Genomic DNA, 57,671 nt, shown 5'->3' with positions numbered 1-57,671 from the left:
CGTCGGCGTGCTTGCCGAGCGAGGACTCCGGGTTGCCCGTGACGGCGATCAGCTTGGCGCCCATCCGCTTGACCAGCGGCAGGATGACGTTCAGCTCCGACACTTCGCCGGAATTGGAAAAGCCGATGAAAACGTCGTCGCGGGTGACCATGCCGAGATCGCCATGGCTGGCTTCGGCCGGGTGCACGAAGAACGCCGGCGTGCCGGTCGAGGCCAGCGTGGCGGCAATCTTGCGCGCCACGTGGCCCGATTTGCCCATGCCGGACACGACGACGCGGCCGGTGCAGCCGAGCACCATTTCGACCGCGCGCGCAAAGTCGGCGGACACCTGGGTTTTGAGACCGAGTACGGCTTGCGCTTCGATGTCGAAGGTTTGCTGCGCCAGCGCAAGCGCTCGGTCCGGATTGAAATTCGCTATCATGGCGGCGAAGTATAACAACGATTGACATAGTCCTCGGCCGCTGGTGGCGCATTGGGACTTGACTTGCGGGGAGTGGGCGGAGCGTGCGGGCGCTCCGTTTTGCTGCGCCGCGGCATTCGGCTTCCAAATCACTTTCTTCCCGTCGCCACGCCGTCGTTTTTTGCACAGCGGCGTCTCGCGTATCGCGTTCTTCGTTTCCACCCTGGCATCGGTCTTGCAGCGCCTGCGTGCTCGCTTGCGCACGCACCGTCCTGATGCGTAGGTGCCGTCCCTCCTGTCCAACCCCTTTCGATTGGTTTTTTCGCGTCGCATGCATTCGCCGCTGGAACTCACCCTCGTGTTGCTGGCCGCCGCCGTGATCGGCGTGGTGCTGTTCCGCATGCTGCAGTTGCCGCCGATGCTGGCCTACCTGGTGGTGGGTGTGCTGATTGGGCCGAAGGCGACGGGGCTGGAGTCCGATTCTGCTCAGACCCGCTACCTGGCTGAGTTCGGGGTGGTGTTCTTGATGTTCTCGATCGGCCTGGAGTTCAACCTCTCCAAGCTTCGTTCGATGCGACGGCTGGTGCTGGGCCTTGGCGCGTCACAGGTGGTGCTGACCGTGCTGCTGACGATTCCGGTATCGATGCTGCTTTCGCGCTGGTACCCGCTGTCGTGGCAGGCGGGGCTGGCGCTGGGCGGCGCGTTGGCGATGTCGTCCACGGCCATCGTGTCGAAAATGCTGGCCGAGCGCCTGCAACTGGAAACCGAGCACGGCCGCAACATCATCAGCGTGCTGCTGTTCCAGGATCTGGCTGTGGTGCTGCTGCTCATCGTGGTGCCGTCATTGGGCAAGAATCCGAGCGACCTGGTTCTGACGCTGTCGATTGCAGCTCTGAAGATCACCGTTGCGCTGGTGCTGATCCTGTTCCTGGGGCAGAAGCTGCTGTCGCGCTGGTTCCACCTGGTGGCGGCGCGGCGCTCGCAGGAGCTGTTCATGCTGAACCTGCTGCTGGTCACGCTGGGCATGGCGGCGCTGACCGAGCGGCTGGGCTTGTCGATGGCGCTGGGGGCATTTCTGGCCGGCATGCTGGTGTCGGAAACGCCGTACAAGCTGCAGGTGGAAGAAGACATCAAGCCGTTCCGGGATGTGCTGCTGGGGCTGTTCTTCGTGACGGTCGGCATGCTGCTGGACCCGCGCGTGGTCTTCGAGCACTGGGCGCTGGTGCTGGGCCTGGTGATGGCGCCGGTGCTGTTCAAATTCGTGCTGATTGCGCTGCTGGCGCGGGCCTTCGGTTCCGGTGGCGGTGCGGCGATCCGTACGGCTCTCGGGCTAGCGCAGGCCGGTGAATTCGGCTTCGTGCTGCTCAACCAGATTGACGGGATGAAACTGATCGACCCGTTGCTCGGCCAAGCGATCCTGGCGGCGATGCTGCTGTCGATGCTGCTGGCGCCGTTCCTGATTCAGTACAGCGACGTGATTGCCATGCGGCTGTCGCGCACGGACTGGCTGATGCAATCGCTGGCAATGACGAAGATTGCCGCGCAGAGCATCGCCACCGAGCGCCACGTCATCATCTGCGGCTACGGGCGCAGCGGGCAGAACCTAGCGCACATGGTGGAGCAGGAAGGCATCGGCTATGTCGCGCTCGACCTGGACCCCGACCGCGTGCGCGAGGCTGCGGCCGCGGGCGAGCATGTCGTCTATGGCGATGCGGCGCGGCGCGAGTCGCTGGTGGCTGCCGGTATCCACCGTGCAGCGGCGGTCGCCATTACGTATGCCGATACGGCGTCCGCGTTGAAGGTGCTGCACCACGTGCAGGCGCTGGAGCCGACCCTGCCCGTGATTGTGCGCACCATCGACGATGCCGACCTGGATCGCCTGCAGCAAGCCGGCGCCACCGAGGTTGTCCCCGAGATCATTGAAGGTAGCCTGATGCTGGCCTCGCATGCGCTGGTGCTGCTGGGCGTGCCGCTGCGCCGCGTGGTGCGCCGCGCGCAGGAGATGCGTGACGCACGTTACAGCCTGCTGCGCGGCTACTTCCATGGTCAGGACGACGAGGAAGACATGCTGGAGCGCGACGCCGTGCGCCTGCATTCGGTGCCTTTGGCCAAAGGCTCGCCTGCCATCGGTCACAAGCTCGGCACGATGGGGCTGGAGACGTTCAAGACCTCGGTCACGGCGATCCGGCGCCAGGGCATTCGCGCGCTCGATCCTGATCCAGAGACCGTGCTGGAGCTGGGCGATATCGTTGTGCTGCGCGGCACCCCCGAGGGGCTGCAGATGGCGGAGGAGCGGCTCTCGCCGCGTTGATGCCAGCGCTTATTTGATGAACGTTTCCAGCAGCGGCCCGCGCGAGCGGCGCGGCGGCGGGGCATCCGCCATGTTGGCCGGCAGGCCGTCCAGCACCGCCGCGGCATCGAGCGAGCTGATCGACACCCGTGTATCAGCCGGAATGCGCCCTTCCTGCTGCAGCATCAGATAGCGCAGGCAGCAGACGCGCAGGAACGATGCGAAGTTCGCCACCTCGCCGCGACGCTCAAACAACTCGTCATAGAGCTTGCTGATGAGCTGGTTGACCGTCAGGCCATCACGCTGGCCAATCTCTTCGAGCACCTCCCAGAACAGGCACTCCAGCCGCACGCTGGTCGCCACGCCGTGCAGGCGTAGCGAACGCGCGAGACTGTCGTAGGAATGGGGATTGGCGCGGATGAAGATTTCGCACATGGCCGGGGGCTCCTGGGGCGCCCGGCGTGCGGGCAACCGGATCAGTGTAGAACCCGCGTGCCCAGGACTTCAAGAAACTGTGCCAACCATGCCGGATGTGCCGGCCACGCGGGCGCTGTGACCAGCTTGCCGTCGGTGTGGGCTTGGTCGACGGGGATGTCCTGGAACGTGCCGCCTGCCGCCGTGACTTCCGGTCCACATGCCGGATATGCCGAGCACGCCTTGCCTTCCAGCACACCCGCCGCCGACAGCAACTGCGCACCGTGGCAGATGGCCGCGATGGGTTTGTCCGCATGGGCGAAGTGCCGCACGACGTCGAGCACGCGGGCGTTCAGCCGCAGGTATTCGGGCGCGCGGCCGCCGGGCACGACAAGTGCGTCATACGTTGCCGGGTCGACGTCGGCGAAGGCGGCGTTGACCGTGAACCGATGGCCGGGTTTTTCGGAGTACGTCTGCGCGCCTTCGAAATCGTGAACGGCGGTCGCGACGGAATCGCCAGCGCGCTTGTCCGGACAGACGGCGTGCACCGTGTGGCCGACCATCTGCAGCGCCTGGAAGGGGACCATGACTTCGTAGTCCTCCACGTAGTCGCCGACCAGCATCAGAATTTTCTTTGCCATCGCCGTGTCTCCTGTATGGTTTGGGTTTGCCCATTGTGGTTCGGCGCCATTCGGCCCGGGTGGTAGCCCATTACCGCAGACCACGTTCCTGCTTTCCTGTTTTTGCCATGAACCAAGTTCCTCCTCACCAGGCGGCGCTACTGACGCCGTCGTCCATTCCCGCTTCCACCGAACTGGGCGATGTATCGCGTTACCTGCGCGACCGCATCCGCACGGTGCCGGATTGGCCGCAGGCCGGGGTGATGTTTCGCGACATCACGCCGCTGCTGCAGGACCCGAAGAGCCTGCGCGTGCTGGTGGATGTGTTCGTCCATCGCTACATGGGGCAGGGGCTGAATCTGGTGGCAGGCATCGATGCACGTGGATTCATCCTTGGCTCGATCGTGGCGTATGAGCTGAACCTCGGCTTTGTGCCGATCCGCAAGAAAGGCAAGCTGCCCTTCAACACGGTGGCCGAGGAGTACATGCTCGAATACGGCAGCGCGACGGTGGAAATCCACGCCGATGCCTGCAAGCCAGGCGATCGCGTCTTGTTGATCGACGACCTGATTGCCACCGGCGGCACCATGATGGCCGGCAAGCGCCTGCTTGAACGGTTGGGCGCGACGGTGGTGGAGGGCGCGGCGATTGTCGACCTGCCCGAGCTGGGCGGCTCACAACTGCTGATTGAGGGCGGGCTGCCGCTCTTCACGGTCTGCCGCTTTGATGGACACTGAGCGGCCACCCGCTGCCTATGCGTGATGCGCCAGTCGCATACGCTCATGTGACAAAAATATGACGCACTACTGCCACGCGCAGTAGCATGATCCTTTCCACTTCCCCTGCGCCCCCGGGAGACGTCGATGCCCCACGTATTGCTCTTCCTGCTGACTTCGATTGCCATCACGGTGATGCCCGGGCCGGACAACCTGCAAGTGATTGCGCGCGGCGCAAGCCAGGGCCGTAAAGCGGGTCTGTCGGCGGCGGCGGGATTTGCGTCGGGCTGCCTGTTTCATACGACGCTGGCGGCCCTTGGGCTGGCTGCAGTGCTGCAATCGTCCCCTGTGGCGTTCCAGGCGATCCGCTGGCTGGGCGCGGCGTATCTGATCTGGCTGGGCATTCAGGCACTGCGCAGCAAGGGAGGCATCGGCCTGAATCATGCTGGCGCGCAGGCGGCGCCCGACCTGTGGCAGGTATATCGCCAGAGCGTTTTTGCCAATTTGCTCAACCCGAAGGTGACGTTGTTCTTCGTGGTGTTCCTGCCGCAGTTTGTCGATGCGCAGGCCGGCCATGCGGCGCTGCAGATGTTGCTGCTGGGCGGCGTGTTCATGGCGCAGACCATCGTTGTGTTCAGCATCTACGGTTGGTGCGCGGCCGCGCTGGGCGGTTGGATGCGCCGCACGCCGCGTGCCTCGCTGTGGCTCGACCGGATGAGCGGCTGCATTTTCATCGGGCTGGGCCTGCGGGTGGCTCTGACTAAATAAGCAAGACTGCACGGCAACAATGATCACCCTGCTTAAGCTGCTTTCTGGCGTCGCCCTGTTGGTATGGGGCACGCAGACCGTCAAAGTTGGCATGTTGCGCCTCTACGGCGCGGACTTGCGCCGCCTGTTGTCACGCAGCGTGTCGAATCGGTTCTCTGCTCTGCTGGCCGGCATTGGCGTGACGTGTCTGGTGCAGAGCAGTAACGCGACGGCCACCATCGTCGGCGCCTTTGTTGCGCAAGGGCTGATGGGTGTGTCGTCGGCGCTGGCGATCCTGCTGGGTGCCAACGTGGGCACCGCCATCATGGCGCAGATATTTGCGCTGGATTTGTCGTGGCTGTCGCCGCTGCTGATCTTCTTTGGCGTGATCCTGCATCTGTCGCGCAAGGGCAGTGCAGTGGGGCATTTTGGGCGGGTGCTGATCGGCCTGGGCCTGATCATGATGGCGCTGGAGCTGATCTCGATCGCGTCGAGCCCGATGGTGGAAGCCAATGCGCTGCGTGTGCTGCTGGGCTCCATCTCGTCAGACACCGGCCTGAACATGCTGATTGGCGCGGTGCTCACGCTGCTGTGCTATTCGAGTCTGGCTGTCGTGCTGTTCTGCGCGACGCTGGCAGCGTCGGCTGCGGTGTCGGTCAAGGTGGCCTTTGCGATTGTGCTGGGCGCAAACATCGGCAGTGCCGTGGCCGCGTTGGCGACCACGCCGTCATCGAGCCAGGCCGCGCGCCGCGCAACGCTCGGAAACCTGCTTTCGCGCATGCTGGGCGCCGCGCTGGCGCTGCCGTTCCTGGACAAGCTGGCGGAGTGGGCGCCGCACGCGGGCGTCGCGCCACAGCACGTGGTCGTGGCGTTTCATGTGGTGTTCAACGTGGCGCTGGCGGTGCTGCTGATCGGTTTTACCGATACGATGGCGCGCCTGTGCGCGCGCATCCTGCCGGGCGGCGCGCATATCGACGATCTCGTTGCGCCGCGCTACCTCGATCCTTCTGCGCTGGCCACGCCAACGTTGGCGTTGGGCAATGCGTCGCGCGAGGTGCTGCGCATCGGCGATCGCGTTGAGCACATGCTCGACAACACCCTGCGCGTGCTCAAAACCAACGACGTGCGCCTGTTGCAAACCACCCGCGCCATCGACGACGAGGTCGATGCGCTCTACACCGCCATCAAGCTTTATCTCACGCAGCTGAGCCACGAAGCCCTGGACGCGCGCGAGGGAAAACGCTGGGCCGACATCATCTCGCTCACCATCAATCTGGAGCACGCCGGCGACATTCTCGACCGCATGCTGCAGGACGTGCGCGAGAAGAAGATCGCACACAAGCTGGCCTTTTCCGAGGCCGGCATGGAAGAGCTGGAAGACATGCACGGGCGCCTGGTCACGAACCTCAAGCTGGCGTTGTCGGTGTTCCTGACGGGCGACCTGCGCAGCGCGCAGAAGCTGATGCTGGAAAAGGCGCACTTCCGCGATCTAGAGAAACGCTACTCGCGCAGTCACCTCACGCGGGTGTCCGCGCAGACGGCCGAGAGCATCGAGACCAGTTCGCTGCATCTGGACATCATCAGCGATTTCAAGCGGTTGAACTCGTTGTTCTGCGCGGCCGCATATCCGGTGCTGGATGAAGCGGGCGCGTTGAATCGCAGCCGTATGAAACACGCAGATGAAGTGGAAACCGAGACAGCGCCTGCGGGCCACTGACGCCCCGCATTGCCGAAAAAAAGCGCAGCCGAAACTGCGCTTCTTTGTTGCCGAATGATGTCGCTTACTTCCGCTTGAGCAGCGGCGCAAGGTATTTGCCGGTAAAGCTAGCCTTGCTCTTCGCCACATCCTCGGGGGTGCCCTTGGCGATGATCTGCCCGCCGCCGGCGCCGCCTTCGGGCCCGAGATCGAGCAGCCAGTCCGCCGTTTTGATCACGTCGAGGTTGTGCTCGATGATGACGATCGTATTGCCGTGGTCGCGCAGCTTGTAAATGACCTTCAGCAGCAGCTCGATATCGTGGAAGTGTAGGCCAGTGGTCGGCTCATCCAGGATGTAGAGCGTGCGGCCTGTGTCGCGCTTCGATAGCTCCAGCGACAGCTTTACGCGCTGCGCCTCGCCGCCCGACAGCGTGGTCGCCGATTGCCCAAGGCGGATGTAGCCCAGGCCCACGTCCAGCAGCGTCTGCAGCTTGCGGCGTACCACCGGCACCGGCGCGAAGAACTCGTGCGCCTGCTCCACCGTCATCTCCAGCACTTCGGTGATGTTCTTGCCCTTGTAGAGCACTTCCAGCGTTTCGCGGTTGTAGCGCTTGCCGTGGCATACGTCGCACGGCACGTACACGTCGGGCAGGAAGTGCATCTCGACCTTCAGCACGCCGTCGCCCTGGCATGCCTCGCAGCGGCCACCCTTGACGTTGAACGAGAAGCGGCCGGGGTCATACCCGCGCTCCTTGGCCGACGGCACGCCGGCAAACAGCTCGCGGATCGGCGTGAACAGGCCCGTGTAGGTGGCCGGGTTCGAACGCGGCGTGCGGCCAATCGGAGATTGGTCGACGTTGATGACCTTGTCGAAATGCTCCAGGCCGTCGATGCGATCGTGCGCAGCCGGTTCCGGCGTCGAGCCATACAGATGGCGCGCCACCGCGTGGTAAAGCGTGTCGTTGATCAGCGTCGACTTGCCGGAACCCGACACACCCGTGATGCAGGTGAGCAGCCCGATCGGAATATCGGCCGACACGTTCTTCAGGTTATTGCCGCTGGCGTTGATGATGCGCAGCCAGCGCTCTTCGTCTGGCGCCGTGCGTTGCTTGGGCACCTCGATGCGGCGCTTGCCCGACAGGTAATCGCCCGTCAGCGACGCCGGCGATTGCTCGACTTGCTGGGGCGTGCCCTCCGCGATGATCTGGCCGCCGTGCACGCCGGCGCCGGGGCCGATGTCGACCACGTAGTCCGACGCGCGGATCATGTCTTCATCGTGCTCCACCACCAGCACCGAGTTGCCGAGGTCGCGCAGGTGCTTGAGCGTGCCGATCAGCCGATCGTTGTCGCGCTGGTGCAGGCCGATGGACGGCTCGTCCAGCACGTACATCACGCCGGTCAGCCCCGAGCCGATCTGCGACGCCAGGCGGATGCGCTGCGCCTCGCCGCCCGAGAGCGTATCGGCACTGCGCTCCAGCGACAGGTAATCGAGCCCGACGTTGTTCAGGAAGTTCAGGCGCGCGGTGATCTCCTTGACGATCTTGTCGGCAATCTCGCGCTTGGCGCCGTGCATGTTCAGCGTCAGGAAATACGTAAGCGCATCGCGCAGCGGCCAGCCGTTGATCTCGTAGATGCCGCGTGCCTGGTCGGCTTCTCCAATCTTGACGAAGCGCGCTTCGCGGCGCAGGCGGGTGCCGTGGCACTCCGGGCACTGCTGGTTGTTCTGGTACTTGGCCAGCTCCTCGCGCACGGCGATGGAGTCGGTCTCTTTGTAGCGCCGCTCCAGGTTGGGGATGATCCCCTCGAACGCGTGCTCTCGCACCGTGGTCTTGCCGCGCTCGTTGATGTACGTGAACGGGATCTGCTGCTTGCCCGAGCCATGCAGCACGATCTGCTGGGTCTCGGGCGGCAGGTCTTCAAACGCGACATCGATGTCGACGTCGTAGAACGCCGCCAGGCTCTGCAGCATCTGGAAGTAAAACTGATTGCGGCGGTCCCAGCCCTTGATCGCGCCGGACGCCAGCGACAGATTCGGAAAGGCCACCACGCGCTTCGGATCGAAGAACGTGATCTGGCCCAGCCCGTCGCAGTGCGGGCAGGCGCCCATCGGGTTGTTGAACGAGAACAGCCGCGGCTCCAGCTCCTGCAGCGAGTACGAGCAGATCGGGCAGGCGAACTTTGAGCTGAAGCCGTGCTCCTTGCCCGTGTCCATTTCCAGCGCGATGGCGCGGCCGTCTGCCAGGCGCAGCGCGGTTTCGAACGACTCGGCCAAGCGCTGCTTGAGTTCCGGGTTGACCTTCACGCGGTCGACGACGACCTCGATCGAATGTTTGTCGTTCTTCTTCAGCTTGGGCAGGTTGTCGACTTCGTAGACCTTGGCTTCAGCCTCGTGCGCGGTACCGCCGCCCGAGCGGATGCGAAAGCGCACGAAACCCTGCGCCTGCATCGCTTCAAACAGATCGACGTGCTCGCCCTTGCGATTGGCCACCACGGGCGCCAGGATCATCAGCTTGGTATCGGCCGGCAACGCGAGCACGGCATCCACCATTTGCGACACGCTTTGCGCTTCCAGCGGCTGGCCGTGATCGGGGCAGTAAGGCGTACCGGCGCGCGCATACAGCAGGCGCAGGTAGTCGTGGATCTCGGTCACGGTGCCGACTGTGGAGCGAGGGTTGTGGCTGGTGGCCTTCTGCTCGATGGAAATAGCCGGCGACAGACCTTCGATCAGGTCAACGTCGGGTTTTTCCATCAGTTGCAGGAATTGCCGGGCATACGCCGACAGCGATTCCACGTAGCGCCGCTGTCCCTCCGCATACAGCGTGTCGAACGCGAGCGACGACTTGCCCGACCCCGAAAGCCCGGTGATCACGATCAGCTGGTTGCGCGGCAGATCGAGGTTGATGTTCTTCAGGTTGTGGGTGCGGGCCCCACGAATCTTGATTTCGTCCATGTGCGGCTGAGTGCTGCTGAATGCGGCGTCGGAGTGCGGACCGCCTGCGGCAATCGGCGGGAGGGTGGAAAAGGGTAAGCCTGCTAATATACCGAACTTCGGTTTTGCTGGTATCTGCTCCCAGATGGGGCAATCCGTGAAACCGTTCAAGTGTTCTTGTCGCCGCTTTTCTTCCTGGTTTTCGCGGCGGTTTCCGCACCATGTCCTCCGCTTCCCCATCCATGACTTCCGCCTCCGGCCGTATGAATGGCCTTGAGCTGCGCGCGGCTGCCTCGCTGGCCGGCATCTTCGCGCTGCGCATGTTGGGTTTGTTCATGATCATGCCGGTCTTCGCGGTGTTCGCGAAAACGCTGCCCGATGGCAACAACACCCAACTCGTCGCTTTCGCCATCGGTGTGTATGGCCTCACGCAGGCGCTGCTCTATATCCCTTACGGCTGGCTATCGGACCGCTTCGGACGCAAGCCGGTCATCGTCACGGGTCTGGTGATCTTTGCGGTGGGCAGCCTGGTGGCGGCTTTTTCGCACAGCGTCGCGGGCATTGCCGTGGGGCGGGCCATCCAGGGCGCGGGGGCGATCTCGTCGGCGGTGATCGCCTTCGTGGCCGACCTCACGCGCGAGGAGCATCGCACGAAGGCCATGGCCATGATCGGCGGAAGCATCGGCCTGTCGTTTGCCGTGGCCATCGTGAGTGCGCCGGTCATCTTCCGCTGGGTCGGCATGCCGGGCATGTTCACGGCGATTGGCGTGCTGGCCATCGTCGCCATCGGCGTGGTGCTGTGGGTTGTGCCCAACCCTCCGCGTCCGCCCGAGCATATGAAGGCACCGTTCCGTGAAGTCCTGCGCAACCCCGAACTGCTGCGCCTGAACTTTGGCGTGTTCGCCCTGCATGCCACGCAGACGGCGTTGTTCGTCGTGCTGCCGCACATGCTGGAAGCCGCAGGCCTGCCCGTCGATTCGCACTGGAAGATCTACCTGCCGGTGATGGGCGTGTCGTTCGTGCTGATGGTGCCGGCCATCATTGCCGCCGAGAAGCGCGGCAAGATGAAGATCGTGCTGCTGTCGGCTGTGGCGCTGGTGATGGTGGCGCAACTGGCGCTGGGCGAGATGAATCCGACGCTCGCCGCGCTGGCGATTGCGCTGCTGGTCTACTTCCTCGGATTCAACGTGCTGGAGGCGTCGCAGCCGTCGCTGGTATCGAAGTACGCGCCGGGCGTGCGCAAGGGCGCGGCCATGGGCGTGTACAACACGACGCAGGCGCTGGGCCTGTTTGCAGGCGGGGCGGGCGGCGGCTGGATTCTGCTGCATGCGGGGCAGCATGCCGTATTCCTAACCTGCGCCGCGCTGGCTTTTGCCTGGCTTATAATTGCGAGCCCCATGCAGATGCCGGCATTGCGCCGACACTAATCCGGGCAACACGGCGGCATCACTTCATTTTTTACCTTCGGAAACTCATCATGGCGTCCGTCAACAAAGTCATCATCGTCGGCAATCTCGGCGCCGATCCTGAAACGCGTTACATGCCCAGCGGCGACGCTGTCACCAACATTCGCGTGGCAACCACCGACCGCTACAAGGACAAGGCCAGCGGCGAAATGAAGGAAGCCACCGAGTGGCACCGCATCGCCTTCTTCGGCCGCCTGGCTGAAATCGCCGGCGAATACCTGAAGAAAGGCTCTTCGGTCTACATCGAAGGTCGCCTGAAGACCCGCCAATGGGAAAAGGACGGCCAGAAGCAATACAGCACCGAAATCGTCGCAGAACAAATGCAGATGCTCGGCGGCCGCGGTGGTGAGGGTGGTGGCGGTGGTGGTGGCGGTGCTGGCTACTCGCGCGGCGGTGAAGGCGGCGGCGGTGGTGGTGGTGGCTACGGCGGTGGCCGCAGCCAAGGTCAAAGCCAAGGCCAAGGCGGCGGCTACTCGCGCGGCGGTGAAGGTGGTGGTCAGGGCGGCGGTGCACGTCGCCAGCCGGCACCGTCGAATGGTTTTGAGGATATGGACGACGATATTCCGTTTTAGCAAGCCCTTTTGATCTGGTGTAACTAAAAAGCCTGTAGCCCTTGCGGTTACAGGCTTTTTTCTTGTTTACGTTTTTTGGGGGCGGATCCGGGGTTGAAGTAAACACGATACTTTCTATTGTGTAAACAATCCCGTAGGGCGGTGGTGCTTTGGCGGGGTCGCTGGATGTGCCCTCCCATAGGCATGGGAGCTGGCTGGAGTGCTTCCTTGCGGGGCGGCGAACTTCAGTGCCATAGCGTCGATGTGCTGCAATCGGCCCATGAGGTCGTTATCAAGCACGTCTGCGTGTGCTGTACCGTCGGCAGGTGGCATTAGGGTGGCGGACCGACCGACTGTGTTCCGGCAGCACACTTGCTATTGAGCCGGGTCTTTTCTGCGGAGTGGAGCGATGACGGCGCGCTACACAATCAAGCAGCCGCGCTTTGCATCCGGCGAGCGCTTGCCGATGCTGGTCGACCGGCAGACGGGCTCCCCAATGTTTGACCCGACGGTCTTTACGCTGACCGCATTCCGGACGCGCGATCGGGCCAGTAACACCATCGAGGCGGTGCTGCGCGCGCTGAAGATCTTTCATCTGTTTTGCGACGACCACCAGATCGATCTCCTTGCAAACATGCAGGACGGGCGGTTGTTGGAACTGGGCGAAATCGACGCGTTAGCTCGGTTATGCCGCCTGCCGATGAAGGAAATGCGGCAAGTTGAGGCGTGCCCGTCCAAGCCCGTCAGGACGAAGACTTCCTCTCTTGAGAGTTTTCGGGGCAGCTCGAAGGCGAGCAAGGCGATTCCACACGTCATCGGGAAGTATGCGGCCACACGGCTACGCTACGTCGTTCAATACATCGGATGGCTGGCGGATCGGCGTATTCAACACTTGGGCGCCAGTCATCCGATGCGCGCGCCGCTGCTCCTGGCGAAGGAGGCTACCGTTCGAGGACTCATAGCTCGGATTCCAAGTGATAAAGGCCGTGGTAACAAACGCAGCAGCGCTCACCGGCGCAAGGCACTTGACGAAGCCGCACAAGAACGACTTTGGCAGGTGATCAACATGCACTCGCGAGAGAATCCATGGAGGGGCCGCCACGTTAGGGCGCGCAATGACCTGATGGTTCGGTGGTTCATGGGCCTCGGCATTCGGCGCGGCGAACTCCTCGGGGTGCGTGTCTCCGACGTCGACTTCCGTGCAAATCAGGTGTTTATCGCCCGGCACGCGGATGACCCCGACGACCCGCGGCCGAACGAGCCCAAGACCAAGACCCAGGCCCGTTTGCTGCCAATCAGCGACGATCTGGCGCGACGCACACGCCAATACATTCTCGAAGAGCGACGACGCTATGCATCCGCTCGGCGGCACGACTTCTTGTTTGTGGCCAATGGGGGTGCCCCACTTTCCCTGCGGGAATTGAATAAGGTATTCGGTAGGCTGAGTGCCCAGTGCCCAGATCTCCCCAAGATTTTTCCGCATTTGTTCCGGCACACCTACAACTACAACTTCTCGAAGATTGCGGATGAGCGGCACTTGGACCCTGAACGGGAGAAGAAGACGCGGTCCCACGTGATGGGCTGGTCGGAGACTTCTGGTTCGGCTGAGGACTACACCTACCGAGAGATCGAAGAGGAGGCTCGAGTGGCCTCGCTGCAACTGCAGCAGAAGATGGGGAAGCCACGCTATGACGACGCGCAGTAGCAGTGCTCCTGTCGGCGATCCACCGTACGTTGGGCTTCTTCCCGAGACTGCCACGGCGCGCGGCGGTTGTGTCTTCTACCCAAGAAGAGATTTCTGGAACCTAAGAGAAGGGACGTATGAAGCCAAGCTTTGGTTTTCAGAGCTTCGTCAACTGACTCCCGAGTTTCTCGTCGCATTCAAGATGGTGTTGGTTTGGTACGCGGAGAACCGATCGGCACAACATGTCAGCAACTTGTTTTATCGAAACAAGGCACTGTTCGAGTTTAAGAGCAATATTTCGCAGAAGCCCATATCCGAAATCACCGACCTAGATCTTCTCAACTACAAGGGTGAGGTTGGCGCAGAACGGGAATGGTACTTAGGGACGTTGTCGGGTTTCTTAGAACAATGGGCGTTACTGGGGCAACGCGGCATCACCAAAGCGGCCGTTGCGCTTCTTGGCCAGCTACGGCTGAAGGGCAATCCCAAGGGCGTAGCGGTCGCGACGATGGATCCTGCTACCGGACCGCTCACCGCGATAGAACTGGAGGCCGTGCAAGCTGCCTTCAATGATGCGTATGGGCGGTTTGCTGTGAGCTTGGATGACTATGTGCTGTGCTGGATATTGATGGCATTGGGTCAGCGGCCCAAACAGTACGCCGCATTGAAAGTGTGTGACATCAAGCCGGTTCCTGCCGGCGATGGCTCGTTGACTTACGTATTGAGTGTGCCCAGGGCAAAAACAGGCTCGAGTGACCCTAGAGCAGAATTCAAAGACCGCGTACTAAGCCCAGATCTAGGGCCGCTAGTGATGAAGCAAGCGGCCCAGGTCAAGGAGCGGTTTGCCGGCTTGCTGTTGAATAAGGACGACGCGCCGTTGTTCCCGGGAGAGTGGTTCGAGGGGTCGGTTGTCGGCTACGAATATCATCAGACGGCAAAGCAACTAAGCCAAAAGGTCATCGCGACCTTGGGCAAGTTGCGGGTCAAATCGGAACGCACTGGCTCCCCGATCCATATAGGCGCCAAGCGATTCCGAACGACCATCGGAACACGGGCAGCCGAAGAGGGCTATGGCGAGCTGGTGATTGCGGAGTTGCTAGACCATTCTGACACGCAAAACGTTGGGGTCTACGTGCGTGCAACGCCGGCGATCATCGCGCGGATTGATCGTGCGTTAGCGATGTACATGGCGCGCATGGCACAGGCATTTGCGGGGACGTTGATCGAGGGCCCCGAAGAGGCATCCAGAGCGGATGACCCGAATAGCAGGATTCGCGCGCCAGCGATCACGGGGAACTTCGACGCGATCTCCAGTTGCGGAAGACACGGCTTCTGCGGATTCCTCAAGCCCATTGCTTGTTACACCTGCAAATATTTTGAGCCCTGGCTGGATGGGCCGCATGAGCAGGTGCTCGAGCATCTGCTCGCGGAGCGCGAGCGCCTCTTCCAGGCTGACCGGCGCTTAGCTTGCATCAATGATCGGACGATCCTAGCGGTTGCAGAGGTTATTCAATGCTGCGAGGTTCAGCATGCCGAGAAAAAGCAACCGCGTAGCTGATGTACTCCCGTTCGTGCCGCAGGACGAGGCGGACGCGAATGAGAATATGGCGCGGTTTGTCGACCTATGCCGAACGCGACTGACCGTGTTTGGACAATCGCTACCTTTCGATAAGGATGTGTGGGACGTATCGGACACCGTCCATCTCAAAGGCAAACATCACGCTGTGCACATCGTGTTCAGTAATTTCGAGACGGCGAAGAGAAAACGCGGGCGGGTCATGATGAGCGAGCCGTTCAAAGCGTTCGCAAAGTCGTACATACGATACCAACACGCTATGCGGCCGACCAAGAACATCAGTCAGCGTCTGGCAGCATTGCGGTCGCTGGAGGCTGCGCTCAAGGAAATGGGCACTTTGGATCCCATCCATATCACCGCGCAGATCCTCAATCGGGCCGCGCAACTTCAGAAAGAACGCTTCGGCAGCGATACCGCCTACCGCACGGCTGTCCAATTGGAACTGATTGCCCGCTTCCTTCTCGACCACCGCCTGCTCATCGTGCCCACACGGTGGCGCAATCCGTTGCCTCGACCGATTGATACCGAGCGCATTGGCAGGGAAGCTGACGAGCGCCGCGCAGCAAAGATGCCGAGTGAGGCGGCGCTTGAGTCTTTACCGAAGATATTTCGCTTGGCCGCGGGAACTGGCGACGTGCTGGTGTCTGCTGTGACGGCGATTCTCTGTGCCGCACCGGATCGCATCGCTGAAGTGTTTGAGTTACCTGTGGACTGCGAAGTCCGCCAGTCAGTCAAGGAATCCGGTGCAAATGCTTACGGGTTGAGATGGTGGCCAGCCAAAGGTGCTGAGCCGACGGTGAAGTGGATTATCCCGTCGATGACCAGTGTTGTTGAGGAGGCGATCGAAAAGATACGGAAGGTCACGAACGAAGCACGACAGATCGCACGCTGGTACGAATTGCATCCCCGGCAACTCTATCTTCCCGAGGATCTCGAGCATCTGCGTGCTGCGGAATGGCTCAGCATGGTCGATGTCGGAAAAATTGTGTTTGCGGATCCCGTATCAAAAGACACGGTGAATACTTGGCGCGGGGAAAATGAGCTTCCAGAGCAGAGACGAGGGAGGAAGGTGTACGTGCGCTTCGCCGACGTCGAGAAAGTGGTGATAGGAATGCTCCCTAGGGCGTTTCCGATCGCGCATCCGACCAATGGGATGAAGTACAGCGAGACGCTTCTGGTAATGCAGCGTAATGCGCTGCACGAGAGCAGGGCCACTATGCGCAGTACTATCAAGGCGGTCTCACATCTTCAGATTAGTGATGGACTCGGAGGCCGGTCGAAACACGGTGTCGAATCGCTATTTGAGCGCTACGGTTTCCATGAGCCGGACGGCAGCAGCATTCGTGTGACGTCGCACCAGTTCCGCCACTACCTCGATACGCTCGCGCAGATTGGTGGCCTGAGCCAACTCGATATCGCGAAATGGTCGGGAAGAAAGGATGTCAGGCAGAACCGAGCCTACGACCATGAGACGCCGCAGGCCATCGTGGAACGGATTCGATCGGTGGTGCGGGAGGACACGCGGCTGTCTGGGCCCGTGGCGACACAGGCACGAGCCGCACTGATCCCGCGAGACGAGTTTGCGCGGCTGAAAGTTGTCACGGCGCACACCACGGATTTCGGCTATTGCATCCACGACTATGTGATGTCGCCTTGCCAGTTGCACCGGGATTGCCTGAACTGCGGCGAGCAGGTATGCGTCAAGGGCGAAGTCGCAAAGGAGACCAGAGTCCGGCGCGCGCATGCGGAGGCACAACGACTGCTGGTACAGGCGGAGCAAGCCGAGCGCGAGGGTGAGTTCGGCGCGCACGAATGGGTAGAGCATCACCGTCATCTATTGGACCGCCTGAACGGACTCGTGGACATCCTGGATGACCCCAAAATTCCGCGGGGGTCAGTGATTCAACTCAGGCCTGCCGACACGCCATCGCGGCTCGCGCATGCCGCGCAAGCCAGGGCGCTTCTCTTGGGGCTGGAGGATGATCTATCGCTACCACGACTTCAGGCACCTAGCGGGGAGGCTACATGAAGAGGCCCAGGAGCCGTAACCTTGGCGACGAGGAGATCGCCGACATCGCCGCGATTCTCGATGGCTGGCGCGGTAAGTTGAGCTGGGATGGTTTGGTGGAAACAGTCGCAAGTCGCACCGGGCAGCAGTACACGCGACAGGCGCTTCATCGGCATGAGCGAATTCGCCTGGCTTTCACCGTTCGAAAGAAGGCGCTGTCAGGGCAGGCCGAAGACGAGCCGAAGGAAGCCGAGTCGCCTGAATTGAAGATCGCCGTGGACAGGATCACGCGACTGGAGGCGGAGAACCAGCGGCTACAGGCGGAAAACCAAGGGTTGTTGGAGCAGTTCGCTCGGTGGGCGTACAACGCTTACACGAGAAATCTGACGAAGGAGTTCTTGGACAACCCCTTACCTCCAGTCGATCGTGCGCGTAGCGATAGGCCGCGTACGGGCAACAAGAAGCGATCCAGTCATTCCTGACCAATCTACGAGCCAGTGCACGAGCCCATTTTCTGAAATGTCTGAAGCATGTGCGCCGTGTCGGCTGGTGCCGACTGGCAAGGAGGAAAACGAGTCCTACCCTCTCAGGGCTACGACTTTGACTTCTGAAGCAACGCGGCAGGCTCGACTTGCAGCGCGGTGGCGATGCGCTCGATGTTGTCGATCATCACGTTTTCTTCAGCGCGCTCAGCTTCCGGCCCACTCGACTTAGAGCCTCGATCAGGAATCTCCCCTAGGAGCATTCCTCAGTCGTGCCCTCCGGTGTTGGCCTTAGCCCTGGAGGGCTTGCGCCCCGGACGAATCGGTAGGACCTCACCAGGTTCCTGAAAAAGATCAACAGGCTCTGCGCCGAGGGCGGCGGCGAGCAAGACGATATTGTCAAGAGACACGTTGACGATACACCGCTCCACTTGACTTACATAAGTGCGATGTAGCCCCGCAAGGTCAGCAAGCGCTTCTTGGGACAGGCCCATCCGACCGCGAAGCATCTTCAAGTTGCCGGACAACCGCTGACGGGCCGTCTGTTGTTCAGGTGTGAGCTCTGCCATCTGGCGAGCATCCATCAACGCATTAGATGAATCTACAGATGAAAATAAGTCAGTTTAAAAATAGACAGTCTTTACATCTCTTTTTGAGGTGCGTAGAATCCGCTGCCCCAGGGATTTCGGGATTTGCCCGCCCACTCTCAGTCTTGTTGCGCTCAATGTGTCAAAGCGTTGCGAACGCTGATTGAGAGAACTCGGATAGGCGAGATCGGCGCTTCGTTGTTCATTTCAAGAACTGAGACATGTTGCTCACGGAATACGGCTACGAGGCTAGTCAACCTGCATGGCTATCCTCGCAACTACCACTCCAGTCATGGCGTTACGTAGGCATTGGAACCGACGTGCAGTGTTTCCTGATTGATCGGGGGCCAAACAATCCGAGCACGGCGAAGCTGTTGCGTGCGTGCCTGGTGACGTCTCCTCAGCAGTTGTGTCAAGACTTACGGTCCTTTGGCGAGGACGACTATCGCGTGTACGTCTTTGACTTCTCCGATGCACGTGAATCAGAAAGTCAACTGGTGCCGCTTATTGCCCTGTACAGCTACGTTGTGGCGGGTACGACGTGGTTCAGCTACATGACCCACGATGGAAAAACTCAGCCGTGTATGCCCTCGCAGCCTGCGCCAACCGCAGACGCCGAATGGACGATGGAGTGGGCGGAAGGCTGGACCCCCGTGAAGCAAAGCGGAGGTGCCCTAATCGTAGCCACTCGACACGGAGGGCCAAATGACTGACGACCGAGTCCGCACTGGCTTCTTGATCCGTTCAAACCAGCTTCCGGTGGGACCGGCGTGATCAAGCGCAAATTCGCACGCCATCAGAGAGACGGCCTAGTTGCCACACGACGCCGGACGCGCGACTTTCGAGTGGCGATCAGAGCGATTGCGGCAAGCGTTGGTGCGAAAGACGTCAAAGTTGCAGGCACGCCAATGTCCGTCTTCAAGAAGCACTACACCGCTGTGCTCAAACGCGCCAAAGCCGGTTCGATCGAGATCGTCTATCAGGGTGCAGAGCCGTTCGTGATTCTTGGGGTGATACAACTTCATGCTCTGGTTGCCAGTCTAGAACGCGAACATGTCCTTGCAGATGTTGATGTGCCCTGAATTCTGAGTCACCGAGATAGGTTGCCATGCAGGCAGATTTGGATGTACTGCGGGATTTGAACATTGCGCGAGTGACGGTTGATAACACCCACTACGTCCGCTTAGCTGATATCCCTGAGCCATTTCGCGCGGAGTTCCGTGCGTGGATGCGCTTCGGGGCGTGCCCTGGAATCGAGGGCGAGGGGCGGTGCGGTTGTATGTACGAGCATGACTTCGAGGGCTACCGCCAGGAGCGGCTAAAAGGGGTCTACCGCAAGTGGCACGGCAAGGCACCATGGGAGTTACCTCACTATGAGCCGCTAGCGAACGACGATCAGGGGTAAGCGATAGGTGGCTGTTATCTGACGCGGTCGCCTTTTTCTAAGAGATGACAAGGCACAACGATTGCAGCCGACTCTCGGCTAGCCACTACTCTTCAACTGTGCTGAAGCGGGTACAGGGTCAGTAGCCGGCCACTATCGACTAGGAGCGGAAGGTCATCAGGTCGTCACGGAGCTTCACAAGGCTGACTGGCCTTGTGGCGCTGCGCGCCGACATTGCAACGTTGGAGCGCCCAAGGCGGCTTGGCTCGAATTCTGGGCGACAGTGCAATCCCACATGACCTCCCCCTTCAGGGGGCGCGAGCAATGCCCACCCCGCCGTTGTGTCGCGTTGGCCATCTTCACTTGATCTTGATATGAAGGTGATGGGAAACACCGGATGCATCAGGCGTCTTTCTGTATTCGAGATAGTCTTGCTTGCGCACCAACTCGCCGAGCTTTGTGAAGCCATAGTTTCGAGGATCAAATGTCCCCCGCTTGCGATCCCTCTATCCAGATCCGAAGGGTTTTCCATATATCTGAGCTGGCGTTGCTGAGGCTCGACTTGGCATTGAGGTGGTGTTTCGTCTGGAGCAGTTCCAGCGGGCTCTCCCCCGGAGGTGGTAAAGGCAACGTCGTCTAACGTTTCTATGCCGACAAGAAACTCGTCTCCATCTCGAGCTCTTCGAAGTGCATAGAGCAAGGCGCAGCGAACTTGGTACACATAGCCAAGCGTCGCGTCGACCGCTGAGAACTTCGAGTTAACCATTGCTGTCGCGTTACCTCGTTGCCCGGAGATGCAAGCCTGCTGGCGTGAGGTAACTCCTCCCTAGGTATCTCATTTATATGTTCTAAGGATTCTTCTGCTACCGCGTACTTTGGGCCGCGCGACGGTTTTCGACCGGCGACCCTTCAGTTGCGGGGTACACGCAGGATAAGAACGAAGGTCATCATACCTTGTGAGTCGCCGGTGATTTGTGAATTCGATATTTGTTATATCTAATTTAAGGGAAATTAATTCAGGTCCCGAGATTGGGGCGGGATGTTGCGATTCGACTAATGAGGTTGCCATAACGAAAAGCTGGATAGAGCCATTTCGGCTGCGTAATATTGAATGTTTCGGTTTTTCCAACCGCTGCGCCGACGATAGCGGAGCGGTTCCGCTCCCGCACATCGGTGAATATCCGATACCCCTCGATTAGGTGCTAGCAAAGATCCGCTCTGGTTGTGACAATCGGAGACCATCAGCCGTGGGCTAGTTAGCCTCAGTTCCAAGAACAGGACTAGGCATGGTGTTGGGGAATTAAAAGAATAAATCGGGAGAATTATGAGCGGTCCTGAATGGTTGGTGGAGCTTGTCAGTACCCAGATCGATCGGAAGATTGTGGAGGATGGTAGGACTACGCCCACAACATTCCTGGGCTGGCCGAGGGACCGCGTGTTCGAGGAGGTCATCCAAGGAGGTCAGGCTGACTTTGATGCGGCTATTGGGAGCTTGACAGGGGATGATAGGGCGCTTCTCTATGCAAAATACAACCAGCCTCGACACCTTGATGAATTGCGTCACGCATTTGGTCTTCTATTGGGCGAGCACAAAAATATCTCGAAGCCCACGCTAATCGACATAGGTTGTGGTCCGTTTACTGCGGGCCTCTCGTTTGCTGCGGCGCTGGGACCTAGCGAACCTTTTCGGTATTTTGGGGTAGACAGGGCCGCGAGTATGCTCGCGCTGGGCGAGTCGTTGTATGCCGAGGCCAGGCCGCTCGGAGCGTTTCACCGTGACACGACCGCGGTATTTGAACAAGATCTAGAAGCACTCGATTTTGGCCCGGTTCGTGGCGAGTGGGCCATCGTCGTTGCCTCATATCTATTGGCGAGTCCTACGGTTGATGCAGCAGGTCTTGCAGCCGTGATCCTTACGGCATTGTCGAGAGTTGGCCCCGGACCTGCTGTTGTGCTTTACACGAACAGCGCGGCGGCGAGAGCCGGAGAGAAATACCCGGCCTTTCGAGACGCGTTGCAAAACGGCGGGTTCAAGATAGTGACTGACGTCGTCGAGCGCTTCGTTCACACAGGGAAAACGCCAAAAGATGTGCACTACGCCCTGTTTTTCCGACCCGAGCGAAACGTGATCTCTCTTATGGAAGCAAGACAATGAAGCTGCCAAAGCTCGATGACTTGGTAGACGAGCAATTGGCCGTCTACGAGCATGCTGCAAATGAACACTTGTTTGTTGCCGGCCCTCCCGGGTCTGGAAAGACCAGCCTCGCGGTGCTGCGAGCTCGGTATCTGCGGGAACTTGACGTGCGGCCCGTGCTGGTGACACGTAACAAGATGCTTGCCACGCTTGCAGGGCAACTGCACGGCGAGGGTCTTGTGACGCAAACCATGAACAGTTTCGTTACCGGCACATATCGCGACCGCTTCCAGTGTGTGACGCCCCAAATACAGCCCTACCTGTACGATTGGGATGCCATCATTGATTCCTTCGCTAAGGCGAAAGCCGAGCCAGAGCTTGGCCATCTCGTTATAGACGAGGGTCAAAATTTGCCGGCCGGCTTCTTTCGATGGGCTGTACGGTTCGGTGCCCGAACGGTGACTGTGTTTGCTGACGAAGATCAAACAACCGATCCGTTGCGGGCGTCCTTGCAAGACATCGTGTCGGCAGGGATGCCTGCTCCTATTAGACTGAAAACCAATCACCGGAACACTGCCGAAATTGCTGAGGTAGCGGAGCATTTCCACCGCTCTTCAGTTCTTCCGCCGGGAGTCGTCCAGCGAGGGCGCGGCGGCGAAACTCCTCGGCTAGTTCAGTGCCGCAGCTGGGCGGATCTTGCAGCGCTCGTCGCAGCCCGTTTCCGGAACCGAGCGCAGGCAATTGGCGTCATCGTGTATCGGCGTGATGACGTGTCGCAACTGCAGAGCATGCTCGTTGAGGCGCTACCCACTGGTACGAGGGTCGACGCTTACAGGGGAGATCACAGTGCCACTGTCGGGGGTATCCGTCTGCTGGACAAAGGCATCACAGTGCTGAGCAGCGAGTCCGCCATTGGCCTTGAGTTCGATACTGTATATTTGCAGGATCTAAGTCGTTCCCTGCCATGCCGATCCGTAGAGGATTTTCGGCGCATGTACATGTTGTGTGCGCGCGCACGTGATGGCCTTATTCTCATTGATGGTCCTGACGCATTGAATATAGAACAGATCGGCGATTTGCCGGATCCGAATAAGCTCGCTAGATGACACGTGTTTCCGCTTCGCAAATGGATTGGCTTTCACCGCTGGACGGTGAGGCTCCGGCGCGCCTTGAGGCGGGGACAACAACCCGCCCCCGTCTTGCTGTGGTGCTTGATAGCAGAGACTGGCTCCGGTTTCTGGCAGATGAGTGGTGGTCGGCACAAACTGATTTCGAAGGCATCACACTTGGAGTGGATGCTGCATGTGATGAGGTAGATCGCGGTAAGCGTATTTCGGTAGTCGGCTGGATCGATCCCGTATCGCTGCCGCCTCTGGTGGTGCCTATCTATCGCGGAGGCGAATGGGTTGACGGCCCGGTCCAGTCCGTGGGCGCTAACGATCTCGCGATCCGTTGGCCAGGTCCTATTCCGTTAGCTGCAGTGTCGAGATTCACGGTTGCTGCCGCGGAAGATCGCGCTCGCATACTGGCGATGGCGAAGGGTTTTAGTAACGTCAACATTCCTTCCCAACCGATCGAGGTTCAGGAAGTACGGCACGCGCGCGTACATGATGTCCCCTCATTGAAAAGGGTAGTCAGGGTCCCTCAGCAGTGGAATGCCCTGAGGGGGGCCGCCGCGATGGCCATGTGGGCAGTTCCCGCGATAGACCCTTGGCTGAATGTGTTATGTGAATCGCTGTCCATAGGCTCAGAGCAGGGGAGCACCGCCACGGCGCTGAGAGCTCCATGGCTAGCCGATCCGGTATGGGGAGCTGGGTCGGGCAATTTCGTCAGTGCGCCGCTGTGGGCGGCCATGCGTGAAATAATTAGTGCGGTGAACGTTCGTCACGAGTGGAGGCCCGGAGATGTCCTGGGGGCAATCGTTGAGAGTGCGCTAGATCTCGGCGGGAACAAAGACGAGCTGTCGGATTTGTTTGCACACACGCGCGCGCTGCTTTCCGATACAGCGATTGTAGATGTGAAGCGTGGCGAACGAGACCCGTTGGGGCTCGCTTTGCAGCTCGTACTGCTTCGCCCAAAGGCCGAGGATTTCGTTGGCTGGCGAGGAGAGCTCGCCGCCATGCCGCCGGCAGTATGGTGGACTGGAGCAGTTATCTCCGGGCTATTGACTGGATTGCGTGATCTCGAGCCGCAATTCCGGGGATCGGCTGCGACACGTCAATTGCTAGCCGTGCGCACTTGGCACCTTTCGTCACCAGTCGGTATGGCCCGAGACTGCTGGCCAGATGATTTTGCTCCAGTTCCAACCTGGGCGATAAATGGCGACCGAGTGCATTTCCTCGAACGAGGCCAAGTGTGGGCTGAACGGAAGACGAGCCGACGGGGAGACTGGTTCCGTGCGGATTTCGAGCACGAGTCTACACGGCAACAAGCCATTGACTTAGCGCGTCGGTTATACCCGGAGGGGCTGCGCAGATGTCTCCGCTTGGCCGACGTCGAACTCAATGCTTCCGGAGAGGGGCGACTGAGCGCAGACAAAGCAGGCCACCGTCTCAGGGTGAAAGGCGCGGTCACGATCGATCTAGGTAAGCACATATCTATCGTCGACGACCTAGACGTAGACCGTTTCCGAGACTGGCTTGCGGTTGGAAGCGTTGCAGACCGGTTGCCGCCGGTTCCTCGCGCGGACGCTGTCCAATCTGCGCGTCCGGCGCAGGCGGCGTCGGAGGTTCACCACCGTAAGCTGGCGGTTGTAAGGCAGGCCGACGATCCGCCGGGACTTTTGACTGTTCCCGATTTCATTACCGCCGAAGAGGAATGTTCTCTATTGGCTGCGGTAGACCGCGGTACTTGGCTAACAGACCTAGCGAGACGGGTTCAGCACTACGGGTGGAAGTACGACTATAAGGCGCGCAAAGTAGAAGGCTCTGCCTATCTTGGGCAACTTCCCGAGTGGGCCGAGAGGCTTGCGCATCGGCTGCTGAAACACGGGTTGGTTCCGGAGATGCCCGATCAGGTCATTGTCAATGAGTACCTTGGCAACCAAGGTATCGCGAAGCATGTGGATTGTCTGGACTGTTTTAGCGGGCCAGTAGTGACGATCAGCCTCAATGAATCATGGGGCATGGTGTTCCGCAACGAAAGTGGAACAGAAAAGGTCGAACGAATTTTGCAGCGCAGAAGCGCTGTCATCTTGGATAACGAAGTGCGTCATACATGGACGCATGAAATTCCGAAGCGTAAGAAGGAAGGGGCAATCATCAGAGAGCGCCGGGTTTCTCTCACGTTTCGCAAAGTGACACCGGCCGTCGCGAGATCTAAGGCAACAGTTAAACGGGCCGCCCCAAAGTGAGGGACGCTAGGGATTCGTAGATATTCGAGGCCTCACATGTTGCGAATCCCGGCCCACCACACAACGTGGCACCTGTTAACCCAACTGCGGGGTGCGCCCGGCAATGGCCCTGCCTGGATGAGGGGCGTCCAATGGAAATTGGCGAAGCACAAACAGCGCATGAGCGGCGACCGTCCAGCGACATCGTGCTGTGTGTCATCCCTTCGGTCGCCAACGACGTGTCTCAGGAGCATGCTCCTAACCTTAGCCGCCTTGATGGGTGTGGCTCTTTTGGCTTCTGCTCCAGAGCTACTCCTCAGCGTTTGCTAACACATTGTCTTCTGCCTGCGCCTCCTCCTGCTCGTCCGGCCTCGGAGGTTGAGTGTCGGGCGATTCCGGCAGAATAGCCAGGCGTCCGGCAATGAACCCCGCAATTTCGGCCAGGCCGCTTTCCGACTGCACGATCGTTCGGTCTACGTCAATGGTAACGGTGTGCTGCCCAAGGCTTGCTTCGACCCTGTCAATACGAGTGAGCCAACACCAATAGACGGGTCGGTGTTGAATGTGCAGCGGACCAGCGTGGAAGTTCGTGACACTGAGCTTCACATCAAGGCCCGGAAGGTCGCCGATCAACCTCTTCACTGCCGCCGGCTCCGTTTCGAGCTCAGAGACGTGGATCTGTTGCTCGCCGACCGCTACCAACGATTTGCACCACGGCCGACCACGAAACGTCAGGTAGAACTTCGGGTCCGCGTCATAGACGTGTAGGAAGTAACGACTACTGCGGGTCGTTTCTGCGCTCTCGGGAACAAGCAGCGCAAGCCGTAGTAAATCAGCCAGAATCGCGCCGGTTGCGGGCGACTTGTTCCCTGCATGCTGGTTGCCAGCGTCGCCTGCTTGGCCCCGGAGGAATTTGCATTCGAGCCACAGGTGATGCCGCCAGCCGTACTGGCTCAACCGTCTGTTGGCCACGTATAGGCGACCAACATCAGCAAACAAGTCTGCTCGGAGATACCGAGGCTGGCCTCCCTGCTGATATAGACCATCCGCGCGATATAGCCGCTCGCTTTGCAGGCAGCCAATTGGGTTAGGCACGTTGCGTCCGTTCAATACCTGAAGGAGCGACAAGGTGAGCGCGGAAACTATCCCCGATTCGTAGCTTTGCGTCTGGTAGCCCGATCCATGGAGGACTTCGGGCAGCGAGAAAAACGCCTGTTCGATGAGCACTGGTCGAACCTATCCGTTTTGATGGCAATCGATGTGATTATCAAGCAGAACTGGACTAATGTATTTGCCTGAAGTCTCACAATTTTCAGATAAGTGGCGCAAATCGGATAGCTTCCGTCGTCCCCGTATTTCCGAGCCGCCCCAAGCAGCGCAGGGGTAGGCGTCAGCCCAACTCCGCAACCTCTGGAGAGCGCAGGCTGATGTCGAGGACGCTGTTCACTGTCTGGCCACTTCGTCGTCGCAGTAGTTCCGCTATCAAGAGAGCGGCGGCGTAGCATCCAACGAACGGAGCTCCTACCGCCCTCGTTGCGAGAGTCGTAATGCCGCAGGGATCCTTTCCTGCTGCCAGCATTGCTTGATACGCGGGAGCCAACGGGTTGGTAACCGCTTCTGCATCGGTTGCCCAAATTCGGTCGGCAGAGGAGGCCCCGGGAAAACAGCGCACTCGCAGCGAGCGAAAGTCCTTGTAGCCAGAACCCAGGCCAGCATCAAGCACCAACGAAAATCCAGCAGCTTCACAAGCGCGTCGGGCAGCGACGTTGTCGACCCCAAAGAGTGCCGTCAGCGGTTCTCCCGCGGACACACGTGTGGCTGAATTGAAGCGCCGCTCAACCAAGCGGGTCTCGAAGCCTCGGCGCTCCATCCAGTCGGCTACTACCCGGGTTTTCTTGCGCCCAATGTCCGCTGGCGTTGACAGTACCGAGGTCGTGATAGTCGATGGAGTGACGATGTCGCTGTCCTGCAGCACCAGTGGGCCGGTCACGATATCGGCCATGAGGCTCAGTGTCCAACAATACGCTTGGCCGAGGTGGCCAAGCCCGACGCACCAAAGGCCTCCATCTAGCGTTGGCGACACTTTTTCAGGCGGCTGCGCGGCGTCATTCTTCATCGACCAAAGGGAGAACGAGACGGCGCGTCGGCCGGCATAGGGGTTATCGCAGCGGAGCATCGAGAAGGCCTCGCTGACGGCTAGCGCGCCGGCGGCCACGCACGCCGGTACAAAGACCTCCAGCGCGTCCGTAGATGGAGCTTGGCCGCCGATGCCGAAAGTCCAGCCAGATGCCCAAGGCGCGAGCACCTTTCCGACGGCGGTGTCCTCGCGCGTACCGACGTAAATCGTGGGCCAGGCGTGGGTTGGTTGACAAGCCGGGTTGACACCGACCCAGAGCTCAAATTGGGAAAGCCGAATGCCCTCGAAGCCGGGAAGAGTCAGTGCCAGGTTGGTGCTACCACTTACCTTGACGTTGCCCTGAAAGCTCCTGGCCGCGGCGTTGATAACGGTCAACGCGATGACTTGCTGTGCTGGTGAACGGGCGACCTCATCGGACAGGATCAGGCGAACGCCGTAGCCGGAGAATGTTGTCAAGGCATCCTCTAGCGTGGCGCATTCGCCGCTGTCGACGAGGAGTTTCATCAAACGATGGAAGGAGTCTGCGTGCATGTCAATGACCTTTCAAATCACCCGGATACGCGCTTGCGCATCCCGTCCGAAAAAGCTCTCCCACCGCTTGCCGCCCATATAAACGTTCACGCTGAGGTTATGCGGAGCTACCCGGCCATGCGCGAAGTTAGGAACGATCAAGGCGATGTGACCAGCCTGAGAAATCATGGGGTTAGCTCTGTCCGAGCTGCTCTGGCGTGGGCCGCCCGGGTGCGTATGGATGTCGGCGACCACAACCATCCCGAGTTCTGAGCATTTCGACCAGAGTCGAGCGAACGCTGACGTGTCCAGGCGAACGTAGCCGTAGGCCAGCGCGTTCGAGTCGAGCTCGTCATACGGCACCCAGGCTTCGACACGACGAGCGGCCCCATCCACCGCGCCTAGCAAGAAGGCACCAGATTCGCGCGCTCCTCTGCCACGGCGACGCAGGTCTGCCATGAGCTCAGTCCAGAGCAATGCATGGATTTCAAGCTGGCTGGAGTTCATGGCTCTGAAGAACCTCGTGGAGTGCTTCGACGTAATGCACCAGGCCACGGGAGGCGTTCCATACAAGGTGTGGCAACTCGGTGTACCAGTTGGCGTGGCCCTCGATGGACACACGGTCGCAGGGGATGTAGAGCGCCGCACCGCCTTGCCACGCGGGATTGAACACCTGCGACACACGGCCCCCGCGTGGCCACTTCGGGGCCGGCAACTGTTGCTGCGCGGTGTAGTCCCACGGCGTGCCTTGAGGGGGGCGCGCCGGATAGCCGGTGCAGTCGAAGCGGATGCAGGTCGGGTGGCCCTGGCGGTCGAATACTTCGATGAAGGCGTACGGCCAGGTGAGGGTCACTAGTTGCCAGCGCCCGCGGGCGACGCCAGCCTTGAACCTGCCGCTTGCGAGGTGTGTCTCGAGGGCTTGCAGTTCTTGGTTCACGTCGCCCCCTTTAGCCGTTGACGCGGGGCGCCGGCACGAGGTCGAAGCACACCGTATGCTGCGGAGCCTTGACCAAGCTGCCCAGGTGAACGTCCGGGTCAGGGCGGTTGTCGGTGCCGGCGATTTGCAGCATGAGTTCCGCCGCGTCGGACGCGGTGATGCCAAGGGCATGCGCCGCCCAACGCTTGACGCGCGCGATGGTAGCGTTGGGGCGGAACGTGTGGTGCTCTTGGCGGCCGGCGTAGCGGACGGTTACCGTGATGGCCTTCAGGCGGTGCAGGTGTAGGCGCAAGCCGTCGACGATCGCATCCATCTTGTCGATAGCATTCTCGTCATCCTCGTCCTCGATATAGAGGATGAGCGGCTCGGGGAGGTGGTCGCCGCCGACACGGTCGAGGCAGGCTTGGCGCAGGTCATGCTTCGATGCGCCTTCGTCGAGGTCGATAACCTCGATGTCGTTGAGCAGTTCGGACTGCAGGAAAATTTGGGTCATCGTCGTCTTCCAGCGGGCCATGCAATATGTGGCCCTCACCTACTCAATCGACGTCACCCTCCAAAACCGGAATCGATCCATCCCTGTCCCCTCAGGCCGATGGCAGCGAGGGGCAGACATACGAGTACGCGCAGCGCGCACACGGATAGCTGCTATTGGTCGGCGAGAAGTCGCCCTTCCTAAGGCCTGCAGTACGTGTGGATACGATGGATGTGTCATAGACCTTGACAGGCGCAACCTCTCGCGATGTTTTGCGGGTCATGTCGTAGAGGTTGGCTTTGACGACGCGCGCGGGTCCCGTGGTCAGCGACATCATCTGACGCAGAATGTTGTCCTGGCGAGTTCTGTACCATCCGGCGGCCGGATAGAAGTCGACGCAGTGCAAGCGCACGCCGCCAACATCGCCGACTGCAAGTCCCCAAGGTAGCCTGACGGTAACGCCGCCAATGTCAGCGGTTACTTCAATGAACTGTCCTTGGACCCCGGCCAGATATGTGGCACCGCTATGTGCGACTGCCCATGCTTGTTCCCAGAGCTGCGGGTCTGCACTCGGCTCCGGAAGACGAGATATCGTCCAGCTCTGTTGGAAACTTTGGGCAAGGAGGTCATAGCGGCCAGTCTGGGCGAGTTCCTTGAGCATTCGCTTCACCAGCCCGCGAGCTTGAAGGGACGGGTTGGGGGCGAGTTCTTGTCCCATCTCTAGACCGAATCGGTAGAGGAATTGGCGCGGGCATCTATCGTATGCCAAGAACTCGTCGTTACTGACGCTCGTACGTGGTGCGAACGTCGTGCTGGTCTTGATAGCCACCTTTACGGCTGTGGACGCAGCCCCATTGCGTTTAAGCAGTACGCCTCGGGAGACTGCTGTTTCAAGTGCGGTGACGTTCTCGAAGGGGTACTCATCGCCGTCTTCGAAGATTGTCAGGACATCCTTCGCGCGCGAAACTGCCACATAGAGCATGTTGTGCGCTTCCACATTGGACTCTTCATTGTGCTGCTTTGACGTGCTGCCGATAGCTTCGGGCGGTAGCAATGGATTCGAGTCGCTCGCGCCGGCGAAGTGCTTTCCGTTGACGGCCACAAGCTGCACCGCCCGAAATTCGAGCCCTTTGCTAGCGTGAAGTGTCATGACGCGCACGCCTTCAAGCCCGTTCGTCTCGGGCGGGAGTTCCCTATCAATGTAGACGTCTCGAATCTGCTGACGCAACCTGAGCCGATTGAGAAGGCGGAACAGTGTTGGACGCCGCTTGTCTCCGTCACCGACCCGCGACATGTAGGCAAACTGCCACTGCGCGAGCCGGCGAAGATGGCCGTCAATGCTGTCGTCGGTGAGGTCTGCCAGGAGGAATCGACGCTCGAGAAGGAGCTCACAGAAGAAATCCCAAGGACTTGTAGACCAAGATAGGCCTCGCAACTTGTGGGCTAGATCCTGTCGGCTCGCCTGACCGCTCGCGGATAAGGGAAGCGTGCCTGCCTTTAGCCAACCTGCTCGTTGAAGAGACGTGTCCTGAGAAACAGCTTCGAGAGTTGCCCTAACATCTGCACTTGTCATTCTTGGCGTCGCGAAGTCCCCGACTCGAAGCAGTGCGCGCGGGCTCTTTTCCACAATGGTTTGTATGACAGCAAGGATGTCTTTGACTTCCAGGCGCTCCATGAGCTCGCCAACATACAGAACTGGGATGCCTGAAGACTTCAACTCTGCTGCAGCGGCTGCCACCGACGCCCCTTTTCGAGCGATGACGACTTGTTCACGCAAGGCGATGCCGTCGTCGAGCGCTTTTCGTACAGCTGTGGCTAGTTCACTCCACATTGACGGTCGATGATTGGTGCACACAAGCACAGGCTTGCATCCGCTCTTCCCTCGATCGCACTTGGGCAACGGTAGTGGCAGAGACCGTTCAAGTGGGTGGTGCTGGCCTACCGCGACCGTCACGTCAATGACTTCCTGAACGCTTCGGCGATTTACTACGAGATCGTAGCGCTTGGCGGACTGGAAGCGACTGTTGAAATTCAGTAGGGCGTCAAGCGATGCTCCTCGCCAGTGATAGATGGCTTGCCGCACATCACCCACAACCCAGAGTTTCGCGTTGACCGTCAGCTCGGATGTCAACGCCAGCATGGCGGAGGTCAGGTCTTGGAACTCATCGATGAGAATGTGTTGGTACCGGTCAGCCACCTCGGAGAATTGAGCCCGATCCTTTGCGATTGCCAGGGCCGGCGCAGCGACCAGGTCAACGAAATCCACCATGCCGGCCTTCTGCCGAGCCTCCTCATAGGCTTTCGCGACGGCGGCAACGTCGCGAAACTGCGAGCGTTGCTCGTCATCGTCAGCAGTCGCCAACGCCGCGGTGAGGTAGTCTTCAATGGAGACCAGTTCTTCTTTGACCCTTAGCACGGCTTCGATAACCGGAGGAAGCCAATCGTAGGGATCGTCGGTACGTTTGAAGTACTCCAGATCGGTTCCGGCTAGTGCCCTAGCCGTCATGGTGAGCTGAGTGATCTTGTCCGCGACTGCGACGTCCTGTGCGATGCCGAAGTGTTGGTAGTACTTTCTCAGAAACTCCAGCCCGAAGGCGTGGAACGTGCCCGCCCAGATTTCTGACGCACCTTTGACTCCGGCACGCTGAAGCCTGTCAACAAGCTCAGCGGCAGCCTTGTTGGTAAACGTTAAGACGAGAATCCTGCGCGGGTCGACTTGGTCATGCTCGATGAGTCTTTTGACGCGATGAATAAGCGTGGTGGTCTTCCCCGTACCGGGGCCGGCGACGACATGGACGTGCTTTTCCGGGGCATCAATCGCAGCCTGCTGATCGGGACTGGGCTGCGGTAGGGGGCCTGGAGGGGAGGGAACAGAAGGGGGCAGGAGCACTGCATCGAGAACCTGCTGCCTAGCGACCTCAAGCGGTATATCCAGCGCCTTTGCAATGGCTCTAGGCCCGCTTCCCGCATGGAACATCGCTCTCGCCAGGTGTCGCGGAAGCAGCAGTTCTCGGCCGAACACATTCTTTTGGAGCTCGTCGCGTTCGCGCGCTCCGTAGGCTTCGATGTATGCCGCGGCCGGGGAAGTTGGAGCAAACTCTTCCGCGCTGCGGTGGACAGTGTCCTCGTCAATCTCAGGGTCGAGTCGGAAGTGCCCTAGCTCGTGTCCAATCAAGTAGGCTTTTTGAGCCCAACTCTCGTCGTTTCGGCAGTAGATCCAACCCTCTGAGCGGCGAAGAGTGGCTTTGCCACCCTTCAAGACTCCGCTGGTAGGTGCAACCTCTTTGATACCGAGAGGCAGATATTCCTCGACCTTCGAGAGCAATTCTGCCGAGGGGACCGGCAAATCCGCACGAGCGCCGAGCAGCTCTTGGCGCAACTTTAGGGCTTCTTCACGCGCACGCAGGAACGGGTTCACGTCAGTCCAACTCCTTTTCCAGATGCAGCAGGCGTGCAGCTTCATGTCCGGAAATGCCAGCCGCCTTCACAGCATCCTCCCAGCTTACTGGTTTGCGACTCTTACTAGGCTTGCCATCTGCCTTGAAAGATTGCGCTGGTTGGTTCTGGAAGTTCAAGGAGAAGACTTCAGCCATGGAGGCTATCCTTACGTGAAGCTGCGCAGCCAAGCGTTTGAGCAGCACGTAGGGAGCCGAAGTTTCACCGCTGACCACTTGATTGAATAGGTCAACGTGTTCACCAAGTCCAATCTGACGGGCATACGTGCGCGCCGCCGGGCCTTTGCATCGCTTCAGTGCGATCTTTACAGCTTCGATTGGCGCGGTGTTGCGCTCCACAGCGTCCAACATCGCGCTACGCGTCGCGTTGAACAATTCCGTCTCGAACGGAAGCTCCAGGCCTGCATCTTCAGTGTCGATGGACTGCATCAGAGCCGCATTAGCAATTTGAGTGGCGTGCTCGGGGTGCGCGAGCGTCAGTGCTTTCCATTGCTTGGGTGTGGGGTGTGGGTTAGCCGCCAGAAATGCCTCAAGTAGCGTAGAGGCTTCGTAGCTGGCTGAGTGCTTGTTATTCATGCCAGTCTCCAGTTCGCAGCGCCGCAAGCGCCGATTTCACATATTTCTGGACGGAGCTCTCGCTGAGTCCCATCACTTCGGCAGCTTGCTTATGGGTCATCTCTTGCATCACGCAGAGCACCAAAGCCGTTCGTTGTTTATCCGGAAGTTGAAGAGCAGCGGTGCGACATCGCGCAAAAAGCTGCTTTTGGGCAGTAGCCTCTTCCGGAGTCAATCCGATATCGTCAACGACCTGCTCGGTGAGGGAGAGGTGGTTGCCGTCTTCGTCGTCTTCGGGTTTTAGTCCGTCGACTGAGGGCATCTTATTCTTGAGGCGCCCCTGAGATATGAACCAATCCATGAGCCGCTTATCGGCAAATGTTCTGAACGAGACCTCGGCGAAGCTGATTTCCGCTTTGCTCTGGAAGAGCCTCACGCGGACTTCGGCAACTGCCTCCAGGGCGGACTCGCTACTGCGAGTCATCACGCCGTACCACTGGAGGTTGCGATTCACAAAGTGCCTCAATTCGATGATCAGCCGGTCGTTGAGAGCGAGTGCGACTGCGTTGCGAACTCGAGCGCTCCCTCCGTAATGGCTGCGCGCTAGCGTGACCAAAACTTCTGACGGAATGAACCCCGCCTGGTCGTACCGCTTTATGGCCAAGCGTGCAATCAAGTCGTCGACCTCTGTTCTGAAAATCTCCGCTAGGCATGCCTCGTGCTCTGGCCGACGGTTATAGCTGATCAACAATTGCGCATCGTCATCGTCTTCTAGATGCGCATCGTCGTCGTCTTCCACAGCGGTTCCTGAAACCATAGTGCCCTCTTTGATGCGAGGCCTTGGTAGACGAGGCTCTCGTTCCCCCTCAATCGATACATCCCAGTCAAACCTGAATTGTCGACTATTTTAGTCGGTTATCGAGGTGCTGGATGCATCCTGTCGCAGGGTGGACAGCAGCCTTAGCACCACGTTCTGGGGGCGCTCATATACGGCAGAGCCTTGCACGACAAGCGTTCCTCGGCAGTGAGTGCATTGACCTGCCCCCGGTTTTAGTACGAAGCGCACGTAGAGTCCGAGGTTAAAAACTCTTTCTGCTCATGCCCCTGCGCGAACTGCGCCGAGGTCAGGTGGCCGAACGGGCTGCTGCGGCAATATGGTCGATGCAGGATTTGGAACATAGTAGAAAACCCAATCGGAATACTTCTTGAGCCGATTGAAATTCTCGAACGGTGCGCTGAAATTCGCCTGCCGAATCGGCTCGAGCTCCGAGCGACTGTGCAATCCCGCCACCCCCCCTTCTGGAGACATGAGCAACGCCCAGTCGTTGCGTTGCGTGATGGGGTCAGGGTAGAGCGAGCGCAGGTAGCGTCGCGGTTGCGGATAGCGCGGATCGCGCAGCAGTGCTTCCAGCGTCGGTGGGAAACGAGGTTGGCCAGGAGGCGTGGCATCCACGTACAGCTGCAATGCTTTACGATACTGGGCGCCCACATACAGTAACTGGTCCTCGGCGTCGCGACGGTCGGCGAGTGCCCCAATCCTGAGTGCTGACATACCCACCAGACCTAGTATGGCGACGAAGATCAATAGCGCCAGCAACGCAAAGCCACGCTGGCCATGCCGGTTGCTTGGCGTCATAGCGAACTGAACGGTGTACCGTCCCGGGTCGTGCCTTGCGCACTGCTATGCAAATCGTAAAGTTTACCTAGGTCGGGGTCGCTGGGCGCAATAACAGTCCAAGTTGCGTTGCTGTCAGTGATCGGATCGACGGGCAACGCATGGAGGTATCGCCTAGTCACCAACTCCTGCAAGTCCTCGGGATAGCGCCCGGTGTCACGGAAGTACTGATCGATGGTCTGACGCGTGATGCGCAGGTTCTCCTTCAGGACGGTTTCCTTGGAGGCGTCGACGCTACGGAAATAGCGAGGCAATGCCAGCGAAAGCAGCAAGGCTACGATGCTAAGCACCACCAACAGTTCGATCAGCGTGAACCCTTTCGGCCGGTATCTCACGCGTTGGCACAGGATGGACTGGATCAGCACGGGTTCACCAGCGATTGTAGGGAATACCGTTCAAGCCCACCGTCGACGAGCGTGAGTAGACATCGAAGACATCACGCCCTTCGGCGGGCGCATCGGGCTCGCTGTCGTAGCTGCGTTTGCCCCAGGTCTGTGCGTCGCTCAGTGTCGAATCGTGGACCATCGGATCTCTTGGAATGCGGCGCATGAAATAGATCTTGTGCTTCTCAGGATCGCGCGCGTCCTCGACCCCATCGACCAGCATTTCGAGCGTCGCTGGATAGCCGCTGTCACCGACAGAACGCACCATGCGTCCGGAGTCGTGGGCTTGCTTGTAGGCATCGATGCCACTGCGGATTTCACGAAGCGCTAGTCTGAGGTCCTTTTCTCGCGTCCGCTGAACTTCTAATTGTGCGACGGGCAGCACGAGTACGGCCAGCACAGCAAGAATGGCTAGGCTGACAAGAAGTTCGATCAGGGTGAAGCCGGCTGGCCGACGATGAGATCGGGGCATCTGATTGGTTCGTCCAAACCACGTTGCTTTCGTTATCCGGCTACTGCGATCCGGCTGTGATCGCCAGCGTCTGAACTGACGTTGGCAACGGTACGGCAGAGCCGTCGGATCCCGTGGCGGAAATCGATAGCACCTTCAATTGGGTGGACCCTGTGGCCTTTAACGGCATGAAGGTCAGCGACACCAGTGGGCTTTGCCCGGTTGCGCCAGCAGAGGCGCTGGCAGTCCGTGTATCGCTGATGAATATCTGACCGGTGGAAGCATCCACCCGTTGCGAGAACGAGGTTTGAGTTCCATCCGCATTGAGCGCTGTGCCCTCGGCGACGTTTACTAACTGCATGACGGAGGGATCATAGCCCAGCATCAATGTCGCGCTGCGCACGGGCTGCTGGGTGCTGAGAATCAGTTGCTGCTGGACGCTAGTTCCCGTTGCAGCTTGGGCGGCGCCCGACCACGTCAGGTTTGCGGAAGCGGCCGTCCCGCCACCGGCCGCACCAGTGGCGGTGCTTGGCGTGTTATTTCCCCCATTTACCATTGCGCCTGAGCTATCGAGCGAGTTGCCTGTAGTGTCCATACTCCGCTTGGAACCAGACGGGTTGGGCGCGGGGCTAGGCGCTGCACTCGTGGGCGAAACGGGGCCGCTTGCGCTAGAAACGGGTACTACCGAGTTGCCTACGGGAAGCTCGGACACGCCCCGCAGGCTGGACTCGGTACCTGAGGCGAAATCGACCAAGCGGGCTTCGGGCCTCAGCGGATTGCGGATCAGATGAGGCGTAATAGACAGCACAATCTCGGTACGCTTTTTTGTGTCGGCGTGATCCGAAAACACGCGCCCCAGCACCGGAATGTCGCCCAGCCCTGGAATCTTCGTGACAGTGCGGGTGTCCTCATCGTTGATCAGGCCGGCCAGGATCTGAGTTTCGCCATCCTTCAAGCGCAGCACAGTAGACGCGGAGCGTGTGCCAATCTGATAGGCCACCGTTCCACTGGTGGTGGTGATCTGGTTGGCAATATTGCTGACTTCCAGTGCCACCTTAATGGAGACTTCGTTGTCGATGGTGATGGTGGGTGTGACTTCCAACTTCAACCCAACGTCCAGATATTGAACGCTCTGTGACACGAAGCCTGTGGAGGTGGCCGTGGACGTGATATTCGGTACCTTGTTACCGATCAAAATCTTGGCTGCCTCTAGGTTCTTCACCCGAATCTTGGGGTTGGCCAACAGTTTCACGTCCGTATCCGTGCCTGTCAGATTGATCGACAAAGGCGAAATCGTGGCGCCTACGGTGCTTCTGGTCGGGTGAAGCAGATCCTGCAGTGTGAGCGTGCCCCCTGAGACTGATGGCAATGGCGTCAAAGACAGCTTGGGCGGGTAGGTCACCCCGATCTCATCGAGTCGGTCCTTGTTGACCTCCAGCACGGACACTTCCAGCATCGTTTCGGGGGTCGGCAGATCTTGAAGTGCTACGACTTTCTCGGCCATCTCGATAACATCGGGCGTATCACGCATCATGATCATGTTTTGCCCCTTGTCCACGACGAGGTTCTGCACCTTCAAGATGCTCTTCAACGTGGTCGCCATCTGCTCGGCGCTGACATTGGTCAGATAGAACGTGTGGACGCTGAGTGCCTGATAGTCCTTTTGTTTGGCCGGCAAGTTCGGATAGATCAAGATGGCGCTGGCGTTGATGACTCTTTGTTCGAGTTGATTGGTCGTCAACACGACCTCGATCGCGCTCTTCACCGTGACGTCTTTGAGAAACACAGAGGTCTTTTGATCGGCCTTGATGTCTTTGTCCAGCACGAAGTTGATGCCCGAGGTAGCAGAGAGTACGTCGAATACCTGTCTGAGCAGGGCATCCTTGAACTGAATCGAGATCTTGCGCTGCAACGCCTCAGTAGGAGCGAGCTGCGACGCGGGAGGGGCCGATTTCTCCAAGATCGACCTAATCAATGCACGCGCAGCAGGGTTATTGGGGTCTTCGGCCAGAATCGCTCTCGCCTTGGCCATTGCTCCAGCGTTGTCTTTCGCATCGAAAGCGAATTGCGCGTCCAGTTGCATCTTGGCGTACCGTGCGTCGCGATCGATACGGTCTAGTGCGAGAACGGCCCTGGCATTGTTTGGGTCAATCGCCAGCACGCGGCGCAGCAGCTGAGCGCGCTCTCCGGAGCTCGCGCCCGCCGGCAGTCTCTGCTCCTGAGCCATCAAATCGTTGACGGCACGCTCGCGCAACGTCATATACGTCATCTGCAACTCTGTGTTGCTGGGATCCTTGACCAGCGCCACGCGCAACTGCGCAAGACTCTCCTCGAGCTTGCCTTGTTCGAACGCCGATCGAGCCTCCCGAAGGACGGGGGATTGGGCGCAGGCAGCGAGCACGACCGCGCACGCAGTCCACAGCGTCAAACGAAGTGCGCTGCGCCAGCGGTTAAGGGGCGTTGAAATTAAGCGCGCACTAGAACTCGTCGCACAAGGCAGCGTCTTGGGCATGGGCCGACAGTCGGCCCCACTGCCAAAATTTCTGTTGTTCATTCGATCTGCAGTGTTTGCCGCTCGTGCAGCGGTAGATATTCGAAGGTCATGATCGGTGGCGTGATCGACAGCACCTTGTATTGGCCGTCGATACTGTCTTTCTCCCCCACCACCAGCGTGGTATCCCCATTGGCTAGAAATACCTGCCATGTCTGACCAGATTGTTCTTTACCGAGGTATGTGAAGGGCAGCGCAGGAGCTGTTGGCGCGACAGGTTCTGCCGGTGCACCGGCGGACTGTGCGGGAGGGGCCCAACTATGCGCGACGAACAGGCTGCGCGATTCGTCGCGCTGCATATGTCCGATTAACTGCTCACGGGGGGCAAGTTCCAGCACCATTTCGGGAGAGTTCGGCAACGTTTCCGGCGTTAAGGGCCGTGGTTCCACCGCAGCGCGAGGTCCGCTGGCGATCCCTCCGCGGGTCCCTTCGACGACTGTTGGAGGCTTGTCTTGGTTACCCCAGACCGCCAAGCAAACGGCCGCCAGAAAAGCCGCTCCCATTGCAATGTGTCGGGGCTTCAAGGCGCCTCCGCCGTTGCATGTTGGACGTCTGCTAGAGACGGTTGACTCGTTGCGATGGAGTCGGAGGATGTCGTCACTGGAGTCGTCGAGGGCCCATTGCGCAGGTACAGCGTCAGGTGCAGCTTCGCCTCTACCGCATCGGCTGCGACTGAACTGCGTTTGAACTGAACCGAGTCCAGCGAAGCAAAAGGCAGATGTTGCAGCGTGGTTTCGCAGAACGTACGCAGACTGCTATAGGTGCCGGTCAATGGGAGTGCGACGCCTTCCAGCGTCATCCCTGCCTTGGGCGCTGTTGCATGATCGTAGTTTGCTTCTGCTACTGTGAGCCCCGCATCCTTGGCGTAGGTTAGTAGCGAGCTGAGGTTCTGTTCGAACGAATGCTCGTCACCCAGCATCTTGAAAAAGGCTTGAGCCCGCTGGGTGGCAAGCTCGGCGCGACTCAACGCATGCCCCGGGACACTTGACGTGTTACGCTGCGCCAGGCTTCCCTGGATGGCCTGGATCGTCTCGCTGTTCCGCTTTTCCAGCCAAGGCTGTGCGATCCAGCGCAAAGTGGCGGCGCAGACCAGCAGTGCGACGCCGACCCAGATCAGCCAATTCTGCCGGTGCAACGTCAAACGCAGCCTCAAGGCGAGGTTGCTTGGTACGCGCACTCTCATGCTGCTCCCTTGTGCGATTCGCTCGCCGCGGGTGCTTGTAGTCGCTCGGGATACCGCCAGTTCAAGGTCAGCGTGAAGCGCACTGGGTGATAGGGATCCTTGGCGTCCACTTGGTGCTTGTTGAGGGACACCGACTGGACTTCGGGGCGCGACTTAAGGCGCTGGACGTACTCGATCATGTCGTCGACCGTCGCTGCCTCGGCGCTGAGTTTCAGCACTGAACGATCGGCATCGGGCTCCAGTGAAAGCAATGCAACCGTCTGTGGTGTGGCCAGCTCCAGCATGTCGAAGAGATCCCGCCATGGCACGTTAAGGCGCCGCACGGCGCGGTTAACGGTACTGACCTGCTCGGGTGTCAAACTCTTGATGGACTGTTCTTGTTGATGTGCCAAGACCTGCGTGCGCTCACTTACCCGTATCAGGCGCTCGCCGAGCGACTGATACTGTTGGACTAAGTGCACCACGTGGGGCAGCGCGAGGCCACAACCCAGCATCCCTGCAATGATCAGCATCAGCGCCGTACTGGTGGGTGCAAAGCGCGATCTTGTGCTGGCCGCAAAGTCGATATGCAGTCGCTTCACGCTTGTGGCTCCCCAGCTGGCAGGTACGGCGTTTCGGGCGTCGCCTGCTGTTGCAGCGGCTCACGAGTGGGCGCCGGCATCAGATGTTGGATGGCGCAGCCGTCGACGCTCTGCCCGTGCCAGTGGCGCATCGACTCCCCGGCCACATATAGGGTGGTTGGCAAGGCCAGACCCCATTGCAGGCTTGTACGCCGGATCACGGTTCGAAGGCCATCAATGTTTTCCCATCCCGATGAAGTGAGCTGGGAAACTGCTGCGGGTCGCCCCCCGGATGTGGCCACAAGCATGGCGTGCTGCGCGCTGACATCAGCGACCCACGCTTGCTGCTGACGCATACGTGAAGCACACTCGTTCCAGGTTTGCACGAAGTGCGAGGACACGCTATCGAGACGGCTGCGTCGCAGGGATGCGACAGCTGCAAGCGTTCGCATCAGGGATTTCGGCAGCGCGCAGACCAGAAACGGATTACGGGCGTGCCAGTCGCCCATGCACGCCCAGTCTTCAGCCGGGTCGCCAAACAGTGACTCACAGCGCAAAGCGCTCACCAATTGCAGCTCCCGCAGACCCGCAACGCGTTCTGGGGGGCGGAGCATAAAGAATCGCGCCAGTTCGTTATCGACCAGCACTGACCAGCGAGCACGCCGCGGCAAGCGCAGTTGGCAGAACTGCGTGAGCGTTGTCGAGAACTCTGGCTCGCACGCGATTCCAGGGTGTTCCCCGGTGGCCTGTTGTTGCCATTCGCGTTCGCGTGCCCCGCGCTTGCTCAGGACAAGCGTTCGTTCGGCGATCTGCAGGCGATAGCGGTCAGGACTGAAGAGTGACACGCTTGACCTCCTCCAGTGTCGTGATGCCTGCGCATGCGAGTTTGAGGGCAGCATCACGCAGGCTTCGGGTGCCGTGCTTAGCGGCCACTTCCTTCAGGTGGCGTACCGGCGCCTTGTTCACGATCAGCTCGCGTAGTTCGTCGTTGAGCGACAGAATTTCCGCGATCGCGGTGCGCCCCTTATAGCCGGTTCCACGGCAATCACCGCAGCCCGTGCCGGCGCGTAGGCGGTAAGCTTGCACATCCTCAGCCCGCAGACCCAGGCGCGAGAGCATTGTGGGATCGGCGTCCGTGTCTCGGGTGCAATGCGGACAGTTGTTGCGGATCAGGCGTTGCGCCCAGATGCCGTTGAGTGCAGAAACGAAGGCATAGGGATCGATACCCATATGCGTGAAACGACCAAACACATCGAACACGTTGTTGGCATGCACGGTCGTAAGCACGAGGTGACCAGTCAGCGCAGATTGCACCGCGATCTCGGCCGTCTCCCGGTCGCGAATTTCTCCCACCATGATCTTGTCGGGGTCGTGCCGCAAGATCGAGCGCAGGCCTCGCGCGAAGGTCAATCCCTTTTTGTCATTGACAGGGATCTGCAAGATTCCCGGCAGTTGGTACTCGACGGGATCCTCGATGGTGATGATCTTGTCGCGGCCGTTGTTGATTTCTGTGAGCGCTGCATACAGCGTTGTGGTCTTGCCAGAGCCAGTCGGCCCAGTCACCAACAGCATGCCGTAGGGTTCATCGCTGAGTCGGCGCAAGGTGACCAGGGATGCGTCATCGAAACCTAAGGCCTCCAGCGACAATGCGCCATAGGACTCGATCATGGCGCGCTTGTCCAAGATGCGAATCACCGCGTCCTCGCCATGAATGCTTGGCATTACCGAAACCCGCAGGTCAATGTCCCGGCCATTGGACTGGACCTGGAAACTCCCGTCCTGCGGCACCCGTCGCTCGGAGATGTCAAGTTCCGCCAGCACTTTCAGGCGCGAGATCACCTGTGCCGCCAAGTCGCGCCCGGTGATCGAGCGGGCATGGTCGAGCACGCCATCGACGCGGTACTTGATGGTGAGCCCCGATGCGGTGCTTTCCAGGTGTATGTCGGAGGCCGTCGCCCGCAGCGCGTCATATAGGGTCGAGTTGACCAGTTTGACCGCGGGGCTGGCGGCCACACTGACTGACGCAAAGGACAGTACTTCTGTCGCGCGAGATCCGCGAGCTTCTTCGTCTGCGTCGGCGACAACACTGTCGACGGCACGCACCGACTGTTCTTGCTTGGCGAGGTAGGCTTGGATATCGGATCGCAGCGCCAAGCGAAAATCCACCGTGGCGGCTGCACGGGCGGCAAGCCAACTCTGCAGCTCCATATCGAAAGGATCTGCAACAACGGCGAGGATTTGATCCGACGTCTGCAACAAGACCGCATGCCGGCGCATCGCCTCCACAAGCGGCAGCCGATCGAACCTCGGCTGACTTTGGTCCATCTGCTGGGTGTCGACCACCGGCCAGCCGAGCACTTCTGCCAGCCAAGCTGCGAGGGTGCGCAAGCGCCCATCGTAGAGAACTTCCAATTCCTGCATGGGCGATAGGCCCAAGGAATTGGCACGTTCACACACCGCGTGTAAGTCATCAACGCTCAGGACAGCGTCTTTGACCTTGTCATCCGTGCCCGGTGACGCACGTGAGGACAATTGACTCGTGTCTGTCATTGCAGGGAAGTCGCTAGGTCGAAGATCGGCAGGTACAGCAGCACAACGATGACGCCGACGACTACGCCGATAAGCAGCATCATGATTGGCTCGAAGGCTCGGGTGAACCGGTCGATAAAGCGGGAGATATCGTTGTCGTAGAAGTTGGAGGCCTGAATCAGCATGGCCCCCAACTTGCCAGAGCGCTCTCCTACCCGCAGCATCCGGAACGAAATCGACGTCGTCAGGCCGTTGTCATGGAAGGTGTCTGCAAAGGGTGCCCCTGCTTCGATGGCGTGGCGTGCACGTTGCAATCTATCCAACACGTGGCGCGAGACGACACCCTCGCTCATGCGTAAGCCCGCCACTGCCGGGATACCGCTTTCCAGCAGCATCCCCAGCGTCAGGTACAACCGGGACATTTCATACAGCTGCACGCGCGGTCCCACCGCCGGCAGCCGCAACACCCCCCGGGACAGAGCTCCACTCTTGTGCAGGCGTGCCGCCGCAACAACCGTTGCGGCAAGGGTGCCCACCATTGCAATCACTGTCGACAGGGTGTGTTCGGCTACAAACTGGCCTGTGCCCAGCAACCAAGCTGACATCAGCGGCAATTCGCGCCCCGAATCCTTGTAAATAGAAGCAAATCGGGGGATGACGTAGCCGCCGAGAAAAATGGTAACCAAGCCCCCCACAACCATGAGGATGGCCGGATAGATCGACGCGCTGACGATCTTGCTGCGTACCACGTCCACGCGCTGCTGATACTCAACATAACGCGCCAGCGCTGCGGGCAGTGCGCCGGTGGTCTCCGCCGCTTGCATCAGGCCTACATACAGGGGAGGAAATGCCTCTGGCATCGCCGTAAGGGCCGCGGAAAAGCGTTGACCTTCGCGGATAAGGGCGATGAGTCTTTGCAGGACGCTTCGCGCTTCAGGTGCAGCCTCTTTCTCGATCAGGCCCTCAAGTGCCTCCATCAGCGTCAAACCGGCAAGCAGCAGAGCGTGCAGTTCCTGACTGAATAACAGCAGCGAAAAGCGCTTACGCCGCCAACCTGTGGCGGCCCGCGCCACTCGCGAACTGCGGATGCCCAGCGCCTGCAGTCCTTGGTCTCGTATCTGACGTAGGGCGTCCGCTTCGCTCCGCGCCTCGACGCTTAGCAGCTGGATCGCATTCGAACGAGATAGGACGCGTACTTCGAACTTCACGCGAGTCTCCTCCGGCTACCAATGCGGCCGTCAGGGGCGGACGATGTCGGCGTTTTCGCCGCTACCGCCAGGCTGGCCGTCCTTGCCGTAGCTGAGGACCTCGTATTCCCCGTTGGCGCCGGGAGCGTGGTACACGTAGGCGTGCCCCCACGGGTCCAGCGGCACCTCGCGTTTGAGATAGGGGCCGCTCCATTTGGCGCCGGCCGTAGGCGGCGCCACCATCAGCGCCTGCAGACCTTCTTCGGTGCTCGGATAGCGGCCGACGTCCAGCCTATAAGTGTCCAGAACCTTTTCAAAGGCTTCCAACTGGGCCTTGGCCGTCGTGATCTCCGACTTTCCGATTTGGGAGAAGTATTTCGGCCCAACATACGATGCTAGCAAGCCGATGATGACCAGCACGACCAGCAGTTCCAGCAGGGTGAAGCCGCGCAGTCCTCGGCTCGGTCGAGCCAGGGCGGAGCGGCGCTCGTTAGAACATCTTACGGATGCCATGATTCGTCAGGGTTAGGTACTGGTATCGCCGCAGTAGCTCAGCGATGCGCTGCATGGGGGGCTGGGTTCAGCCTAGCGAGAGCTTGCGGACTGGTGGTCAGCGCTTCCAGGAACGCGATCAGGTCCTGACGCTCCATGGGAGTGAGCAGCAAAGGTCGGCCTTGTTCGTTGCTGCGGTAGTAGACCTCATAGTCGACTGCCTGCAAGAGCGTGGGCACACCGCCATCGTGCATATAGGGACCCGTCTTCGCCACATTGCGCAAGCTGGGCGTGCGAAATTTGCCGATGTCCTTAGGATCGAGGGACACTACAAACCGTCCTAATTCGGCGAAGTCGTCATTCGAGAGAATGATCTGGTCCAGCGGCACGCCCTTCTGCTTCTGAGTAGCCAACTCGGTAGTCAATTGCGCCAAATGCCCACTAATGCGTTCCATGCCGACCGACAGCGCATGAAATTGGTTATCAGTAAGCAGGGCGTGATCACGTTCGATCGTGTGGCAAGTGGAGCAACGGGCGGCTCCCGTGAATAGGATTAGCCCTCGCACAGCGCTCGCGCTGAGGGCGTTTTTGTCGCCCCCAAACGCATAGCGATCTAATGCTGAGTCGCCAGCACGCAGTGTGCGCTCATAGGCAGCCAATGCTTGCGCAACTTGCTCAATACGCACTTGGGATACTTCGCTAGCTCCGAAGGCGTGCTTGAAAGCCTCCACGTAGTTCGGGTCTTGCGCGATTACGTGAAGCACGGCCGCGTCATCCGGCATGCCCATTTCTCGAGGATTGGTCAGCGGCCGGAGAGCTTGGCTTTCGAGTGTGGGATCTCTACCTTCCCAGAATTGGGAGGTGTTATATGCAACGTTCAATAAGCTTGGCGCGTTGCGGGTCCCCAAGCGCTCGCCGATCCCTTTGGAAACGCGCAGGCCATCGTCGAAGAACTGGTCCGGTGAGTGGCAACTGGCGCAACTGCGGGTGCCGTCACTACTGAGCCGCTGGTCGAAGAAAAGTTTTTGGCCCAGGGCGATCATCGCAGGGCTTGGTGGACGCCCCTCAACTTTGGGCAGACCGAGAAGATCCGATTCCGACGTGCTGGCTGCCGGTGCCGGCCAAGGCTGAACAGCCCAAGCTAGGAGAGCAAGCGCACCCGTCGCTGAGAGGACGGGTAGCGCTCGTCGAGCCCCATTGCGCAACGCAGGCAGGGCTTTACGTACAGAAAATGCAACCAGCGTTGAGCGACGCGAACGCGAAGCAGCCTGGCTGAAAGGCCATCGTGCCAACGGACCCACCCCCTGAACCTACTTTATTGAACCGTGAGGCAAAACCATGCCGTCACCTTGGTGAAGGTGATATTTGTCATGGTCGACCACGGGATTTTATTAGCGAAAAAACGTGCCTTACTTTCCGAGCATGTTGTCACCCACGACTTAACGCTGTCAATGGTCGGCTTGTTGTGAAAACGTGAATGGCGCGAGTGTATTCAGGGTCGCAAATAACACACTTCCTGATTGTGGAGTGTTATGGATTCTTTAAGGAGAGTACCCCTCTTCACCAATATTGCGATTTGCTAGACAAGCTGGCAGGCTGCCGTTCGCGCGGGCGACGGTCCTGTTGAATGGAGCTGTGTGATCTCGTTGGAAGCTTGTCACCGAACCGGCTGGTTACGGTTTTGTTACGGCAATTCATGCTGATGGTGATTAAGGGGTATGCCCCTTGGTTACCGAACAGCGCGAGTGGCAGAGACGTGTGTATGTTTCAAGTGCAGTGGTATTACCTGCGTTGCCGCTTGCCGGTCTAATGGATCGGCTCCTGCTTAGAACGAAAAACAAAGATCGAAATACCCAGGGGGTGGACCCATATGGCCAGGTCCGAAAATGTGTTTGCGCAAAGCGCAAGTGGCATCGTGCGCGCTGCACGTGCCAAATTCTATTTTTCGTTCACTGATCTGGCTCGGGCGTTTGCGTTTCTCGCCGTAAGCAGTGTTTTGTTTGTTAGCAACGCTTGTCATGCCGCTAACACTGGGTTCGTTTATGACGACCTTGGACGTCTCATTCAGGTTGTTGCTCCAGACGGCACCAGTACCCAATATGCGTACGACGCGGTCGGCAACATCACGGCAGTCAAAGCAAGTACGGCGAATACGCTGGCTATTGCGAGCTTCTCGCCCAGCGGCGGCCCTGCGGGCACCAGCGTCACGATCTTAGGCAGCGGCTTTAGCACCACGGCAAGCGCCAATTCGGTCGCGTTCAATGGCGTGGCCGCGACGGTGACCGCAGCGAGCGCCACAGCTCTCCGCGTCACAGTTCCTTCTGCCGCCACAACCGGACCAATCTCGGTTTCCAATACGAACGGCACCGCTGTTTCTTCGACCAATTTTGTTATTGGCACGAGCGCGGCACCACCTACCGTCACCGGCTTCACTCCATCGCTGGGCTTGGCCGGAACTTCGGTCACGATCACAGGGACTGGATTCCAGCCTGCGACGGCAGCCAACAATGTTGTATTTGGCGCCGCCCAGGCGCAAGTTACCGCAGTCACTGCGCCAACGCAGGTTGTCGCGACGGTGCCTCAGGCCGGGTCTGGCAAGATCTCGGTTACCACAGCCAATGGCAGCGCAATCAGCGCGAACGATTTCTACGTCGTGCCGACCGGAGTGTCGTCGAGCACGATTGTGGACACGCAGCGTATCGTTCCGGACGGTGCGGCGACGACCTCTACCCTGGGCACGGTGGGCAGTGCGGGACTGTTCGTCTTTGATGCCGTGGCGGGTCAGCGGCTTGGGCTCGGGGTTGCCGACTTCTCGGCTACGCCTGCAAACGGCAGTCAACAACTTGCGCTGAGCGTCTACGCTCCCTCCGGTGCCGTGCTGGTTTCGTGCACAGTTACTACAGCGAACAAGTGCACCCTGCCGGCAATACCCCAGAAGGGTACTTACCGCTTGCTGGCACGAATCGATGGTTCTCACACTGCCAATGTTTCGCTGCTTCTGACATCTGAGCAGACAGGAGTGCTGACCCCTGGCGCTCCGGTGACGACGTTCGCGACGACCCGAGCAGGCCAGAACGCGCGTTATACGTTCACCGCGACGGCGGGGCAGAACCTGAGCCTGGCGTGGACTGGGGCGACGTTCGCAGGTTACCCCTCGAACCTGTCGGTGGTTGACCCGAGCGGCAACACGGTGGCGAGCTCTCCGTACGTTTCGAGTACTTACTACCCGAACGGCGAGTTCCAGCTGACGAACCTGCAGAAGAGCGGGACGTACACGGTGTTCATGGACCCGAACCAGGCCAACACGGGCCAGGTTGGGCTGCAGTTGTTGGCGCCGGCCAGCGGCACGCTGACGGTGGATGGTCCGTCGTTGGCGATCAGCCAGGTGGCGGGTGCGACGGGCCGCTACAGCTTTACGGGGGCGGCGGGCCAGACACTGGGTCTGGGCCTGGACACGCTGGTCACGACACCCAGCGGGGGTTATGCGGGGGTCGCGGTGGTGGCGCCGGACAACGTCACGACGCTAGTCAATTGCGGCAACTTCTCTGCGCCAGGTAACAGTTGCAACCTGACGCTGCCGAGCGACGGCACGTACACGGTGGTGGTGGTGCCGGGCAGTGCGACCACGGCGCTGACGGGCAACCTGACGCTGTCCAATGACGCTGCGGCCACGTTGGTGCCGAATGCACCGGTGACGACGTTCGCGACGACCCGAGCAGGCCAGAACGCGCGTTATACGTTCACCGCGACGGCGGGGCAGAACCTGAGCCTGGCGTGGACTGGGGCGACGTTCGCAGGTTACCCCTCGAACCTGTCGGTGGTTGACCCGAGCGGCAACACGGTGGCGAGCTCTCCGTACGTTTCGAGTACTTACTACCCGAACGGCGAGTTCCAGCTGACGAACCTGCAGAAGAGCGGGACGTACACGGTGTTCATGGACCCGAACCAGGCCAACACGGGCCAGGTTGGGCTGCAGTTGTTGGCGCCGGCCAGCGGCACGCTGACGGTGGATGGTCCGTCGTTGGCGATCAGCCAGGTGGCGGGTGCGACGGGCCGCTACAGCTTTACGGGGGCGGCGGGCCAGACACTGGGTCTGGGCCTGGACACGCTGGTCACGACACCCAGCGGGGTTATGCGGGGGTCGCGGTGGTGGCGCCGGACAACGTCACGACGCTAGTCAATTGCGGCAACTTCTCTGCGCCAGGTAACAGTTGCAACCTGACGCTGCCGAGCGACGGCACGTACACGGTGGTGGTGGTGCCGGGCAGTGCGACCACGGCGCTGACGGGCAACCTGACGCTGTCCAATGACGCTGCGGCCACGTTGGTGCCGAATGCACCGGTGACGACGTTCGCGACGACCCGAGCAGGCCAGAACGCGCGTTATACGTTCACCGCGACGGCGGGGCAGAACCTGAGCCTGGCGTGGACTGGGGCGACGTTCGCAGGTTACCCCTCGAACCTGTCGGTGGTTGACCCGAGCGGCAACACGGTGGCGAGCTCTCCGTACGTTTCGAGTACTTACTACCCGAACGGCGAGTTCCAGCTGACGAACCTGCAGAAGAGCGGGACGTACACGGTGTTCATGGACCCGAACCAGGCCAACACGGGCCAGGTTGGGCTGCAGTTGTTGGCGCCGGCCAGCGGCACGCTGACGGTGGATGGTCCGTCGTTGGCGATCAGCCAGGTGGCGGGTGCGACGGGCCGCTACAGCTTTACGGGGGCGGCGGGCCAGACACTGGGTCTGGGCCTGGACACGCTGGTCACGACACCCAGCGGGGGTTATGCGGGGGTCGCGGTGGTGGCGCCGGACAACGTCACGACGCTAGTCAATTGCGGCAACTTCTCTGCGCCAGGTAACAGTTGCAACCTGACGCTGCCGAGCGACGGCACGTACACGGTGGTGGTGGTGCCGGGCAGTGCGACCACGGCGCTGACGGGCAACCTGACGCTGTCCAATGACGCTGCGGCCACGTTGGTGCCGAATGCACCGGTGACGACGTTCGCGACGACCCGAGCAGGCCAGAACGCGCGTTATACGTTCACCGCGACGGCGGGGCAGAACCTGAGCCTGGCGTGGACTGGGGCGACGTTCGCAGGTTACCCCTCGAACCTGTCGGTGGTTGACCCGAGCGGCAACACGGTGGCGAGCTCTCCGTACGTTTCGAGTACTTACTACCCGAACGGCGAGTTCCAGCTGACGAACCTGCAGAAGAGCGGGACGTACACGGTGTTCATGGACCCGAACCAGGCCAACACGGGCCAGGTTGGGCTGCAGTTGTTGGCGCCGGCCAGCGGCACGCTGACGGTGGATGGTCCGTCGTTGGCGATCAGCCAGGTGGCGGGTGCGACGGGCCGCTACAGCTTTACGGGGGCGGCGGGCCAGACACTGGGTCTGGGCCTGGACACGCTGGTCACGACACCCAGCGGGGGTTATGCGGGGGTCGCGGTGGTGGCGCCGGACAACGTCACGACGCTAGTCAATTGCGGCAACTTCTCTGCGCCAGGTAACAGTTGCAACCTGACGCTGCCGAGCGACGGCACGTACACGGTGGTGGTGGTGCCGGGCAGTGCGACCACGGCGCTGACGGGCAACCTGACGCTGTCCAGCGATATCAGGGACACGCTGAGCACGGTGACATTCTTCTCCACGAACCGAGTTGGTCAGAATGGGCGCTACACGTTCAGCGCGAATGCTGGCGACAACATCAGCATCAGCGCGAAACCTCCATTCGTTCCAGGGAGCGACGGAAACTCAGGCTCCGGGGGCACCATCAGCCAGGGCGGGGTAATGCCAGCCCAGACGACGCTGACGGTCTATGGGCCAGCCGGCAATACGTTGGCGAGTTGGACCGTGTACGCCAGTACGTCTGCGACTGTCTATCCGTTGAACAACCTGCAGCAAACCGGGACGTTCACTCTGTTCGTAGATCCATCCCAGACGAACACGGGAACCCTCGATCTGGGAGTTTGGAAAACAGGCACTACTACGCCACCGGATACGTCCTACAACGGTGCCGTGGTGGTGGATGGTCCGTCGTTGGCGATCAGCCAGGTGGCGGGTGCGACGGGTCGCTACAGCTTCACGGGGACGGCAGGGCAGACGCTGGGTCTGGGCCTGGACACGCTGGTCACGACACCCAACGGCGGCTATGCCTGGGTCAGGGTGATGGCACCGGACAACGTCACGACGCTGGCCGACTGTGGCAACTTCTATGCGCCAGGCAACAGCTGCAACGTGCCAGTGCTGCCGAGCAGCGGCACGTACACGGTGGTGGTGACGCCGGGCAGTGCGACCACGGCGCTGACGGGCAACCTGACGCTGTCCAATGACGCTGCGGCCACGCTGGTGCCGAATGCACCGGTGACGACGTTCGTTGCGAGCCGGGTGGGTCAGAACGCGCGTTACACGTTTAGCGCCACAGCGGGCCAGAACCTGAGCCTGGCGTGGACTGGGGCGACGTTCCCGGGCAGCTACGGCAATCTGTCGGTGGTTGACCCGAGTGGCAACGCCGTGGCAAGCGCGTGGAACGTCGCGAGCGGCTACCAACCGAACGGCGTGTTCCAGCTGGCGAACCTGCAGAAGAGCGGTACGTACACGGTGTTCATGGACCCGTACCAGGCCACCACGGGCCAGATTGGGCTGCAGTTGCTGGCCCCGGCCAGTGGGACGCTGACGGTGGATGGTCCGTCGTTGGCGATCAGCCAGGTGGCGGGTGCGACGGGTCGCTACAGCTTCACGGGGACGGCAGGGCAGACGCTGGGTCTGGGCCTGGACACGCTGGTCACGACACCCAACGGCGGCTATGCCTGGGTCAGGGTGATGGCACCGGACAACGTCACGACGCTGGCCGACTGTGGCAACTTCTATGCGCCAGGCAACAGCTGCAACGTGCCAGTGCTGCCGAGCAGCGGCACGTACACGGTGGTGGTGACGCCGGGCAGTGCGACCACGGCGCTGACGGGCAACCTGACGCTGTCCAATGACGCTGCGGCCACGCTGGTGCCGAATGCACCGGTGACGACGTTCGTTGCGAGCCGGGTGGGTCAGAACGCGCGTTACACGTTTAGCGCCACAGCGGGCCAGAACTTGAGCCTGGCGTGGACTGGGGCGACGTTCCCGGGCAGCTACGGCAATCTGTCGGTGGTTGACCCGAGTGGCAACGCCGTGGCAAGCGCGTGGAACGTCGCGAGCGGCTACCAACCGAACGGCGTGTTCCAGCTGGCGAACCTGCAGAAGAGCGGTACGTACACGGTGTTCATGGACCCGTACCAGGCCACCACGGGCCAGATTGGGCTGCAGTTGCTGGCCCCGGCCAGTGGGACGCTGACGGTGGATGGTCCGTCGTTGGCGATCAGCCAGGTGGCGGGTGCGACGGGTCGCTACAGCTTCACGGGGACGGCAGGGCAGACGCTGGGTCTGGGCCTGGACACGCTGGTCACGACACCCAACGGCGGCTATGCCTGGGTCAGGGTGATGGCACCGGACAACGTCACGACGCTGGCCGACTGTGGCAACTTCTATGCGCCAGGCAACAGCTGCAACGTGCCAGTGCTGCCGAGCAGCGGCACGTACACGGTGGTGGTGACGCCGGGCAGTGCGACCACGGCGCTGACGGGCAACCTGACGCTGTCCAATGACGCTGCGGCCACGCTGGTGCCGAATGCACCGGTGACGACGTTCGTTGCGAGCCGGGTGGGTCAGAACGCGCGTTACACGTTTAGCGCCACAGCGGGCCAGAACCTGAGCCTGGCGTGGACTGGGGCGACGTTCCCGGGCAGCTACGGCAATCTGTCGGTGGTTGACCCGAGTGGCAACGCCGTGGCAAGCGCGTGGAACGTCGCGAGCGGCTACCAACCGAACGGCGTGTTCCAGCTGGCGAACCTGCAGAAGAGCGGTACGTACACGGTGTTCATGGACCCGTACCAGGCCACCACGGGCCAGATTGGGCTGCAGTTGCTGGCCCCGGCCAGTGGGACGCTGACGGTGGATGGTCCGTCGTTGGCGATCAGCCAGGTGGCGGGTGCGACGGGTCGCTACAGCTTCACGGGGACGGCAGGGCAGACGCTGGGTCTGGGCCTGGACACGCTGGTCACGACACCCAACGGCGGCTATGCCTGGGTCAGGGTGATGGCACCGGACAACGTCACGACGCTGGCCGACTGTGGCAACTTCTATGCGCCAGGCAACAGCTGCAACGTGCCAGTGCTGCCGAGCAGCGGCACGTACACGGTGGTGGTGACGCCGGGCAGTGCGACCACGGCGCTGACGGGCAACCTGACGCTGTCCAATGACGCTGCGGCCACGCTGGTGCCGAATGCACCGGTGACGACGTTCGTTGCGAGCCGGGTGGGTCAGAACGCGCGTTACACGTTTAGCGCCACAGCGGGCCAGAACTTGAGCCTGGCGTGGACTGGGGCGACGTTCCCGGGCAGCTACGGCAATCTGTCGGTGGTTGACCCGAGTGGCAACGCCGTGGCAAGCGCGTGGAACGTCGCGAGCGGCTACCAACCGAACGGCGTGTTCCAGCTGGCGAACCTGCAGAAGAGCGGTACGTACACGGTGTTCATGGACCCGTACCAGGCCACCACGGGCCAGATTGGGCTGCAGTTGCTGGCCCCGGCCAGTGGGACGCTGACGGTGGATGGTCCGTCGTTGGCGATCAGCCAGGTGGCGGGTGCGACGGGTCGCTACAGCTTCACGGGGACGGCGGGTCAGTTTCTGAATCTGGGCTTCAGCGGCGCAGCCATTACACCAGCTGGCAGCACCGTCACTATCACGGTAATCGCTCCCGACAACGTCACCACGGTCGTCAATTGCGGCAGCTTCAGCACGAACGGCAGTTGCAGCGTTCCGGCGTTGTCAAGTACGGGGACAAACAACTTGGGCTTGCCGAGCACAGGTATCTACACCGTATTGGTCACGCCAAACAGCTACGCGACCGCAGTGAGCGGGGCCCTGAGCCTGAAGCAATTCAGTCTGCGCCCATAGAGCAAGAACAAGACGCCGACGAAGATGACGAGAACCCTCCGAATGAAAGAAAGAGAAGCGATGTCGAAACCGAACGCTCTTGGACGTGATGTGGTGCCGCGCTGGCGCCTTCCGCTGCGCTACATAGTGCCCGCGATCCTGTTGGCGGTGGGGATGCTTCACACGCCGCAGTCGATCGGGCAGGGACAGGCTGCGCCAGTTGCCTCCACGTCCGCGAGTGACTCACTCGTGAGTTTGCTGGCCTCTCGGCCGGCGGTCCTCAAAGGCCAGAGCGCGACCCAGCTCGCTAACGGTCAATGGTTAGTGCTGGGGGGTACTGCCGCAAACTCGGTCGGCAACGGGGCGTGGGTAATCAATGCGGCTGGCAAGGCTGTTCCGCTGCCCGCCACTTTGCGCACGGCGCGCATGAACCACAGCGCGACCCTGTTGCCCGACGGCACCGTGCTCGTGTTCGGCGGAGTTGACGCCAAGGGCAACACGCTTACCGACCTGGAGATATTCGCTCCCTCAACGAACAGCTTCAGCAGTCTCGCCAACCCAGGCCTGCTGGCACGCAGTGGGCATAGCGCTACGGTGCTGACCGATGGCCGCCTCCTGATAGTTGGGGGTGCCGACGCCGCTGGCAAAGCACTGCGCACGGTTGAGCTCTACGACCCTGCCACGAATCAGGTCGAACGTGTCAACACCGCCTTGGATGCAGCGCGCATGCAGCACATTGCGGCGCTGTTGCCTAGCGCCAAGGTTTTGCTGTGGGGTGGTCAGGACGGTGCTGGCCAGACGCTGGCCAGCGGCAGCGTGTTTGATGCAACTGCGCAGCAATTCAGTGCTGTTGCAGTCGATGGCGCTCAGTCGCTGGCGCAGTCGCTTAATCCGGGAACGGTGCCGACCTTGGTGACTAGCGCTCCTGCGAACCAAGCCAAGGACGTTCCGGTTGCGCAGCGCTTCATGCTCCGCTTCAGCCAGCGCATGGCCGTGACGAGTCTGAATGCCAGTACTGTCACCCTGATCGGCCCCAGTGGCGCGGTGGACATCCAGCCGGTTCCTGTGGAAGGCGGGATGCTGCTATTTGTCACGCCCAAGCAAGAGCTGCTTCCAGGGACCGCTTATACGCTGTTCGTGCAAGGCGCGACCGATCAGTTCGGCAATGCCTTGCCGCTGACCGCAGTGGGTTTCAAGACCGTCACGCTGGGGACGTCCGCAGCGCGGTCCACAACAACGCCGGCCGTCGCGCAGGCAATGTTCGCGGCAGCGTCGTCGCAGGGTGGGGCTGCTGTCGCTGCAACGGCGGGCAGCACTACCGTCAACGGCACAGTCGCCACCCCTAAAACCCCTGCCGTGGCGAGTGCCGCGTATGACGCGGCAAACCGGGCCGCTGCGGATGCGGACGAAGACAGCGATATCTGGATCCCTGGCCCTGGCAACTTTGGAGGCAAGTGGCGCCGTGGCAACCGAGAGGTTTCCCGGCAGTACCTGCCCAAGAACGAGCATTTGCGCCACAGGCTGTACGGCTACCCACAGCTGATGAAGCTGACGCCCGCCGACGTTGCGCAGCACAAGATCCCCGATGTCACACCGCCAGCCGATGGCGTGACGGGCGTCGCGGGCCAAGTGCTACGCCTCAATGGCAAGCCTTTGGTAGGTGCGACGCTGTCCATCGGCTCGCAGAAGGTGGTGACCGATGAGAACGGCGAGTTCCTGCTCGCAGGCGTGCCTGCCGGCCGCCAGATCCTGGTCATCGACGGTGAGACTGCCAGCCACGGCAACCGCCACTATGGGCGCTATGAGTACGGTGTGAAGATCGAAGAAGGGCGGACCACGCTGCTGCCCTTCGTCATCTGGATGTCGCGCTTGAACCCGCGAACCGTTACGCTAGCCTCCCCCACCGCGACCGAGACTGTCGTGACCAACCCGCAGATTCCGGGCATGGAACTGCGCATCCCTGCGGGCATGGTCATCCGAGACTCCCAGGGCAAGATCGTGACCGAGATCAGCATGACGGCGGTGCCGGTCAACCAGCCGCCGTTCCCGCTGCCGCACATTGAAGTGCCGGTCTACTTCACCGTTCAGCCGGGAGGCTCGCGCCTGGAAGGCATCAACGCCAATGCCAAGGGCGCCCAGCTTATCTACCCCAACTACCCGAACGCCGCGCCCGGCACGCGCATGACCTTCTGGGACTACGATGCCACCAACCGCGGCTGGTTCGAGTACGGCCATGGCACTGTCACGGCCGATGGCAAGCAGGTGATGCCTGATGCGGACGTGCGCATCTACGAATTCACCGGCGCGATGATTACCACCTTCACGCCCGAATCCCAGGCGCCGTCGGAAGGGCCGCCGCCGAACTGCCAGTGCGACACCGAAACGGCCGACCCGGTGGATACTTCTACGGGCCTGTTCCTCAATAGAGAAACCGACTTGGTGATTCCGGATGTTATGCCCATCACCATCGGCCGTAGCTACCGGCAGGCTGATGAGACATCCCGCGCTTTCGGTATCGGCACCAACCTTTCGTATGACCTCTTCCTGGTGGGGGGCTACGACTCCGCCAAGGATCAGATCAAGCCATATTCCTATCTGATCCTGCCCGACGGCAGCCGCGTTTACTTCAGCCGCGTCTCCGGTGGCACTGGGTATACCGACGCCGTGTTCCAGAGCATCGCCGCACCGGGCAGTATCTACTACGGCGCCATCATCAAGTGGGACAACGTTAGTTACCCAGGCGCCAACTGGAGCCTGGTGCTTAAGAACGGCACGAGCTACTACTTCCCTGGCGTGGGGGATGGCGGTGGCACGGCGCGCACGGCCGCCGTGGTTGGCATCAAAGACAGGTTTGGTAACACCATGCAACTGGTGCGCAGCGCCGGCAGCGCCAACCTCACGCAGGTCATCTCGCCCAACGGACGGAACGTCTACCTGAGCTACGACGCCTCCAACCGCGTTACGCAGGTCAAGGACGACCTGCAGCGCACCTACAGCTATGTCTATGACACTCAGGGCAGGCTGACCCAAGTCACCGACCCGCTGGGCAAGACCCGGGCCTACACCTGGGCAAGCCAGACGGTGCCGGCCGCGCACTCCATCGGCGGCGTTGCGACCAGCACCAATATGCTGACGGTGCAGGACAAGAACGGCAACATCGTTGTGACGAACAGTTACGATGCGAATGGCCGGGTGGCGACCCAGACCTATGCCGATGGCAAGACCTATTCGTTTGCCTACACGCTGCTCTCTGCTAGCCAGGGTATTCCTGCCGGCAGCTATGACGCGGTGACCCAGACCGATGCTACCGACGAGCGTGGGACGGTCACGCGCTACGCGTTCAACACCAGCAAGGCCATCACTAGCATGACGGTGGGCCAAGGCACGACGGTGGCTCAGACTCGCACATACAACTGGAACGTCAGCACCAATCTGCTCGACAGCATCACCGATGCCCTCGGCCGTACCACGGCGTACCAGTACGATCGGCTGGGCAACACCACACAGGTCACCGCTGCCTCGGGCACCAGCAGCGCGGCAACTACCAAGATCGTCTGGGACCAGAACTACAGCCGTCCAACCGCCATCACAGACCCGAATAACAACACCCTGACGCTGAACTACGACAACCTGGGCAACCTCGTCAGAAGCACCGACGCTCTGAATCACAGCGTGGCCTTGACCTATGACAGTCAAGGTCGCCCCACAAGCGTTGCCAACGCGCTGAGTGCTACCACCACATTTAGCTACAGCGGCGCAGACCTGCAAACCGTAGTCGATCCCTTGGGCAATGCGGCGAGCCAAAGCACTGATGCCGCCGGACGCCCCATCGGCCGGACTGATCCATTAGGCCGCCGCAGCTACCTGACGTATGACGCTCTGAACCGCATTACTAGCGTGACCGATCCGAAAGGCGGGGTCGCCCAAGCCAGCTATGACGCCAACGGCAACGTGCTGACCCAGGTGGACCAGAACAACAACACAACCAGCTTTGTGTACGACGGACGCAATCGCCTCACTCGGACGACCGATGCGTTGGGGCATGTAAGCACCCTGGCCTATGAGCCGGGCGGCCGCATCAGCCAAGTGGTCGACAACAAGGGCCAAGCCACTAACCGCACCTATGACGCGTTGGGCAGACTGACGCTCATTACGTTTGGCGCAACCGCCACCGGCGGCACACCCGCCAGCACCATCGCGGTGACCTGGGATGCTGGCAACAGGGTGACGCAGCTCGTTGACTCGGTTGGGGGCACCATCACGCGCACATACGACGTGCTGGATCACCTCACTAAGGAGACCACTCCGCAGGGCAGCGTAAGCTACACCTACGACGCAGGCGGGCGGCGCCAGAGCATGACCGTGGCCGGCCAGCCGACAGTGAGCTACACCTGGGACGCAGTCAACCGCCTAACCCAAATCCAGCAAGCTGCCGGCAGCACGAACGGCAACACTGCGCAGACGATTAGCTTCAGCTACGACGCGGCCAACCGGCGGGCGAGCACCACCTATGCCAATGGCATCGTGGCCACCTACACTTACGACAAGGCAAGCCAACTGACCGGTATCACCTATAACAAGGCCGACGGCACCCTCATCGGAGATCTGA

General features: G+C 60.6%; 43 protein-coding genes and 2 pseudogenes (2 of these 45 running past the window's edge). 18 read left to right on the top strand and 27 right to left on the bottom strand.

Features of this window, described 5'->3' with window-relative positions; all coding sequences use genetic code 11:
- Nucleotides 1-421, bottom strand: partial view of a KpsF/GutQ family sugar-phosphate isomerase gene (locus ACEN9T_RS22910; RefSeq protein WP_413707154.1) — the 5' end (the start) only. It extends 563 nt beyond the left edge of the window; the window shows 421 of its 984 coding nt (coding positions 1-421); it begins with the start codon at nt 419-421; its stop codon lies beyond the left edge, outside the window.
- Nucleotides 422-731: 310 nt separating this feature from the next.
- Here ACEN9T_RS22910 and ACEN9T_RS22905 point away from each other — a divergent pair, with 310 nt between their 5' ends.
- Nucleotides 732-2,711 (top strand): cation:proton antiporter, encoded by a 1,980-nt coding sequence (locus ACEN9T_RS22905; RefSeq protein WP_413707153.1) that lies wholly within the window; start codon nt 732-734, stop codon nt 2,709-2,711.
- Nucleotides 2,712-2,720: 9 nt separating this feature from the next.
- On the opposite strand, the gene ACEN9T_RS22900 is transcribed toward ACEN9T_RS22905, so the two are convergent.
- Together ACEN9T_RS22900 and ACEN9T_RS22895 are read right to left on the bottom strand one after the other, a co-directional pair.
- Nucleotides 2,721-3,125, bottom strand: a complete 405-nt coding sequence (locus ACEN9T_RS22900) for a ribbon-helix-helix domain-containing protein (protein ID WP_092973402.1) — start codon at nt 3,123-3,125, stop codon at nt 2,721-2,723.
- Between the two features lie 41 nt (nt 3,126-3,166).
- Complete coding sequence (locus ACEN9T_RS22895) at nt 3,167-3,745, bottom strand: DJ-1/PfpI family protein (RefSeq protein ID WP_413707152.1); 579 nt, start codon at nt 3,743-3,745, stop codon at nt 3,167-3,169.
- A gap of 107 nt (nt 3,746-3,852) precedes the next feature.
- Between ACEN9T_RS22895 and ACEN9T_RS22890 the strand changes: the two genes are divergently transcribed.
- From ACEN9T_RS22890 to ACEN9T_RS22880, 3 genes are all read left to right on the top strand, one after another.
- The gene (locus ACEN9T_RS22890) at nt 3,853-4,461 is read left to right on the top strand and encodes an adenine phosphoribosyltransferase (protein WP_175537157.1); all 609 of its coding nucleotides are present in this window, start codon (nt 3,853-3,855) and stop codon (nt 4,459-4,461) included.
- Nucleotides 4,462-4,587: 126 nt separating this feature from the next.
- Nucleotides 4,588-5,208 (top strand): LysE family translocator, encoded by a 621-nt coding sequence (locus ACEN9T_RS22885; RefSeq protein ID WP_413707151.1) that lies wholly within the window; start codon nt 4,588-4,590, stop codon nt 5,206-5,208.
- A gap of 19 nt (nt 5,209-5,227) precedes the next feature.
- Complete coding sequence (locus tag ACEN9T_RS22880) at nt 5,228-6,904, top strand: Na/Pi cotransporter family protein (protein WP_413707150.1); 1,677 nt, start codon at nt 5,228-5,230, stop codon at nt 6,902-6,904.
- 64 nt (nt 6,905-6,968) lie between these two features.
- Here ACEN9T_RS22880 and uvrA read toward each other — a convergent pair whose 3' ends face one another.
- Nucleotides 6,969-9,833: an excinuclease ABC subunit UvrA gene (gene uvrA, locus ACEN9T_RS22875; protein WP_092973394.1), complete on the bottom strand. Its 2,865-nt coding sequence runs from the start codon at nt 9,831-9,833 to the stop codon at nt 6,969-6,971.
- A gap of 242 nt (nt 9,834-10,075) precedes the next feature.
- Between uvrA and ACEN9T_RS22870 the strand changes: the two genes are divergently transcribed.
- The 6 genes from ACEN9T_RS22870 to ACEN9T_RS22845 all read left to right on the top strand — a co-directional run bounded on the left by ACEN9T_RS22870 (nt 10,076) and on the right by ACEN9T_RS22845 (nt 17,579).
- Complete coding sequence (locus tag ACEN9T_RS22870) at nt 10,076-11,239, top strand: MFS transporter (RefSeq protein WP_175537167.1); 1,164 nt, start codon at nt 10,076-10,078, stop codon at nt 11,237-11,239.
- Nucleotides 11,240-11,289: 50 nt separating this feature from the next.
- Entirely contained in the window at nt 11,290-11,850 is a 561-nt protein-coding gene (locus ACEN9T_RS22865; protein WP_092973390.1) for a single-stranded DNA-binding protein, read from the top strand.
- 388 nt (nt 11,851-12,238) lie between these two features.
- On the top strand, nt 12,239-13,534 hold the full coding sequence (locus ACEN9T_RS22860) for a tyrosine-type recombinase/integrase (protein ID WP_413707149.1): 1,296 nt from the start codon (nt 12,239-12,241) through the stop codon (nt 13,532-13,534).
- Nucleotides 13,518-15,071 (top strand): site-specific integrase, encoded by a 1,554-nt coding sequence (locus ACEN9T_RS22855; RefSeq protein WP_413707148.1) that lies wholly within the window; start codon nt 13,518-13,520, stop codon nt 15,069-15,071. The genes ACEN9T_RS22860 and ACEN9T_RS22855 overlap by 17 nt, the downstream gene beginning before the upstream one ends.
- A complete protein-coding gene (locus ACEN9T_RS22850) occupies nt 15,043-17,118 on the top strand; it encodes an integrase (RefSeq protein WP_413707147.1) in 2,076 nt (691 codons plus the stop codon). Before ACEN9T_RS22855 ends, ACEN9T_RS22850 begins: the two co-directional genes overlap by 29 nt.
- On the top strand, nt 17,115-17,579 hold the full coding sequence (locus ACEN9T_RS22845; protein ID WP_413707146.1) for a hypothetical protein: 465 nt from the start codon (nt 17,115-17,117) through the stop codon (nt 17,577-17,579). The genes ACEN9T_RS22850 and ACEN9T_RS22845 overlap by 4 nt, the downstream gene beginning before the upstream one ends.
- A gap of 110 nt (nt 17,580-17,689) precedes the next feature.
- On the opposite strand, the gene ACEN9T_RS22840 is transcribed toward ACEN9T_RS22845, so the two are convergent.
- Together ACEN9T_RS22840 and ACEN9T_RS22835 are read right to left on the bottom strand one after the other, a co-directional pair.
- Nucleotides 17,690-17,842 (bottom strand): hypothetical protein, encoded by a 153-nt coding sequence (locus tag ACEN9T_RS22840; protein ID WP_413707145.1) that lies wholly within the window; start codon nt 17,840-17,842, stop codon nt 17,690-17,692.
- Between the two features lie 3 nt (nt 17,843-17,845).
- Entirely contained in the window at nt 17,846-18,073 is a 228-nt protein-coding gene (locus ACEN9T_RS22835; RefSeq protein WP_413708502.1) for a helix-turn-helix domain-containing protein, read from the bottom strand.
- Between the two features lie 863 nt (nt 18,074-18,936).
- On the opposite strand from ACEN9T_RS22835, the gene ACEN9T_RS22830 reads away from it, so the two are divergent.
- Entirely contained in the window at nt 18,937-19,248 is a 312-nt protein-coding gene (locus ACEN9T_RS22830) for a hypothetical protein (RefSeq protein ID WP_413707144.1), read from the top strand.
- A gap of 661 nt (nt 19,249-19,909) precedes the next feature.
- Here the strand turns inward: ACEN9T_RS22830 and ACEN9T_RS22825 are convergent.
- Nucleotides 19,910-19,999, bottom strand: a pseudogene (locus tag ACEN9T_RS22825) (hypothetical protein); the annotation flags it as partial.
- 875 nt (nt 20,000-20,874) lie between these two features.
- Here ACEN9T_RS22825 and ACEN9T_RS22820 point away from each other — a divergent pair.
- Genes ACEN9T_RS22820 through ACEN9T_RS22810 form a run of 3 tightly spaced genes read left to right on the top strand, consistent with a single transcriptional unit; the run spans nt 20,875 to nt 25,036 of the window.
- Nucleotides 20,875-21,705 carry a hypothetical protein gene (locus tag ACEN9T_RS22820; RefSeq protein WP_413707143.1) on the top strand — a complete coding sequence of 277 codons (831 nt, stop codon included), beginning with the start codon at nt 20,875-20,877 and terminating at the stop codon, nt 21,703-21,705.
- Complete coding sequence (locus tag ACEN9T_RS22815) at nt 21,702-22,790, top strand: hypothetical protein (RefSeq protein WP_413707142.1); 1,089 nt, start codon at nt 21,702-21,704, stop codon at nt 22,788-22,790. Before ACEN9T_RS22820 ends, ACEN9T_RS22815 begins: the two co-directional genes overlap by 4 nt.
- Nucleotides 22,787-25,036: an alpha-ketoglutarate-dependent dioxygenase AlkB gene (locus ACEN9T_RS22810; protein WP_413707141.1), complete on the top strand. Its 2,250-nt coding sequence runs from the start codon at nt 22,787-22,789 to the stop codon at nt 25,034-25,036. The genes ACEN9T_RS22815 and ACEN9T_RS22810 overlap by 4 nt, the downstream gene beginning before the upstream one ends.
- 288 nt (nt 25,037-25,324) lie before the next feature.
- On the opposite strand, the gene ACEN9T_RS22805 is transcribed toward ACEN9T_RS22810, so the two are convergent.
- The 20 genes from ACEN9T_RS22805 to ACEN9T_RS22710 form a co-directional block, all read right to left on the bottom strand.
- Nucleotides 25,325-26,242, bottom strand: a complete 918-nt coding sequence (locus tag ACEN9T_RS22805) for a hypothetical protein (RefSeq protein ID WP_413707140.1) — start codon at nt 26,240-26,242, stop codon at nt 25,325-25,327.
- A 163-nt stretch (nt 26,243-26,405) separates the two neighbouring features.
- Nucleotides 26,406-27,656, bottom strand: a complete 1,251-nt coding sequence (locus ACEN9T_RS22800) for a hypothetical protein (protein WP_413707139.1) — start codon at nt 27,654-27,656, stop codon at nt 26,406-26,408.
- A 39-nt stretch (nt 27,657-27,695) separates the two neighbouring features.
- Entirely contained in the window at nt 27,696-28,169 is a 474-nt protein-coding gene (locus ACEN9T_RS22795) for a Mov34/MPN/PAD-1 family protein (RefSeq protein ID WP_413707138.1), read from the bottom strand.
- On the bottom strand, nt 28,150-28,599 hold the full coding sequence (locus tag ACEN9T_RS22790; RefSeq protein ID WP_413707137.1) for a hypothetical protein: 450 nt from the start codon (nt 28,597-28,599) through the stop codon (nt 28,150-28,152). The genes ACEN9T_RS22795 and ACEN9T_RS22790 overlap by 20 nt, the downstream gene beginning before the upstream one ends.
- Nucleotides 28,600-28,609: 10 nt before the next feature.
- Nucleotides 28,610-29,113, bottom strand: coding sequence for a hypothetical protein (locus tag ACEN9T_RS22785; RefSeq protein ID WP_413707136.1), 504 nt, complete (start codon nt 29,111-29,113; stop codon nt 28,610-28,612).
- A gap of 70 nt (nt 29,114-29,183) precedes the next feature.
- On the bottom strand, nt 29,184-32,534 hold the full coding sequence (locus ACEN9T_RS22780) for a UvrD-helicase domain-containing protein (RefSeq protein ID WP_413707135.1): 3,351 nt from the start codon (nt 32,532-32,534) through the stop codon (nt 29,184-29,186).
- Nucleotides 32,491-33,102: a hypothetical protein gene (locus ACEN9T_RS22775; RefSeq protein ID WP_413707134.1), complete on the bottom strand. Its 612-nt coding sequence runs from the start codon at nt 33,100-33,102 to the stop codon at nt 32,491-32,493. The genes ACEN9T_RS22780 and ACEN9T_RS22775 overlap by 44 nt, the downstream gene beginning before the upstream one ends.
- The gene (locus ACEN9T_RS22770) at nt 33,095-33,880 is read right to left on the bottom strand and encodes an RNA polymerase sigma factor (RefSeq protein ID WP_413707133.1); all 786 of its coding nucleotides are present in this window, start codon (nt 33,878-33,880) and stop codon (nt 33,095-33,097) included. Before ACEN9T_RS22770 ends, ACEN9T_RS22775 begins: the two co-directional genes overlap by 8 nt.
- Nucleotides 33,881-34,177: 297 nt before the next feature.
- Nucleotides 34,178-34,717 carry a type II secretion system protein gene (locus ACEN9T_RS22765; protein ID WP_413707132.1) on the bottom strand — a complete coding sequence of 180 codons (540 nt, stop codon included), beginning with the start codon at nt 34,715-34,717 and terminating at the stop codon, nt 34,178-34,180.
- Complete coding sequence (locus tag ACEN9T_RS22760; RefSeq protein ID WP_045202566.1) at nt 34,714-35,115, bottom strand: type II secretion system protein; 402 nt, start codon at nt 35,113-35,115, stop codon at nt 34,714-34,716. The genes ACEN9T_RS22765 and ACEN9T_RS22760 overlap by 4 nt, the downstream gene beginning before the upstream one ends.
- 10 nt (nt 35,116-35,125) lie before the next feature.
- The gene (locus ACEN9T_RS22755; RefSeq protein ID WP_413707131.1) at nt 35,126-35,611 is read right to left on the bottom strand and encodes a type II secretion system protein; all 486 of its coding nucleotides are present in this window, start codon (nt 35,609-35,611) and stop codon (nt 35,126-35,128) included.
- A gap of 40 nt (nt 35,612-35,651) precedes the next feature.
- Complete coding sequence (locus ACEN9T_RS22750; RefSeq protein WP_413707130.1) at nt 35,652-38,102, bottom strand: secretin N-terminal domain-containing protein; 2,451 nt, start codon at nt 38,100-38,102, stop codon at nt 35,652-35,654.
- Nucleotides 38,103-38,140: 38 nt separating this feature from the next.
- Nucleotides 38,141-38,665 (bottom strand): hypothetical protein, encoded by a 525-nt coding sequence (locus ACEN9T_RS22745; protein ID WP_045202542.1) that lies wholly within the window; start codon nt 38,663-38,665, stop codon nt 38,141-38,143.
- Nucleotides 38,662-39,324 (bottom strand): hypothetical protein, encoded by a 663-nt coding sequence (locus ACEN9T_RS22740; protein ID WP_413707129.1) that lies wholly within the window; start codon nt 39,322-39,324, stop codon nt 38,662-38,664. The genes ACEN9T_RS22745 and ACEN9T_RS22740 overlap by 4 nt, the downstream gene beginning before the upstream one ends.
- The gene (locus ACEN9T_RS22735; protein ID WP_413707128.1) at nt 39,321-39,905 is read right to left on the bottom strand and encodes a PilN domain-containing protein; all 585 of its coding nucleotides are present in this window, start codon (nt 39,903-39,905) and stop codon (nt 39,321-39,323) included. Before ACEN9T_RS22735 ends, ACEN9T_RS22740 begins: the two co-directional genes overlap by 4 nt.
- The gene (locus ACEN9T_RS22730) at nt 39,902-40,729 is read right to left on the bottom strand and encodes a hypothetical protein (RefSeq protein WP_413707127.1); all 828 of its coding nucleotides are present in this window, start codon (nt 40,727-40,729) and stop codon (nt 39,902-39,904) included. The genes ACEN9T_RS22735 and ACEN9T_RS22730 overlap by 4 nt, the downstream gene beginning before the upstream one ends.
- A complete protein-coding gene (locus tag ACEN9T_RS22725) occupies nt 40,710-42,305 on the bottom strand; it encodes a GspE/PulE family protein (protein ID WP_413707126.1) in 1,596 nt (531 codons plus the stop codon). The genes ACEN9T_RS22730 and ACEN9T_RS22725 overlap by 20 nt, the downstream gene beginning before the upstream one ends.
- 125 nt (nt 42,306-42,430) lie before the next feature.
- Nucleotides 42,431-43,621: a type II secretion system F family protein gene (locus tag ACEN9T_RS22720; protein ID WP_413707125.1), complete on the bottom strand. Its 1,191-nt coding sequence runs from the start codon at nt 43,619-43,621 to the stop codon at nt 42,431-42,433.
- A gap of 30 nt (nt 43,622-43,651) precedes the next feature.
- The gene (gene gspG / locus ACEN9T_RS22715; RefSeq protein WP_413707124.1) at nt 43,652-44,113 is read right to left on the bottom strand and encodes a type II secretion system major pseudopilin GspG; all 462 of its coding nucleotides are present in this window, start codon (nt 44,111-44,113) and stop codon (nt 43,652-43,654) included.
- 38 nt (nt 44,114-44,151) lie between these two features.
- Nucleotides 44,152-45,135 carry a cytochrome-c peroxidase gene (locus ACEN9T_RS22710; protein ID WP_413707123.1) on the bottom strand — a complete coding sequence of 328 codons (984 nt, stop codon included), beginning with the start codon at nt 45,133-45,135 and terminating at the stop codon, nt 44,152-44,154.
- Between the two features lie 827 nt (nt 45,136-45,962).
- On the opposite strand from ACEN9T_RS22710, the pseudogene ACEN9T_RS22705 reads away from it, so the two are divergent.
- The 4 genes and pseudogenes from ACEN9T_RS22705 to ACEN9T_RS22690 form a co-directional block, all read left to right on the top strand.
- Nucleotides 45,963-46,670 (top strand): annotated as a pseudogene (locus ACEN9T_RS22705) (IPT/TIG domain-containing protein); the annotation flags it as partial.
- A 441-nt stretch (nt 46,671-47,111) separates the two neighbouring features.
- Nucleotides 47,112-48,269 carry a hypothetical protein gene (locus tag ACEN9T_RS22700; RefSeq protein WP_413708514.1) on the top strand — a complete coding sequence of 386 codons (1,158 nt, stop codon included), beginning with the start codon at nt 47,112-47,114 and terminating at the stop codon, nt 48,267-48,269.
- On the top strand, nt 48,239-53,083 hold the full coding sequence (locus ACEN9T_RS22695; protein ID WP_413707122.1) for a beta strand repeat-containing protein: 4,845 nt from the start codon (nt 48,239-48,241) through the stop codon (nt 53,081-53,083). Before ACEN9T_RS22700 ends, ACEN9T_RS22695 begins: the two co-directional genes overlap by 31 nt.
- A gap of 60 nt (nt 53,084-53,143) precedes the next feature.
- On the top strand, nt 53,144-57,671 hold the 5' portion of the coding sequence (locus tag ACEN9T_RS22690; RefSeq protein ID WP_413707121.1) for a kelch repeat-containing protein. Its footprint extends 1,142 nt past the window's final position; 4,528 of the gene's 5,670 nt are visible here — the first part of the coding sequence; it begins with the start codon at nt 53,144-53,146; the stop codon falls past the right edge of the window.

Origin of the sequence: Ralstonia sp. Ralssp110, assembly GCF_047325135.1 — a bacterium.
GTDB lineage: Bacteria > Pseudomonadota > Gammaproteobacteria > Burkholderiales > Burkholderiaceae > Ralstonia > Ralstonia mojiangensis.
The sequence above is the reverse complement of the archived record's forward strand: the minus strand, read 5'-3'. Positions and strand labels throughout refer to the sequence as shown.

What these genes read in the sequence shown, in the direction of transcription:
- ACEN9T_RS22905 (WP_413707153.1), top strand. Translation starts at nt 732, where the DNA reads ATGCATTCGCCGCTGGAACTCACCCTCGTGTTGCTGGCCGCCGCCGTG.
- ACEN9T_RS22900 (WP_092973402.1), bottom strand. Translation starts at nt 3,125, where the DNA reads ATGTGCGAAATCTTCATCCGCGCCAATCCCCATTCCTACGACAGTCTC.
- ACEN9T_RS22895 (WP_413707152.1), bottom strand. Translation starts at nt 3,745, where the DNA reads ATGGCAAAGAAAATTCTGATGCTGGTCGGCGACTACGTGGAGGACTAC.
- ACEN9T_RS22890 (WP_175537157.1), top strand. Translation starts at nt 3,853, where the DNA reads ATGAACCAAGTTCCTCCTCACCAGGCGGCGCTACTGACGCCGTCGTCC.
- ACEN9T_RS22885 (WP_413707151.1), top strand. Translation starts at nt 4,588, where the DNA reads ATGCCCCACGTATTGCTCTTCCTGCTGACTTCGATTGCCATCACGGTG.
- ACEN9T_RS22880 (WP_413707150.1), top strand. Translation starts at nt 5,228, where the DNA reads ATGATCACCCTGCTTAAGCTGCTTTCTGGCGTCGCCCTGTTGGTATGG.
- uvrA (WP_092973394.1), bottom strand. Translation starts at nt 9,833, where the DNA reads ATGGACGAAATCAAGATTCGTGGGGCCCGCACCCACAACCTGAAGAAC.
- ACEN9T_RS22870 (WP_175537167.1), top strand. Translation starts at nt 10,076, where the DNA reads ATGAATGGCCTTGAGCTGCGCGCGGCTGCCTCGCTGGCCGGCATCTTC.
- ACEN9T_RS22865 (WP_092973390.1), top strand. Translation starts at nt 11,290, where the DNA reads ATGGCGTCCGTCAACAAAGTCATCATCGTCGGCAATCTCGGCGCCGAT.
- ACEN9T_RS22860 (WP_413707149.1), top strand. Translation starts at nt 12,239, where the DNA reads ATGACGGCGCGCTACACAATCAAGCAGCCGCGCTTTGCATCCGGCGAG.
- ACEN9T_RS22855 (WP_413707148.1), top strand. Translation starts at nt 13,518, where the DNA reads ATGACGACGCGCAGTAGCAGTGCTCCTGTCGGCGATCCACCGTACGTT.
- ACEN9T_RS22850 (WP_413707147.1), top strand. Translation starts at nt 15,043, where the DNA reads ATGCCGAGAAAAAGCAACCGCGTAGCTGATGTACTCCCGTTCGTGCCG.
- ACEN9T_RS22845 (WP_413707146.1), top strand. Translation starts at nt 17,115, where the DNA reads ATGAAGAGGCCCAGGAGCCGTAACCTTGGCGACGAGGAGATCGCCGAC.
- ACEN9T_RS22840 (WP_413707145.1), bottom strand. Translation starts at nt 17,842, where the DNA reads ATGCTCCTAGGGGAGATTCCTGATCGAGGCTCTAAGTCGAGTGGGCCG.
- ACEN9T_RS22835 (WP_413708502.1), bottom strand. Translation starts at nt 18,073, where the DNA reads ATGGGCCTGTCCCAAGAAGCGCTTGCTGACCTTGCGGGGCTACATCGC.
- ACEN9T_RS22820 (WP_413707143.1), top strand. Translation starts at nt 20,875, where the DNA reads ATGAGCGGTCCTGAATGGTTGGTGGAGCTTGTCAGTACCCAGATCGAT.
- ACEN9T_RS22815 (WP_413707142.1), top strand. Translation starts at nt 21,702, where the DNA reads ATGAAGCTGCCAAAGCTCGATGACTTGGTAGACGAGCAATTGGCCGTC.
- ACEN9T_RS22810 (WP_413707141.1), top strand. Translation starts at nt 22,787, where the DNA reads ATGACACGTGTTTCCGCTTCGCAAATGGATTGGCTTTCACCGCTGGAC.
- ACEN9T_RS22800 (WP_413707139.1), bottom strand. Translation starts at nt 27,656, where the DNA reads ATGAAACTCCTCGTCGACAGCGGCGAATGCGCCACGCTAGAGGATGCC.
- ACEN9T_RS22795 (WP_413707138.1), bottom strand. Translation starts at nt 28,169, where the DNA reads ATGAACTCCAGCCAGCTTGAAATCCATGCATTGCTCTGGACTGAGCTC.
- ACEN9T_RS22785 (WP_413707136.1), bottom strand. Translation starts at nt 29,113, where the DNA reads ATGGCCCGCTGGAAGACGACGATGACCCAAATTTTCCTGCAGTCCGAA.
- ACEN9T_RS22780 (WP_413707135.1), bottom strand. Translation starts at nt 32,534, where the DNA reads ATGAAGCTGCACGCCTGCTGCATCTGGAAAAGGAGTTGGACTGACGTG.
- ACEN9T_RS22775 (WP_413707134.1), bottom strand. Translation starts at nt 33,102, where the DNA reads ATGAATAACAAGCACTCAGCCAGCTACGAAGCCTCTACGCTACTTGAG.
- ACEN9T_RS22765 (WP_413707132.1), bottom strand. Translation starts at nt 34,717, where the DNA reads ATGACGCCAAGCAACCGGCATGGCCAGCGTGGCTTTGCGTTGCTGGCG.
- ACEN9T_RS22755 (WP_413707131.1), bottom strand. Translation starts at nt 35,611, where the DNA reads ATGCCCCGATCTCATCGTCGGCCAGCCGGCTTCACCCTGATCGAACTT.
- ACEN9T_RS22750 (WP_413707130.1), bottom strand. Translation starts at nt 38,102, where the DNA reads ATGCCCAAGACGCTGCCTTGTGCGACGAGTTCTAGTGCGCGCTTAATT.
- ACEN9T_RS22740 (WP_413707129.1), bottom strand. Translation starts at nt 39,324, where the DNA reads ATGAGAGTGCGCGTACCAAGCAACCTCGCCTTGAGGCTGCGTTTGACG.
- ACEN9T_RS22725 (WP_413707126.1), bottom strand. Translation starts at nt 42,305, where the DNA reads ATGCAGGAATTGGAAGTTCTCTACGATGGGCGCTTGCGCACCCTCGCA.
- gspG (WP_413707124.1), bottom strand. Translation starts at nt 44,113, where the DNA reads ATGGCATCCGTAAGATGTTCTAACGAGCGCCGCTCCGCCCTGGCTCGA.
- ACEN9T_RS22710 (WP_413707123.1), bottom strand. Translation starts at nt 45,135, where the DNA reads ATGATCGCCCTGGGCCAAAAACTTTTCTTCGACCAGCGGCTCAGTAGT.